Raw genomic sequence first — 54953 nt, forward strand, 5'->3', positions numbered from 1 at the left:
CTCCATCGCTCTGCGTATCAATCCGGAGGTAGATGCACATACCCATATAAAGATTACCACCGGAATGAAAGAAAATAAATTCGGTATCAATTTAAGTATGGTCGGTCAAGTCCTGGAAGAATTAAAGACATTGAAAAATGTCAGACTAATCGGTATTCACAGTCATATCGGATCACAAATTACGGATATGTCGGCCTTCCGTAATCTGGCTATTCGCTTCAATGAAATACAGGATGAGTTGGAAGAGATGGGTGTTGTAGTGGAGCACATTAATTTTGGCGGTGGACTGGGAGTCGATTATTACCACCCAAACCACATCCCTACGCCCGCTTTTGATAATTATTTTGCCGTATTCCACAAATTATTACGGATTCGCCCCGGACAACAGGTTCATTTTGAACCGGGACGATCCATCACGGCACAGTGCGGCAGTCTGATCTCTAAAGTACTTTATATCAAAGAGGGAGAAGTCAAAAAATTTGCCATTCTTGATGCCGGATTTACCGAACTGCTCCGACCTGCTATGTATGATGCGTATCATCGGATGGAGAATATCAGCAATGATGATCCGGTTGAAATCTACGATGTCGTAGGACCTATCTGTGAATCTTCTGATGTATTCGGAAAAGATGTCGAATTGAACAAAGCCCATCGGGGTGATCTGATTGCCCTTCGTTCGGCAGGTGCTTATGGTGAAGTGATGGCTTCACAATATAATTGTCGTAGTTTGCCTAAAGCCTATTTTTCTGATACCCTATAAAAGTGGAAAATCTATTTGTATTCAATCACTTCGAATTATATCTGATCGGTATAACAACTCTACTTTGCTGTATTCAATTGTTGTATCTATCGGTGACGTATGCCCGTCCGTTGCGTTTCAAACGAAAAAAGAAAAACAAACCGGTCGACGAAGTTGCGTTCCCTCCCGTATCGGTGATCGTGTACGCTAAAAATGAATCGGAAAATCTGCGGAAACATCTGCCTGTATTATTGACACAAGAGTATCCCGAATATGAAATTATCGTTGTCAACGACGGGTCTACAGATGAAAGCGACGATATCCTGAAAATGCTCGAACAGGAGCATAAAAACCTGTATCATACATTTACCCCTGAAAATGTCAAATACCTGAGCCGTAAAAAACTGGCATTAACTCTGGGTATCAAAGCAGCCAAACACGACATTTTACTCTTTACAGAAGCTGATTGTCTCCCCTTGAGCCCGAACTGGATCGCATCGATGGCGACGAATTACACCACCGAGACATCTATCATGTTAGGGTTTTGCGCTTACGGGAAATACAAAGGTTTCCTGCATAAACTGATCGCCTACGACAACCTGGTCAACGGACTACAGGCTATTTCTGCAGCGCTCTCCGGTACGCCTTATACCGGAGATGGACGTAACTTATCCTATAAAAAAGAACTCTTTTTTGCCAATAACGGATATCAGAAATCATTGAATCTACATGCCGGTGACGACGATCTATTCGTCAATCAGGTTGCCACAAAACGGAATACCCGGATCACATACAATCCGGAGAGTATCATGCAGATGTCAAAAATAGAACGTTTTAATAGATGGAAAGAGATGAAAGTGTCACGTGCCGCTACCCAACATCATTATAAAGGAGGCATGCTTTTCTTTTATCGTTTAAACGATCTGTTTTTCCTCCTTTTCGCTTTAGCTGTATTTTTTTCAATCTATGTCGGTGTCACCGGAAATTGGCTCATTGCGGTGTTTGCCGCTCTCTTATACCTGCTGCGGGGCGTTGTGAAATCAACCATCTTCCATAAATCAGCCAAGATATTGCAACAAAAAACAGTGACCAAATGGCTGTTTTTCCTTGACTACGCCCTTCCGGCATTCAATCTCTATGTCTACATCTATCGGATGTTCAGGGGAAAGAACGACTATACATTCCGATTATTGGAAGGAAAATAACCTCCCTGTCTATTTCTGTCTATGGATGAAAATGGAATAGATCAAGCCAACAACCTGCTTGATCTCTTTTTTTTATCCGGATACCCTATCTGTTTTATCCAGATACCCTAACTGTTTTTGCGAATCAATTAATCGTCTAACAGTTGGTAGACGATTAGGCAACAGTTGATAGACGAAAGTGCACCAATTGGTAGACGAAAGTGACACAGCTGTTAGACGATTAATTGACCCACACAAAAAAATCCAATGATTGGAACGGTTGGGTGAAGAGAACTGCTCCTTTTCTGAACGTAATTAACGTAAATTTGATATAAAGATTTAATCCTTCCATTTTCTTCCATTCAGAGACCCATTACTTATAACTCACATCAATAAGAGCGGAGGAGAAGAAAGGATTAAATGAGTTTTGAATAAAACAAAAAGCCACCCCCTCTCAGGGATGGCTTCTCGTATGGCAATCGAACCGGAGTAATTATACTCTTCTTTCTTTGATTCTTGCTTTCTTTCCGGTAAGTGCACGCAAATAGTACAATTTTGCACGACGTACTTTACCCAATTTGTTCACTGTGATGCTTTCAATGAATGGAGATTCTATTGGGAAAATTCTTTCCACACCTACATTCTCAGACATCTTACGAACGGTGAAACGTTTTTTATCTCCATGACCGGAAATACGTATCACCACACCTCTGTACTGCTGAATACGTTCTTTGTTACCCTCTTTAATACGGTAAGCTACTGTAATCGTATCTCCACTTTTAAATGCTGGATACTCTTTTTGGGTAGCAAACGCCTCTTCTGCAATTTTAATTAAGTCCATTGTTATAGCTTTTTAATGTATTTTTTTAACGAAACGCAATGTAACGGGTCACTCTTTCCCGACAGAGATTACGTAAAGCGGATGCAAAGTAACAAAACATTTATGAAACAACCAAAAAGACCTGCAACAAAATCGTTTACAATTGCGAATAGGGCAATGGTGAAAAGAAAATACTCTGATTATTCGTTGCCGTATGGGCATATTCTTTCAGCCCTCTGATACGTTGCCAGTCAGGATGTTTGCTGAACTCCGTCCATGCGGCACTACGCGCCTCTTCATCTTTATACCAAAGCAGATACATCAATGCCGGCATCCGGGGGCCGGCCAGAATCTCTCCGTAACAGACCGAATTGACGCCCACCTTATCGAAGATATCAATCTCATCGACATTAAACATTCTTACCTTGCGTTGATTGGCCTCTTCATTGGGGCTATGGTAGATACGTATCTCAAACAATCCGCGATTTTTATCCGGCTCGCGGTGTGTGGGTATTTTATCAAAAGCTTCACACAGATAAGTCTCTATATTGGAATAAACCGGCGCTGGCGCTGTTGCGTCATAAAACGGTTGAGCCGCCTGCATAAAAGCTTGATCTTTCCAGATATCCTTCTTAAGCTGATAATAAGTCGACATATCCGGATAGATGAATAACAACCATCGCTGTTCGACTTCTTCCTTTTTATACAAACTAAAAGCGCCTACTTTGACCTTTTTACGGTTATAAAAAGGAATCAATACATCTTTAAAAAATGGATCCAATGAAGCACCATTACCAGTTAAAGTATAAACACGCCATTCGTAAATCTCCTTTTGAGATGTCGGAATGACAGAAGTGGTTGATGCGACACAATTTACAGCAGGAATAGCAGCCAGTGTGGTGGCCACTTTCATAAAGTTTCTTCTTTTCATGAAGTAGCAGAATTAGATTTATTATGAATTATCAAAGCATCCAAAGGTAACGATATTCTGATAATTTTCTTACTTTTGATCTGAATTTACCAGGGGAATGAGAATGAGGAACGTTTTTATAATCATAATCTGTTGTGTAGCTGTATTATCCGCCAAAGGCCAAACTGTTCCCGAACTTTATCGAAAGGTTGACCAAGAGAAGATGAACCATTGGGCCGATTCGGTATTCGACACATTAAGTTTCGACGAACGAATCGGACAATTAATTATGGTTATCGCCAATCCGACGACCGACAATCGCAACATGCAACGCCTGACGCGTTATGTGAACGAGATCAAAATCGGAGGTATTCTTTTTCACAAAGGCAATCCGGTCACACAAGCCGATGTCACCAACCGGGTACAAAAAATAGCCAAACTACCCTTATTGGTCTCTTTAGATGGCGAATGGGGGCTGTCCATGCGCTTAAGTGGAACGACCCGTTTCCCTAAAAATATGATGTTAGGAGCGATTGAAGACAATAGCCTGATAGAGGCGTATGGGAAAGAGGTCGGTCGCCAATGCCGTGAAATGGGTATCCATATCAACTTTGCACCCTCCATGGATGTCAACAGTAATATGGAGAATCCGGTGATCGGATTACGTTCGTTTGGAGAAGATCCCGATGCCGTATCCGAAAAAGGAATCGCTTATGCACGCGGCATAGAGGGGATGAATGTGCTTTCTGTCGCCAAGCATTTTCCCGGACATGGAGATACCTCCGAAGATTCACACCATACCTTACCTGTAGTTCGTCACGATAAATACCGATTAGACAGCCTCGAATTATTACCGTTCAAACGTTACATCTACGAAGGGTTCGGCGGTATGATGACCGGTCATTTGCATGTCCCGGCTTTAGACAAGACACCTAATCCGGCCTCTCTCTCGCACACCATTGTTTCCGGTTTACTGAAAGAGCAGTTAGGTTTTCAGGGCTTATATTTTACAGATGCCTTAGCCATGAAAGGAGCCTCAACAAAAACAAAAGACAATATCTCGGTCAAGGCCTTATTAGCCGGAAACGATATTCTTTTAGCCTCCGCAACCCCGATCAACGATTTCGAAGCGATAAAAAATGCGATCAATGAAGGGATCTTAGATCTGCAGGAAATAGAAGCAAAATGTTTGAAAATACTACGCTATAAATACATTCTGGGGTTAAACCAGTATAAACCGGTAGCGATCAAAGGGCTATCCGACAGAATCAATTCTTCACATGCCGAATGGTTAGCCTCCCGATTAAATGCAGAAGCGATTACGCTGCTTAAAAATGATTCCGCAATCATACCTTTAAAAGAACTGAATAAAAAGAAAATAGCCGTGCTCTCTATCGGAGATGTTGTGGGCAATGAGTTCCAACAGATGTTAAACCGTTACGATTCGGTCGCCTGCTTCAGTATCGTACAGAGTTCCAATGCAACACATATTCAACGGGTATACAACCAACTCCAACAATATGATCTGATTATCTGCAGTATTCATACCGTTCGTATTCCTGAAGCACCTGCATTAAAACAATTAGCAGAAAAGAAAGAGGTCATTTTCTCCTTCTTTACCCTCCCCTACTTCTGTAAAGATTACAGCAGTACCAAAAAGGCTAAAGCCCTTATTATGGGGTATGAAGCAACTCCTTTGGCCATGAAATTCGCTGCACAATTGATTTTCGGAGGAATACCGGCCAAAGGAAAACTTCCTGTTTCTATTCCGGATCTCTATTTTGCCGGAACAGGGATATTTACAGAAAAAACACGATTGGGCTACCATGAACCCGAAGAGGTTGGTATGAACGCCGCACGTTTGGAAGTCATCGATAAAATTGTTGCCGAAGGGTTAGAAGAAAAAGCCTATCCCGGTTGTCAGGTACTGATTGCTAAAGAGGGACAGATCATCTATCATAAATCTTTCGGATATTTTGATTTCAATAAAAGCCAACGCGTCACCGAAAAATCGGTTTACGATCTCGCTTCTGCCTCTAAAGCTGCTGGCACTCTGTTAGCTGTAATAAATGCTTTTGATGAAAAGAAGTTTACCTTGGAGAGCAAGATTTCAGACTATATCCCCTCATTAAAAGGTTCCAACAAAGAAAACCTCAAAATTAAAGAGTTGCTCTATCATCAATCGGGACTCATTCCAACCATCAACTTTTATTTAAAAGCGATTGATCCCGACAGCTATCAGGGCAGTTTATACAGCAACACCAAAAGCACCTCCTTCCCCGCTCGCTTCGATGCAAAAACATATGCACGTAACGACTTTTCTTTTTTACCCAATCTGGTTTCTAAATCGCCTAAAGAAGGTTTCTCAACCAAAGTGGCCCATCATTTTTATCTGCACGACTCATTCAAAGATACTATCATACAAACCATTAAAGAGTCTAAATTAGGTACTCGCGGAAAATATGCATACAGCTGTATTAATTTTATTCTGCTTAAGATGATGGTAGAAAACCAGTTGAACCAACCGATGGATCAACTGTTAAACAATCAGTTCTATAGTCGTCTGGGCGCGTGGCGAATGACCTACAATCCGCTTCATACCATCGACTCACTACATATTGTGCCGACCGAAAACGATCAGTTCCTCCGGCGACAACTGCTTCGTGGACATGTGCACGATGAGGCGGCAGCTTTTCAGGGAGGGGTTTCCGGTAATGCCGGTTTATTCTCCAACGCCAACGATCTGGCAAAGGTCGTTGCGATCTTTTTGAATCAGGGCGTTTATGGTGATGAACGTTTTCTTTCTGCAGAGAGTTGTCTGCTTTTTACAGAGAGTAAAAGTCCGACCTGCCATCGTGGATTGGGGTTTGACAAACCCAGGCCGGATAACCCGAAAGCTTCGTCTTGTGGCGAACTTGCTCCCAAGTCGGTCTATGGACATACCGGATTTACCGGAACTTGTTTTTGGGTCGATCCCGAGAATCAACTGATCTATATTTTCCTGAGCAACCGGGTCAACCCGACACGGGCCAACAACAAACTCAGCACGTTGGATATCCGAACCAGGATACAAGATGCGATCTATAAATCTTTTTATTAATCCGATTATATACAAGCTACCAAAACATGTTATTCGGCCACGGCGACGACCACTACAACACACAACATATCATTAAAATAAATTTCAGTTCGAATGTCTGGTACGGTGCCAATCATGACCGGCTAAAAAAGCATCTGTTCGACAACTTCACCCAATTAAGACGATACCCCGAACCTGACGCTGGTTCGCTAAAAAAAATTATTGCCGACCAATCCGGCATACAAGAGAATAATGTAGTTATTACCAACGGCTCCATCACCGCTTTTTATCTATTGGCTCAGGTATGGACAGCTGCGAAATCAGCGATTGCTTATCCTTCCTTCGCCGAATATGAAGATGCGTGTAAACGTTTTGGGCATGAGATCAGTTATTTCCCCATAAAAGAGAAGTTCAACAAATTAATATGCCAAGAAAAGCAGTTGTATTGGATCTGTAATCCGAACAATCCGGACGGTACACTACACACACGGAGTGAATTATTAGAATTAATAACAACCTATCCGAAGACAATTTTTATAATCGACCAATCGTATCTCTCATTTACCACAGAAAAACTACTAAAACCAGCCGACATCCATAATCACCCGAACCTGATTCTGGTTCACTCCATCTCCAAAACTCAAAATGTCCCCGGACTAAGAATCGGATACATTATCGGCGCCTCCGAATTTATCACCCAGATAAATCAATACATTATCCCCTGGTCTCTAAACACATTTGCCATTGAAGCAGCCAGGTATATTCTGCTTAACCCGCATCAATTCATATTGCCTGTTGATCGCTGGAAAAAAGAGACCACCGAATTCCTCTCTGCATTAGCCAGCATAGATAATCTGGAGGTATTCCCTACTGCAACCACCTTTTTTCTGGTACGATTAAAAAAAGGAAATGCGCATGAATTAAAAAACTATCTATTGGCCAATCACGGTATACTAATCAGAGATGCCTCTAATTTCAGAGGGTTAGATGCCTCATATATCCGTTTATCCACACAAACCCCTAAAGAAAATAGCGAACTGGTTGATGCAATTCGTCAATGGGAGCAAACTATTGCTCAATAAAAAAGGCTATTCCTTGTCCAGAATAGCCTTTCCTTTCTCTTCAGAATATATCACTTCTTACTGAAACTTCTTATTTAAAAAGATATGACCAAGATAGCCAATTATGATAAGAGAAATCCCTGCAATAAGGATTGTGTTCGACATACCACCTGTCAGAAATGGAACAGCTAATATAACAACACCAATAAGAAGTATTAAGACTCCGAGATATTTAAGTAATGTGTTCATGGTTGATTAATATTTTATTTTATATTTTCTTTTCTAGACGCAAATAAAGCAATAATAACCCGATTCCAAAAATATTTTAGAATAAAAATATCAAAACCATTAAATTTACCCGCTATATTTGTGTAGCAATATCATCTACATATGACAAGAATCTTATACATTCTTTACCTTTGGTTGGTTGCCGTACCTGTTTTTCTCATACTAACCGTCATTACCGCATTAACAGTGATTATCGGTTGTCTGTTGGGAGGAGAGAAAATCTTTTCCTATTATCCGGGAATGATCTGGTCGCGGATAACATGTTACCTGACCCTTTGCCCGGTCGACATGCGGGGACGTGAATATATCGACCGGAAAAAGTCTTATGTATTTGTAGCAAACCATCAGGGTGCTTTTGATATCTTTCTGATATATGGATTTTTAGGCGTTCCGATCAAATGGGTGATGAAAGCGGGTATTGGCAAAATACCATTGGTGGGCACTGCTTGCCGAGCCGCCGGTTTTATTTTTGTGGATAACTCAACACCAAAAGCAGCCTTACAAAGTGTTACTGCGGCCGAACGAAGTTTAAAAAACGGCGCGTCTGTAGCTGTCTTCCCCGAAGGTTCGCGAACCTACGACGGCAAAATGATTCGTTTTAAGAAAGGAGCCTATCAAATGGCGGTAGATCAACACCTGCCTGTTGTGCCAATCACATTAAACGGTCCGTTTTATGTTTTACCGATCGGTTCATTAAACATTAAGCGCCACCGGATGGAGATGGTCATTCACCCTCCTCTTTCGACCGACCATATAGAAACGTCTAATAAAGGACTTCAAAAATTAGCTGACGAGACACAACAGATCATTGCCTCCGGATTGTGGGACGATTTTAAATGATCCGGTCATTTATTCCAGGCCTTCAATACCCCTCGTTTACGCACACTCAATCCGAACCCGACAGTTTTATCACCAACCATATCACCGGTGTCGAATCCGACAGATCCTTTAAAATCCCAACCCGAAAGACGGGGATGTTGATAAGAGAGATCCAACGCCAATGACACACCGTCACGTTTTTTCAATAAAGGCGCAAAGGGAGTACCCCACCCATTCATCACGGTACACAATAAACGATAAGACAACTGTCGGGAGAGATCACCCTCCAGACCGATATGCCAATCCTTCACCCTGTTATTCTCAAAACCGGGAAAACGATTGGAATTGTATTCCGGTGAGACAATCAACGGACTACCGATACTCCGGTTAAAATACGTATGCCCCGTCGTATACTCCTCATTATTATAATAATTATCGGCACCCCCTCCCCTTCCCGGATAACGGTCATGGTCGAAATAAAGATAGTGGAGCGGACCACTTTGATCTTTGGTCATCAAATACTCCAGAACCACCTTGCGGATCCATGAGAATTGCGGAACATCCAGTTGAACACCCCACAACCCATCCCATCCATTATACAACAACAGTCCCGATTTATCTGCCGACAGATGCTGATGATACGCATGAACAGCCCATGTTTTCTGAGTATAGCCCAACTGAAAATCATAGGAGATATGATGATTCCCCAATACATTCGTCTGCGCTGACGGACTGGCATCTCCTCCCCCGCTTTTCCCGGCAAATACACGCAGAAAATCTTTGAAAGAATGAGGCTGTTTTCCCAAATTCGGATTAGTAGAATTCCCTCCCCATTGTGCCGTATGCTGCACACCAAACGACACCGTAAACGGAAAATCCCCCCGCGTATCTTTCAGCCTTACAAAAATAGATTTATGATGCCACAATACATCTTCCACATAATACTTATCCGGAGATATAACATCCGCCAAATAGCGACTATCAAAAGAGCGGCCTATCCCCATATCGCCTTTCAATTGTAACCATCCTTTCAAGAAAGGAACAACGACAAACTCCGGCAGACTGATATTTATTTCCGGAATCGGCCGGGCATTCGGAGATTGAATCAAATCGCCCGAACTCAAAAAACGGTCCCATAAAGAAATATAACGTTCCTTACTCCCTATACTTAATACAAGTTTCTGATAAACAAGTTCGGCATATAATTGCTGCAGAAAAACATTCCGCTCTCTCGGAGCCACAAACGCCAGATCGACGCCAACACTCCAGGTAAAAGAATGCCCTAAACGGTGTTGATGAAAAACCCCTCCTCTAAAATAACCGTTACCTGCATCTAAGGGAACTACACCATACCGGTTACTCACCATCCAAAAAGGCGTATTATCACCTGTCGCTGCCGAACCAAACGTTTCAACCTGATAAGTCGTAACATCCGACACATCCTCTTGCGCATATAAAGGAACGATCACTCCTGCCCACAACATCACACCTAAAATCAACCCGACGACTTTCATATTATTCTTGTTCTTATTCTTCCAACCAGGTAAACATAGTCCGATACGCCTCATCCCGGTATGGCTTTTGTGAAAGAATCAAATCATGCATCCCGTTCGGTATTTGGCAAAAGGTGAGATCCGAACTTAACCGCAGACCGTATTTCCGGATATCCTCAACATCCAGTACCGCATCTGCCGTTTGATACTCATCCTGCCATTGATCGGTCTCTCTGATCGACTTATCAGAGGATAAAACCAATACCGGAATATGCAAAGATAATCCTTTCTGTACAATCCGATGCCCTTGATGAATAGCCTTGAGCCAACCCGCCCGTTTCGCATGACTGTTCAATTTTTTCCAAGTCGTATTAAACGCCCATTCACCTCTGTAATCTATATGAATACTTTGACCGTATAAATTGGCACTCCCTCCTTTTAAAACGGTCAACTTCGGGAAAAATTTCCCCACAAAAGCGACAACAGGCACCAATACCTTCTCCATCAACCAACTCATATGCATATCCAGAAAAGGACTATTTAGAATCATCCGACTGACAGGATGTCGATCTCCGCACTCTTTCATATATAACGGTAAAATCAGCCCCCCTGTCGAATGACCCATAAGAATAATCTCCCGGTTACCCTCCTGGCGGATAATCGTCAACGCTGTATCAATATCGGCAAAATACTCCGTCAGACTTTTACAAAAAAACGGATCTTGATGAGGCAATATGGAACGTCCGTATTTCCGCAGATCCAACGCATAAAAATGATATCCATGAGCTGTGATACTATCGCCTAACGCTTTCTGAAAAAAATAATCGTTATACCCATGCAGATACAAAACAGCCTTGTCCGATTCCGACCGAAGCGGTTTCCGGATCAATGTGCAGATCACCTCCCCGTCATAATCATCCGCCATCCGGATGGTTCTGGAGAAATACCCCTCCCCTAAAACATCTGCAACGTATTGCGCCTGGGAGAAACCAACGTTTATCCCAAACAGTGCCATCAATACCCATGTATATTTAAAAAAGGTATTCAATTTTATTTCAACATTTGATACAATTTATCCAGTTTTGGAGCCATGATAATCTCTGTACGCCGATTACGACTACGCCCTTCGGCCGTTTCGTTATTATCCACCGGCATAAATTCACCCCGTCCGCTGGGCTGTATCTGCAACGGTTTGACATGGTAATCCTGTATCAGAATACGCACCACCGACGTAGCCCGTATAACACTCAAATCCCAGTTGTCTTTAAATTGAACGGTACTGATCGGCTTATTATCCGTATGCCCCTCTATAAAAACATCAATATTCGTCTGCTTGTTTAACACCTCTGCCAATTTCGCCAAAGCCTCCTTGCCCCGTTTATCCACCCGGGCGCTGCCCGATTCAAAAAGCAGTTTGTCAGACATAGCCACATACACTTTCCCGTCTTTCTCGGTCACACTCAACTCGTCACTTCCAAAACCGAGTAAGGCATCTTTTACATTTGTCAATAACGATTGCACCTCCTGATTCAGCACATTCATCATATCCTGCAATTCATTGATTGTCCGCTCACGCTCTTCCAACTCACCCATTTTCTGCTGAAGCAGCATATTCAGTTTTTCCTGTTCCGACATATTGGTATTCAACATCGCCTGATAAGATCGTATCTGCCGTCCCAGACCGGCTGTATCCCGGATCAAAACATCCAGCCGTTCCCTCAAGCGGTCGTTCTCATCGCGGCTACCAACCAACTCCCCTTTCAATACATTTTCCCGGGCAATCGCATCCAAACGCCCATTTTCAGCCAATTCATATTTTTTTTTCGTCACACAAGACGTTGCGACAGACAATAAAATCAATCCGAAAAACAAACCCTTTTTCATCTTTTCCGTTTTTTCCCGAAAGGTAGTATTATTCATCAAAAACTCGGCCGCTCCGTTCATTTTTTTATTCAATAAAAGATACCACGCGAGGGGTAGCTATACACAAATACTCTTGACATTCAAGCATAAGACTAATTCTTTTCATCTGAATGCCTTATCCGTTTTATCGTATTTTATTAACAATTTTGCCAGACCGATTAATCGTCTACCAATTGGTAGACGATTCGGCAACAGTTGGTAGACGATAGTGACACAGTTGGTAGACGAAAGTGACCCAACTGTTAGACGATTAATGGATCTGCACAAAAACGACAGCTTATTCCTATGATCCGAAGAATAGATGCGGTTCTTTCCAGTAAGGGTATTTATTTTCTTTGCACGAACAAAAGATTAAACTAATGATAACGTTCGGAACACTAACTTTTCGATATTTTATTCCTTTCTTTATCACCATGTAAGTACAATTAAAACAAAAGTTATGAAAACAGAAGCAAAGAAAACAACAAATCTCGATGCACCCAAAAACTCCAGGCTGAGTCATCAAGAGCAGTGACATTTGTTGGAATTGAGATTATCTAAATAATACAGAGAGAAATTTTATTTGCATATTTTTATGAAATACATTATATCTATATCTATTATTCTACTTATCATTCTATTCTCCGGTTGTAATAAACAGTCCAAGTATGACTCAGAAGATAAAAACAAACTATATCTTATTGATTTTGAACAATGTATAAAAACAGAACAAGGGTTGAAAATATCAGAGATTGCAGACACAATAGAGTATCTGGAATTAAAGACACCAGATGATATTATTATCACTCATATTTCCGACATCAATCAGGTTGATGATTTCTTGATCATTGAATCAAATCACCAGGCCTACAAATTTACATGGGACGGAGAATTTGTCAAAAAAATAGGGCGTAATGGACAAGGTCCTGGTGAGTATTCCATGATTTTTAATATAAGTTCTGATCCCATAAAAAAAGAGATTATTCTCTCTGACTCTGGACAATTACTATTTTATGATTATGATGGCAATTTTCTTCGTAGAAAAAAATGGGGATCACTTTTTAATATCGCTTTTTCCAACTCTGTTTTATGGGTTAGTGAATTCGCTAATAATACGTATAAATATATTGCATTTGCTTTAAATGACATGGGAGATACTATCGTTTCTATTCCCAATCCTCTTTATGGGATAAAAAGTCGGGATGAAGGCACAGGAGGTTCCATAGCTAAAGGTCTAAAAATGTTTTATCGACATAACGGTTCACTCTATCTGAAAGGAAAAGAAGTCAATGATACCATTTATCAATTATCTGGGATAAACAAAACACCTTATGTGACTATCAATATGGGAAAATACAAATTACCTGTTGAATATGAAGCTTGGTATTCGTGGGATGACTTCAATAAACATGGGAGTCGTTATTGGGGAATACCTATTGTTGCTGAAGACAATCGCAACCTATACCTCACAGCACTCAGATACAGAGATATTGACGGAGACAATTATAGGTATAATGAAGAAAATTTCAGATATATTGTATATGACAAGGAAAAACGTAAAGGATTCGTTACCAAAAACAAAACAGATACTAAAATAACAGATGATATCTTGGGTGACCCTCCGATATGGCCTCGTTGGATTATGAACGATTATTATATGAATATAATCGAACCTTATGAATTATTAGATGAGATTAGAAATGGAGATTATACATTATCACCTGCATTCGAAAAACAATTATCAGGTTTTGAATATGGGACAAATCAGCTGATCGTGTTGTGTCGTAGAAAAAAATAAAAAAGACAGTCTAAAAACCCTTACAGGTTCTTTCAGACTGTCTTTTTCTATTCAAACAGAACGTTTTTACCACACTATTCCGTCCAGATATTGGAAATCACCTTATGTTCTGTATAAAGATTAATCTATTTTGACTCTATAAATTGATGAACGTGCCGTGATAAACAGTTCGTCTCCATGCTTTCCACCAATTGTAAGCGAAGAGGGACGTTCGGGAACAACGATTCTACGGATTTGCTTTCCTTCTTTATCGAAAACATATACATGACCGTCTGTTACATAAATATGACCGTTTTTATCCACTGTTGTACCAAATTCTCCTTGTTCTATAAAATGACGAAGATTAGAAAGCGTTCCGTTCGGAGCAACATCCAATCGAACGATTCGTCTTTCATATTCATCACTGGAGTAAAGCGGTTTACCCGGAATCGCTTCAATAACGGAAGAAGAACGTGCCAGGTCATAATGTTCAGGAATAATGGTTACCCCATCCGGTGCAACAAAACACTCTTCCGGTACATAAAGAGAGACCTCATCGAAGTCATGCATATCGCGCCAGCGATTAGAAGGGTATAAAGCCTTCGCCACGCGTTGTACAGATCCCATTTTTACCTTCGGTAATAAACGAATCGTTTCATCCGGACGATCGGGATCAACCGAATACACCCAGGTGGCAAAACCACTATTCCCCCATTTACTGAAGTTTGTTCCTTCCGCATCGGGCAAACGAGGAACCGTTTCCTGCTTACCGTCCACAAGATAGCCGGGCTGTGGATCATAACGGAAAACAACTAACAGATTATCTTGCGTATCAAATGCCAGAGAAAGCGGTTGCCAGGGATAATCAGCCAACAGAGATAATTTTTCGGTCTGCACATCCCATTTATAGATACGACGCATCCGTTGCTCACTGAAATAAACATTTCCTTTACTGTCACGGGCAGCACCTTCGGCAAATTCAAAACCGGTACCTAAGCGTTCTACCTTTCCAGATGTTGCAGCAAGTGGTGTTTTTCGGGGTTCATTACCTGTAATTTTAAGATAAGTAAACTCCCAGGGACGGACATCCTGTTCGGTATTGATATCATAAACAGTCAGATCGATCACAAACCGCATCTGACCAAAATTATGCGCATTGAAAAATTCTATATTTTTGCAATTCCAGGTACGAACGGCATAAGGGAAAGGAGTCACCAACCGGATTACCCGGAATAGGTAAAGATTGGCAAAAAGCATATTACTACATTCATCCAGTTCCAGTTCCAGACAATCCGGCCCTTCACGGGTTTCAATTTCAAATTGAAAAGCATATAACTTCCAGTTGGATACACGTTTAAAACGAGCTTCGTTCCGTACATGATGTTCTACCGACATCGCATAGATTTTCCCTTCGGTAGACGTATCACTGACGTAAATCCCGTTACTGCTGTATGAACTGGCAGTCCAGATATCCTTAAAGACACCTCCCCCGCCGTTTGTGATCCACAAACTCCAATATTGCGTATCCCATGCACGGTCTTTTCCTTGTTCGGTCACCGGATTAAAAGGACTACTAATCTGTGGAGTACGTCTGCCTCCCTGGTTTGACTGTTGCCCGGGCTGTGGACGTCTCATTGTACCATGTCCACCTACGAATTTAACGTCATTCATATAAGAAGATGCACCCGCCATCCATTTACATCCGACCGCCCGGTAATTATAGGCGCCGGTATTTAATCCGACACCGTTAACGATATTGGTTCCACCTTTCGGTGTTTCCAACAAAGGCTTGGGAGCACCAAAACCGCTGAAAGCCGGAGTACTCTCTTTCAATATAAGTTGGGTCGCTATCGGATTCAATCCGATCAGATTCGTGTTGGGTTTTAAGACAAGAGATTCGGAAATCACATACCATCCCTGCGGCAGATAAATATGTTCATATTCAGCTATTGCCCGAAGGAAGACCTCGGTATCATCTGTCTCGCCGTCACCCTTAGCTCCAAGATCGCGAATATTTACCCATGTTTCTACAGGAGGGAGTGGCCGAATATCATTTACTGGCAATGCAGGCATCGTTTTTAATATTTCCATATCGGCAACAGTTCTCATCTCCGGTTCCGCAGCCATATCTTCCATATGCAGACCATGTGTATACCGTTTTACCCGGTAAATAGGCGCTTCACCACGTGTTTCTTTCCCGCTTTTACGGTAATGAGCCAGAACAGGCACATTGCGGCAACTGATATTCAGTAAACTCAACTGATTAGCCTGATTATTCTCATTACTAACAATAACAGCCGCCTGTTTAATATTCTCAAACACACAATCCTCCATATAGATCTTATCTCCATAATTCGGATCGATATCAATCACCACCGGCACATTATTGGCATATAAACGAACGATTGTCAACCCTCCTTCCTGAGTACGAACAGCCGCTTTACGCTGTCCTTCGAAGTAGGTATTCACCATCATCATCTCCCAGGCGGGTGACGTTTTTGTCGTATAGATACCGTAATCTCCGCCAAAGAAACGAACATTCTCCATTTCATTACCGACATCAAATAATCCGGCTTTCCCTTTTCCGATATGAATATCGACATTGGAGACAAAGCTATGCTGGGCAAAATGCGTGCGAAGCGCGACAGCATACGGATTCCCGTCTTCAATCTTCAAATCGACGTTTGAAATGGCACTATAAAATGTTCCGGCACCCGCATCCCGAATCGGTTGACCTGGCTCGACAATACTTCCGGTAAACCAGAACATATAATTAGCCTTCCCTTTATCATCGGCTACTTCCTGTTGATAGCCCGGTGTATTCTTACCCAATACGATAACCGGTCGGTTCCGTCCATATCCGATCAAACGTACAGCCTGAGGAATATAAATCGTTTTACTGATCTTATAGGTACCTTCAGGTAGAAAGACGATGCCAAAATTAGCTTCTCTTTTCACCTGATTCAATGCTTGCTGTAAAGCATCACTCACATCTGTTTTTCCATCAGCCTTAATCCCGAAATTTTCAGGTGTAAAATAGATGGCTTCCGAATCGTTCGGTTTTTGTTTATAGACCGATTCTCCTTTAGAAATGGCTGCATTAACATAAGTCAGGCAACCTAACAGAAAAAACAGGACAACTATTATTTGTTGATTATATCTATTACGCATCTCTATTCCGTTTATTCGTTCCACTTATTCGGGATAAGTCCGTATCCCCTCGGTCGTTTGGGCAGGTCTGTCACAGGTTGAATCTCTCCCATATGAATACCATACAATCGTTTCGCTGATTCGATCATCGCTTCTACCTGATCGACATAAGGCAGATCCACGACATCCACAATACCGCAATTATAATTTTCACCATCCAATGTACGGCCTGTGGTCGACTGATCACACCATTGGAAATAAGCAGCACCAATTAAGGCCGGATGCGCATACCCATTTTCGACATAATACCGGTAAGCCACTCCCCTCTCCTTCTGATTATCCACTTGCCATAATGATTGCGCCATACCGCGGTCTGTTGTTCCGAAATGGAACTCACCGATGATCATTGGCAGGTCTGTCCGATTAGAGATATAGTCCATATACTCTTTACTTGGAGTAAGCGAATAACTATTAAAACTATATACATCATATACATCCTTACAGATATCCAGAATCTGATCAGCCGGAATAGTGGAATTACCCAATCGCAATCCAATATGCAAATGGTGCGGGTCATATTTTTCCAACGCTTTATCTACCGTCTCCAGATAGATACGAAGCGTATTATAGGCAAATTCTTTCCGTTTTTCCGGCGTATCGCCTGTTGCCAGGTGTTTATTTATTGCTCCTTTAAAATAGTCATCACCATGCTCCATAATCAGGTCGGCCAATCTAACCTCCTCGCCGAGCCATGCCGGCTCGTTCCCTGTAAACCAACCGATCAACCAAGGATTCTCTTTGTACGGAGTAACCTGTTTTTGAATTACTTCATCTATTTTCTGCGCAAAATCCGGTGCATAGACATTCGGCAGACCAAGGATACCTCCACCCGGATTGATTCCTCCTAACTGAAGCATAAATGGTTTTTCATTCTTATTGATAATATACCGATCCGACCAGTTCGCTATCGTATTAATCCCCCAAGCTTCCATACGCTTAATAGCCATATTGGCCCAACCCTCGATCCAGTTCTCCTGACCGTATCTTCTGGCCAGGTTCCAGTTGCCAAAAGAGGTATTATTCGATAAATGCCCCAACACTTTCGGAGGAATCTCTTTATAAACACCAGACCGTTGATCCAGCATTTTCACATCGGTACCACCTCCGGGACGAATACAGTCTACCGCAACGGATAAAAACAGATACCCTTCCGGATCGACAAACCACCAACGGCCGTCGATTTTCTTTACCCTGAAATAGCCCGTTCCGTTATCAATTCGCGCCTGTTTGTAACCGCCGAATCTGGAATAATTGAAATCACCGGGTTGGATTGTTTCCGCCTCTTTTTTCCAGGCTTGTTGCAATTCTTCCAAAGAAGAGACTTTACCGTCATAATTCCCAAGGTTCCATTGACCAAACTCATCAATCAGAGGTTCGGTTCCCAAATAGGCATCATTCGGTCCCGTTTCACTGAAACGAATCGAACGTATTTCAAGTGTTGGATCACCGATCGGAGCATGCATACGGATACCCACCCAGTCTACACCGGTTAATGGACCTCGTGCCGCATCCCCCAGATTATACCATCCCATATTAAACGGAATATTATTATACGAGGCAAGATCGTGTGATGGCCGGGGTTTTTCCCGATACAACCGCAAAGGAATACAAAGACGCGACCATGTACCGACCGCATAAGGCATTACCCGAAGTTCGTTATACCCCCAATCGGTATTGAAACCGATCTGGAACCGTTGTGGTGACGATGCACGCATTTCCAGCTCAAGATACTGGTACTTATCCCACGAATCGGAAGATTCCAATCCAAGGTCTTTCAAACTAAACTTTTGCCCTGCCACCTCATATTGGCTCTCAAAAGTAATTTTTAAAGGATTTTGTGGCGTCGGAGGCGCTGTTTGCTTTTTGCAACCGACAACACTACATAATAGCAGAAGGGCTATTAACAGAGTCTTAGTCATACGCATTTGTTTTTATCAAGTTAGTATCAATAAACATCAAGTCGTTTATTATCAGTAGAGTTTTCCGAACATTCGGGTTAGCGATAATCATCGGTTTACCTATTTACCGTCGGCAATTTAGTAAATAATTATCAATAAATACATCGATGTGCATATGACAAATACAAAGTTAATCCGGATCTCTTGTCCGAACATAAGAATAGAAAACAAAAACCACAACGTCCCTGTCGGTTTATTTAAAATATTTTGAACACTTTTCTGTTAGAGGTACCTCTAAATTGTTTTACACCTACCTCTAAACGGATTTAGAGGTACCTCTAAATTGTTTTAGACGTACCTCTAACAGAAAACAGAGGTAGGTATAACAAATAAAGGGACAGAATCTTACAGAAAAACAGTCTGAATCATGTTTTATCTCTATAGGATAGCGTAGAAAAAGTTCGCCGATTCTTCGAAAACCAAACGATGGAACAGGGCTACTGGATGACTATCAACACACATACCCCGGATAAGCAATTTTTACATGACTTACCCGGGGTAATTATTTTCCTTCTATGTACCTCACAAACCGAATCCGGCTTGGAGCAGGAATAGTATCTTTATAATGTTAATCTACCGGAGAGAAATCTTCTTTACCTACTCCGCAAAGCGGACAAACCCAATCGTCCGGAATATCTTCAAATGCTGTCCCTGGCATTATACCACTGTCCGGATCTCCTTCTGCCGGATTGTAGATGTATCCACATACATCGCATACATACTGTTTCATTTGTTCGAAAATTTAATGGTTCATACTTATTTATAAAACAATCGTTTCTTTGTTTTTGTTTCAGACGTTTAAAGAATACTTTGCATACCGATAAATTCATAATCCAAAATTGTTGAATCGGATTCAACACGGATGGGAACTGATTGAATGTCTTGCAGTCCTTTACCGTAATAGGATGAGTATAATATCGCTCTTAATTCGTTGATCGATTCGAGATCACCGGAGGCACACATCGCTCTTAGATAGAGTACATTCTCATCGTCGCCCGTCAGTAAGAAAAACTCTGTCAACGATTCATCAAAGACAAAAGGAACTTCTAAATAATAGGCTTCATTGCCGTTAAGATGAAATGGATGGAATTTATCAAAAGGTCTTCCCTCTTCGGTAAGCGTGTCGAACAGTGATTCTTTCTGATCCTTAAACGCATACCCGTTCAACTCGGAGACGTCCAGGTAGGTTGAATCATTCTTCCAAAGTCCGATCCAGTTATCTTCGTCATTGCTGGTGGCCACATGATAAATCGGTTGATAACTGTCAGGATAGATCAGAAATAATTGTGAACCTTTTAACAGTCTGTGATTTTCGGTTATTTCTGTTTGAACATTTTCCGGCAAATTCGTCTGCGGTGTATATTTGCAGGAGGAGCAGAAAAGAACAAAACAAATAATCGACAGAATAGGGATACTGTTTTTTAAGTTCATTTTTTAATGTTTTTCTCAGTATGAAATTTTGCTGCAATATACATACAAAAGCGAAAACATACGGTCATCACGTTCTGAAAAAAATCAGGAAAAGTACGGAATAAGCTTCGGTATAAAAATAATGAGTCCGACAACTGCAGCTATTATAGCTGTGAATAAGACTGCTGCTGCTGCTAAGTCTTTGATCTGTTTCATTTGATGGTGGTATTCGGGACAGATATAATCGCAAATAAGTTCTATGGCTGAGTTCATGGCCTCAGCGCTCAATACCATACCTATCACAACAGCAACAGCCACCCATTCGATGTTCGAGATATCGAGTAATAGGCCGGCAATAATGGCACAGATAGCCGCAAAACAATGAATCCAACTATTATGCTCCTGCTTGAATAGTAAACCGATACCATTGAAGGCATAACGAAAACTTTTTAATCGCTTGCGAAAAGAGAAGCTGTTGTTTTTCATATATTATTTATTCGCTGAACTGTAACAAAGATACAACTATATTCAACATAGAAATTGTTTCATTACGAAGAAAACAGATCAACAAAATCTTATTTTTTGAGTACGATCCTGCTATCTAACGGATAACGAAGTCCTGAAGAGGTGTTATAATAAGCTTCCATTGCTCCTATGCGGAGTTTGGCTCTGATCTTAACCGGGATCTGATTGTCATCATTACCCAACCAGATTTCAGCTGATTCTTTACTGGTCGTGAATGCTTCATCATAGATATCCACATAAAACAGACGGGTACTGTATTTGACATTTCCACGTTCCACAATTTGCTGGCCTTCGTAGCGATAACTTACATTAATCAAACTGCGCCCCATAGCCACCTGGAGTGGGAATTCTTGCCCTTGTTGCAGGTTCTCGACATCGAGGCCGCGTAAATGCACGGTAGTACCCAAAATATCATACAGACACTCCTGGGCATACATCATGGTATCGATTTTCACGGATGAAGCTGAACGGCGAAAAACGTGTGCCGAAGCATTTTTTTCTTTATAGGAAAAAGTAATATTCTCAATTTGATAATAGCCCCCTTCATTTGTTCGTTTCGAACTATAAAGCAGAAGCGGTTTCCCTAACGAGTAATAGTTGTCGATTGTATCACGCACTTTATAAAATGTTTCAGCAATTCCGGCAGTATTTATCCGGATACGATAATGCCATGCCGGTGAATTTTCATAAGTTGCCTGATTGATATTCAACTCTGCTTCACCAGCTTTAGGGGTTAACAACCCCCATTTATAATAGATATCATATTTGATGTATTCACCACTTTTAAACAAAGTAGTATGGGGGAGACATTGTGCATTTAGGCTTTGTATAAGTCCAGAAAAAACAAAGACAACTATGCATATCAATTGATTAAAACGGTAATCCCATCGCGCTGCCTGAGCTTCTTGATGATTGTTGTGATCTTCCTTCATCCCGATAATCTCTTTTCGGTTTTGTTGCTTCTTTTGGTTTATTTTTAGTGATATCAAGAGGTTTTTGTCTCTCGATAGGGGTGTCCAATACATTCCATGTCTCTTCCACCTGCCAGTTAAGAGGTATTTCAAAGAATTTAGGGTAATAATAAACCGTTTCCGGTTGTAATTTTTCCGCATAATTCCCAGTATCCCATTTCCCGTTCTTATTCGTATCCAGAATGATACGGGCATAATATTTATTCGGCTTCAGATCCAAAAAGAGGACTCCTCCGTCTTTTATCGGAGCTTTTCTGACTACGACATCATTGTTATCCAACAATTCAACCAAAGCGGTACTGTCTACTCCTATAATGTTGATATATAAATGTCCATACTCTTCCTCACTCTTTATTTTAAATGAACCGGAATATTTATTATTCCATTTTCCATACACACTGAAAATCGTTGCCGAATCGATCTCCAATTTGTATTCTTCATCATATTTCCAAGGGCGTAAGATGTAATATCTGAGCGCGTTAACCGAATCGTGATGTAACTCGAAATCAACTGTGTTCCATAACGTATCGACTTTCTGCTCCAGAAAGAGTTGTGTTTTCTCCAGTTCGAGTACCGGTTCATCGAAAGCGATAAATACCGTATCGTAGTTATTAACAGATCCGGAGGGTCTAATGTTCATACCCAATAAGCTGATTTCTTCGGGTTCATCTTTTTTTCCTCTTCTGCGTTCTGCATTACTGCGACGCATGACAAGCTGTAAAGTATCGGTTTGTGGTTGAAGAATATTTAAAGAATCACTTCGGGGATATGTTAATTCAACCTGTAGCGTATCCTGCGTCCAGACAGTTGAATCGGTGATCCAGAAATTGAGTGTAGCCATCTCATCTGCTGTCTGTACATAAAACCAACTACTGTCTGCCGGTTCGAAATTGAGAGGAACTGGAGTCGGTATTGTATCAAGTGGTGCATTAAAACGCAATATAAACATATTCTCCTGACTACGTTCCGGACGTAAGATATATTGCCGTGCAAACTTCTCTTTAAACAGGAAGAGCCGGATATCATCCGGCATAAAGCGTGTATACGCAACTGTTTGGATGGTATCTATCGTTAATGTATCCACCCAAGTCGTATCCTGACGTGTGGTAAACTCAAAAGTCGGCACAATCAGCGAATCACAGAAAGCAATATCTTCACCGGGTTGATCGAACAGATAATCGCGGTTTACATCATTAAGACCATAGATGCGGTATGTGCCGGGAGCAATATTCCGGATAGTGAATTGTCCACGGTCATTGGTGCGCGAAGTCCGGAGAAATGGTTCATTCGTAAATGCCGAATCTTCCAGATTTCGATGTAAACCGATTGTTATCCCCGGCATCGGTTCCAGGTTTTCCGCATTCAACAAAATACCCGAAACCTCCAAGGAGTCGATTACTTCTCCGGTAGAAAAAGCGAAAGTAAAATTCTCCAGGATGTTCTTTTCATTATTATCGGCAATAGAGTTCGTAAAATCCAAGGTATAGGTAGTCTTCTCCTGTAAGGTGTCTTTTAATTCAACAAGTATCTTTCGCCCGGAGGCACGAATAATCGGTAAACTTTTCTGAGGAGGGGTGACAATCACATTCTCGGAAGGTCTATCGAGTTGAATCAACTCGTCAAACATTATTTCAATCCGCGAATGAGTATAATTTGTCTGGTTAGGAGCCGGGGTACTGGACACAAATTTAGGAGGGGTCTCATCGTATGGTCCACCGTTGGGAGTACCTACGCTGGCACAGGAATATACGGCTAAAATCAACACGCCCATCAAACCTAATACACTATATCTGACCTTTTTATTTACCATTTAATTGTCTATTACTAAACGAATGGACAAAAATAGGGAAAAATCCTGTGATTCATCGTGAGATAAGCCTATTAATCGATCTTCGCATCCTAATTGTTCAGGAAGAAACGGGTATACACCGTTTTAAAAATCTGAAACCGATACGGCAATAGAGACATTTCTTTTTCTCACAATATTCGCGTTTCAATTGAATAAGCGCCTGCGTATCTCCTGCATTATGCACAGAAATACCGGCCTGTGTAAAGGTGGTTATAATACTGTTTCTCTCGGGCGGAATACTCTCCAACAGGCGGATAGCCCGGTCGCAGTACTCCGGACGGTTTTTCTTTCTTCCCCAACTGAAAAACATTGGGATAACGGTATTTATCAATAAAATATTCAGCATATTTTCACTGATCTTCTTTTCATTTTCCGGCGAGAAGTTTTTGAAATGATAATGTCTTTTCCAATAATCCGACGGATGTACACGAAAATAATCTTTGATCTCCCGGGGAGTAGAGGCTTCAAGAAGAGCTGAGAACAGGGTGTCGTGCTGCATCAGAATGGTTGCTAATTGTGCGATTTTGACGTGTGGGAAGTTGCCGGGACGAATCCGTAAGTTTTTGAATAGCGACTGTTCCAAAGGAGTTAAATTGAATTTTTTCCGAAGAAAACGATATTCACGTTGAAGCAAACGGTAATAATAACAATTTTCTTCATCCTCCAACAATCCGGCCTGACCGAACAATAAGGCTTCCACTTGCGAATGACTGTTTCGCTGCTTTAAAATACATCGTAAAGGTAAACTTCTGGCCAGCCATTCGAACGCATCACTATTTACTCCAAACCCGAAGTTTCGGGTTAATATGATGTAAAAGACTTCATTCCAATCATCACTATACTGCTCCAACAAATGAAAGATATCCTGCATTTTCCGTTCCAGACGTTCACTACGGAGTGCATCCAGCCAGCCAGATAAATAAAAAGAATCAATCTCTTTTATGACACTTAGACAAGGGATAGGTTTGTCTTGATGTAAAAGCCATTCGATATTGCGCCGGATAGTTTCGGAAACCGGTAATACGGCCTGTGGGATTTGTTCTCCGTTTGTGCGATACACCTCTGAATCGTCGTGTCCGGTTACATGAAGTATCACCGAATCATATGCTTTATTGATATCATGGTGGTGACGGTACCAATCCGATGCATTTTCATGTATTTCAATACATCCTGCCCAGATGGTATCGTTTATCTTGATCTTTGCATTAAAGAAATCGGGGCCGGCGTCTGTGTTGGGTAAACCTGGGTCGATCACTGTGAAAGGAATACCGAGCGTGGTCGTTAATTCCTGGGAAGGATAAAGTTTGTATTTCCAAACATAATGTAATAAACGTTCCATAATTCTTTCAGAGTTAAGATTCTTATACACAAATCTAATTCATTTTCTGTATATTTGCGGCATTCTTAGTTGATTATCTGGGATAAAACGATTCGAAATCAATAATTATATATGAAGATTGCATTAATAGGTTATGGTAAGATGGGCAAAACAATTGAACAGATTGCCGTGGATAGAGGACATGAAATAGTCTCAATCATAGATATTAATAATACAGACGACTTTCGTTCGGAAGCGTTTAAAAGTGCGGATGTAGCCATTGAATTCACTGTTCCTTCCACCGCTTTTGGGAACTATATGAGTTGTTTTGAGGCTGGTATTCCGGTTGTTTCGGGAACCACCGGATGGCTTGAACATCTGGAGGAAGTGAAACATATGTGTCGGCATGAGGGAAAAACATTCTTTTATGCTTCCAATTTTAGTATTGGCGCCAATATATTTTTTACTTTAAATAAGATGCTGGCTAAAATCATGAATAAATTCCCTTCTTATGATGTCAGTATAACCGAGACACATCATATACATAAGCTGGATGCCCCAAGTGGAACTGCAATCACTTTGGCAGAAGGTGTTATAGAAGAATTAGATCGGAAAAAGAACTGGGCGTTGGAGCATGCCGAAAGTAAAGACGATTTGCTGATCCATGCTGTTCGTGAAGGAGAAATTCCGGGCATTCATGAAGTCGTATATGAATCGACTGTTGATGAAATCAGCATCAAACATAACGCAAAAAGTCGTACCGGCCTTGCATTAGGAGCGATTGTTGCTGCCGAATTCACAGCTGGAAAAAAGGGCTTTCTAACTATGGAAGATCTGTTTAAGTTTTAATACAACGTAATTTATGAAGAAGATAGAGAAAAAACAGTGGATTAAATTCAGTATTGCCGCCATCCTTTATATCCTTTTTTCCATATGGATGCAAAATCTGTGGCTGTTACTGGGAGTCATTGTCTTGGTAGATATATTCCTGACTAAATATATCCCTTGGGGAGCTTGGAAACGTTCAAAGAACCCACAGGTAAAACATGTATTGGAATGGGTTGATGATATTCTTTTTGCATTAATTGCAGTCTATCTGATCAACATTTTTGTTTTTCAGAATTATCAGATACCTAGTTCCTCTTTAGAGAAAACGTTATTGGTGGGCGACTATCTTTTTGTAAGTAAATTGAGTTATGGTCCGCGTGTACCGAATACCCCTCTATCTTTTCCACTGGTACAAAACACATTGCCCCTACTGAATACCAAATCCTATTTGGAATGGCCTCTATGGGACTATAAACGGGTAAAAGGAACCGGACAAATCAAACGGAATGATATCGTCGTGTTTAATTTTCCTGCCGGAGATACGATCGCCTTATATCAGCAGAATCCCGACTATTATACATGGTGTTATATGTACGGACGTGAACGGATTCATTTGGACAAGGCCACTTTTGGCGAAGTGATGTATCGACCGGTAGATAAGCGGGAGAATTATGTCAAACGTTGTATCGGAATGCCTGGGGATACTCTACAGATTATCGAGAATCAGGTATATATCGATGGACAACCAGCCATAAATCCTGAAACAATGCAGTTGAATTATTATGTAGAGACAGATGGTTCGCCATTGACGGAAGAGCAGTTCCGTTTATTAAATATCAGTAAAGAAGACCGTCTTATTGAATCAGACCCTGACGTACTTGCCTATTTTGGTTTCGAACAAAATGTACATCGACAATACAATCCGGTATACCACATTCCTTTAACCCAGGAGGCTTTGGCTATTGTTCAGAAACTACCTATTGTTCGTAAAGTCGTGATATCGTCGGATGCCATTTATCGAAGTTTCTATTATCCGATAGGTTATAAAACCGGATGGGATCGTGATAATTACGGACCGATATGGATTCCAAAGAAAGGGGCTACGATTGAACTGAATGAATTTAATTTGGCTGTCTATGCGCGTTGTATCAAAAATTATGAGAACAATGCCTTGGAGATAAAGAATGGAACCGTATATATTAACGGGCAAGCGGAAACAACTTATACCTTTAAATACGATTATTATTTTATGATGGGTGATAACCGTCATAAAAGTGCGGATAGCCGTTCCTGGGGATTTGTGCCGGAAGACCATGTCGTCGGGAAACCGATTCTAATCTGGCTCTCTTTAGACAAAGACCGTGGTCTGTTTGACGGAAAGATCCGCTGGAACCGTATGTTTCGTATGGTACATACTGATTAATGAATGATAAACAAAAGATATTACACCTGTGGAAATGGCCGGCAATAATACTGCTGGTAATCGGCTGTGTTATGCTTATTCGTCATTGCTGCATCGGCTCTTACCGGATATCCACCGAATCGATGGAAGAGGCATTACACAAAGGTGATTATGTGTTGGTCAATAAACTTTCCTTGCCGGATAACCCGGGTCGGAACAGAGTGGTGCTTTTCCGGAGTCCGTTGAGTCAGGATGCCGTTAAAAGACCGTTGTTTGTCAGCCGATGTATCGGTTTGCCCGGTGATACAATCCGGATTAGTCCGAGAGGGTATCAGGTCAACGGCAAACCGATCCCCCGTTCCCCTTTATCACTGAATACATTTTACATTAAACGATCCGACAGAGAGCAACTGGAGAAAATAATGAGCCAGTTGGAAATCACTCAAAAGAAAATGAATCAGATACCTTATGGGTATACGTTTACCTTAACAACTTTTGAGGAGTATCTGATTCGCGAAGAGTTACCCGAAGGTCTGGATATGGAATTGGTGGAAGATCAGTCGGAGGCTTATTCGTTGGTTGTTCCTCAAAAAGGTAAACCTTATCGATTAAATGAAGCTGCACTTATCGCTTGTCGTGAGATCATTCTGGCAGAAACAAACGGCAAAGCTGTTTTCAAAGACGGCCTACTGTATATAAACAACAAAGAAATGCCTTATTTCCTGTTTGAACAGGACTATTATTGGTTGTTGTCGGATAATCCGAATGAAGCGATAGACTCCAGGCAATTGGGGTTTGTTCCTGAAGATTTAATTGTAGGGAACGTCTGGTTTTGCTGGTACAGTAAAGATAAGAAAAATCAGTTTAAATTTGTTTATTAAATGGCTGATCCGGTCTATCTTTCTACGGCTTACCTGGCGCCTATACAGTATTATTCCAAACTGTTTCATTTTACGGAGATCCGGATAGAAACGGCTGAAAATTATCTGAAACAGACCTATCGCAACCGGTGTACAATCGCAGCGGCAAACGGATCATTATCTTTGTCTATACCTATTGTCAAACCAGATACACCCAAATGCCTCACCAAAGACATCCGTATTTCGGAGCATGGCAATTGGAGGCATCTTCATTGGAATGCATTGGTATCGGCCTACCAGACGACTCCTTTTTTTGAATATTACGAAGAAGAGTTCGCCCCTTTCTACGAAAAAAAACAGGATTTCCTTTTTGATTTTAATGAGGAGTTACGGATCGTTATTTGTCGTTTACTGGATATTCAGCCGGATGTAGTTTACACCAAAGAGTACCAGCCGGATGTCCCGAATGATTACCGCGAAGGAATCCGTCCGAAACATCCGATTGAAGACAGTACGTTTGTTTTAAAACCCTACTATCAGGTGTTTGCCGGCAAACATGGTTTTATACCCCATTTGAGTATAGTCGATCTGCTTTTTAATATGGGACCCGAAAGCCTACTTGTTCTTCGGGATTCCATCAAAAAGGAGGTTTAATGTTCTCCGTAAACTCGTCCTACGATCCATGCCCAGAGATTAGCAACTAATTTAGCCGCGTCGTTGTTAATACTGCCGTTTGTGCTGGTTAAATATTCTCCATTGGTACTTCCATTACTTCCTAAAGCAAATATTCCGATATCTCCGCAATAAACAACATTCCGGTTGAAGTCTATCCCTAATAAAATATCAGTCGATGCATTTTTTTTCTCCCGTAACAATAGCGGTGTAATAGGGTTAGAGGTGATCGTACTGTATGAGAGTTTTATCCCTGCACTGTTGTCATACCGTCTAAATTTGAAACTGGCACCTATTGGAGACCCGGAGGAAAAAGGGCCGTCGTTTGTAAAATAACTCAAATCAGCATTACTGTTTAAATAATAATAGAGAATATTCGGAAGAGCATAATTCCAATCAATATTAACTCCATTCACTATACCCAGTTTTCCTAACATCTCATTCTGATTTATACTACCATAATATCCGACAAAAAGAACTTTGTTCGGATACAGGGTTAACCAGTCATAAATCATAGTCGAATATTTATCGTCAAGCTGTGTCCCTGCAGGATTTAGAAAAATAACATCATAAGGTTCCAAATCCTCTTTTTTTTGAAGATGCGATTGTGAATTTGAACCATAGAAGAGAAACCCTTTTGTTTTTACTGTACCGTTCGGGCCAAAATTACTCGTATTTTTAAGGATATGGGATAATCCTTGTGATAACACATCTACATTTCCACTATTGTTCCCTAAACTGCCCTCGCTTAAATTCCAGGATAAAACACGAATATACCCTTTTTCCGTGTTTCCTCCCCCACTCTCTTCCGGCAGTTGTTCCAATAAAACATCCACCGTAATCCGGCTTGTTTTTATCCGTATTTTACTTTCCGGATTAGGGCCTCCTGATGGGTAATTATTGCGTGTTTCTATATGTATCTGATTTGCGTGACGATCGAATGTTACACTAAAATGGGCATCATTGGAGATGGTTGTAATTTCACCGGCTTCTTCTCCCTGGCTATTCACCCAATACAACGAATAGTCGTCGATGTTTGTGGTGAGTTGAATATTATCCGATGTACCGCTGTTCCCTTTTAGCTGCAAATGGCGGGTGGAGACCCCTAAAAAGAAACGGCCACTCCATTCCACATAGGTTTCATACTCTTCCCATTCGATCAACTCAACTTCCATAAAAGCGTCAGCAGATAAGGAGGCAGCTTCAGGTGTCGGATAACCCGGTCCGTAAATTTTTTTCACCCTGATCTGGTAATGGTAGTTACGCAGGATTTGTCCGATCTGTTCTTTACCGAGATTCAGGCGGTAATAGCGGGTGTTGTTGTTGTATTCTCCTCCGATAACGATGCAGCTGGCCTCTGTGACATACGCCTCCTGAGTTACAGGGAATCCGATTGATTCGGGCAAATACAGTGTCGCTGTATGAGCTTGATTGACTGTCTTCGCATTTGTATTTGTCAAACTATTTGATGGGACGCTGGGAGCAGTCACTTTTCCTTGCGTAACATTTGCAGGAGTCGGTATCATTTGTATCGTCTGAGAGACCCGAAACGCCTGAACCGTTTGTAACGTAAATGTCTGGGCAACATCTGTTGTATGTATATCAACCCGGGCGATAGCACGCAACACCTCTATACTCTGTTGCGATTCAATGGCTGATTGCGTAATACCGTCAGGAAGGCTCATTTCTCCCCACATCGGGAAATGGGTATATATACCCGCAGCAGGATAGGTTTTAGTTAATAATGCGACAAGTTCATTTTTAGATATATTCAGATTGAAGTTCAACTGTTCGATCTCTTCTTCAGCATTGGCTATGAGTACAATTTCTGACGGCGTTGTTGTTTCGTAGAGAATAGCCTGAAAACTCGTTTTATTATTTTGCGTGGAGAGTTTTTTTCCGGAAGTGATGTATTTGTACTGATTATTCTCAAAAACAAACAAAACGACATCTTGAATACTTGTTTCATCGCTTTTTGTCTGCAGGTCTGAGACCGAAGAGAATAGACTCATTTCAGCAATAAATTTTTCACGATTATTTCCGTTGGGAATAATCTCGTTTTCCTCAAAAGAACAGCTACAAAACAGTAAAAAAATAGCAGTTATGTATATTATACGTTTCATTCGACGTAATCAATGTGTCCATACATTATCCAATGGAACTCTATTCCACAGATCGGTTTTATTGTTCAACCTCCTCGGTGATTTCCCAACCATTGACTTTAATACTTACAGGCGTGTTTGTTTCGTTAAAGATGAATTCAATCGTAAACGTATGATTCGTATTGAAATCAAGCGCTTTAAATCGGTTGATTAACTCTTCGATTAAATCAGCCTGGTAGATTGCCGTTCTGTTGTTGTCAGTATAGATTGTAAAATCAGCATTTGAAGTATTTCTGAGTTTGACTAATGTGAAGCTTCCTGTTATGATATGATCAGGGGCTGAGCTATCGGTATTCTCCGGGAAATAACTTAATAATCGGTCATGCACATATGTATTATTGAAGTAATAGATATTACTCAATCGACGGATCAAAAAAGAAGGTTGCTTTTCTTTTTCTATGCCATTGAGAATAATGTGGATGTCGGTTGAAAATTTCTCTAAAGTCATCTCAAGAACCTGTTGATGGTCTAATCCTATTTGTGTTAGAGGAGTCGCACCGTAAAACAGTTTACTTAACCGATTTGGAACGAGATCATTTTCATTGGCTTTGACCTGCATTGTCGTATTGTATATCCGGCTTTTTTGTTTTTCGCAAGCCGAAATATGATACTGATCTTCATCTAAATTGCCCCATACCACAAATTGATAGACTCCGGGATCTTCCAGTAGAATATCCATCACTAATTCATTGGATTCAATAGAAAGATTCTTATCGATTCGGTTCATCAGAAGACCTTCCTGGTCAAAAATGAAAACAGACAACGAATTGACCCTTTCTGTTTGAGCGGCCTGAGTAATCGGATCGATATAATGATATGGGTCGTAATGAATCTTCAATTGTACATTGAAATCGCATGGAGACAGATCGTCATTTATACAACTTTGCACAAAAAAAGTGATCACACCTAAAAGGAATATGTGGATACTATCCAATAACTTTTTCATTCTGTCAAAAGGGGTTAAATCAAAGTCTTATATGAGCAGACTTTCCTTGCTCATATAAGACTTTAATCGTTGAAGCACTATGCTTCTGTATTCTCTTCCGCTGTTTCTTCCCAATCCGACACGGTAATTTCCGCACCTACGTAACCATCCGTAGCGACTGCGTTCCCACTATCCCAATCGTCTGTTGGAAATCCCGGCATCATAAGCGATTTAAGCGATATTTTATAATATTTATTCCGATAAACATTATAAGGGGCATAAGGAGCCGTCTCATTCCGTCCGACAAAGACGTGGAAATAACATTTCCCATTATCATATGTACGCACTTCGCTTTCCTTTAATACCGGAAAATCAGGTGCACCTGCCTCTGCAAGATCAAAGAATTTTTCGGCCACATCTTCATCTTTAAAATAGAAGAACTTATCCGCTTGCGTTTGTATGGCATAAAACGTCGTCCCGGAAGGATCTGAAAAGCTCGCTTCCGTAAAATCTGTTCTTTGTGTAGCAGTTGACGGATCAGCGCATGTCAAAACTTTGGTCGGGGTGAAAACACCCTGAATACTAACAAAGGTGGTATTCTTTACGAGATTATGATTCACCACATCAAAGCAGTTTTCCGTTGCATACGCATGGTTGAGCGGAGTAGAGCCATATTCATTCACATTGACATCAGTCGGCGGTGCAAAATAATTAGTTGCTGCATACGTATCCCAATTCGGATCTTTATACACACCTGCATTTTCATACGGCAACAGATAAATGGATTTATTAATATTTCTCCAGCCCCATGTCAGTGCATCCGATAAAGTACCCCCTCCTCCATAAGTGGTATAGGTCTGCATTTTCTGAATAGACGCTTTAGCGACCACACGGTCGACCGTAATTTGAACATAGTCGTTTATCGCTGCCAATGCATTCGCTTCCGTATCATGGAATTTATCACTTGTAGTCACAGCCGGAGGTTCGTTGTTAAACATCATAAAATCGTCTCCGGCAAAATCAGCAAAAGCCAAAACGGCTAAATCCTGACCAGTTCCTCCACCAAAAGCCGCTATGCCATTCGTTGATATAAGCGTTTTGGCCTCAGCTGTCAGATTAACACCTACATATATATATTTATCCGTTTGTTTACTGACTTTGATCGCTTTAGTTGTTTTGTATAGTTTATCATCTTCATCATATACCAGATCTGTTCCTGTTGAAAATGATTGGCTAACGGATTTGCTCGGGTCAGCAGCGTCATATACATATACATCCAGGGTGTTTATTACAAATTCATTATCAGGAGTTGCCCGTGTTGTTTTTGAAGACATCGACGGTAATTTAATTGCCAGAGAAGTAAATACATCTTCATTGGTTTGCAAATTGTTGTCTTTTTTAAATGGGGCCTCTTCAGACTGACAACTAAACATTAAAACAGTTGCAAAAACGGTTAGTTTTACACTAAATTTTTTCTTCATAATCGTGATGTTTTATTGATTAAATTCAAAAAGTAAAAACAGATCTCACGCTTGAGACTTGCGCAGTTTGTCCTTTATATCAGGAACAAAAGTAAATGTTAGTTTCTTTTATCACTTCTTTTTTGAGGGTGAAATGAGGTTGAAGAACAGTCACAAAACCGCTATTTTCAAAAGTGAATAACGCAAAGGTTTTAAATATCGAATTTCTCTGTTTTGTCAATAGTTCGATTGACATTTTAAGGTTGCCGGGGATATTTTTTTTATATTTTCAGTAAAAAACGAATTGAAAAACAGGGCTTGTTGTTTTAGGACCTTTACATGAATAAAATGTGAACGCGATATAACGATTTATCTTCAGATATTGTAAGAATTGAAGGTTTTCCGAAGACCAAATCCCACAGGGATTTAATATGCATAACCCCGGGTGAAGAGGAGCGTAGCAGATCGACCCGGGGTATATAATGAGTGTAACAAACGAACGCCGAAGGTGTTCAATCATCTGCGGTTCAACACCTATCGGCGTTGATTGGAGAGTAGTATATATTCACCCCGGGTCGATCCGCTACGCTCCTCTTCACCCGGGGTTATGCACATTTAACGCCTGTGGCGTTCGCCTTCACTATCTTCACATATTCTTCCATTCGAAACCCATTACTTATAACTCTCTTTAATAAAAAGAAAAACAAATATACTTTTCGGGAAAAACAATTCAATAAAAATGTCTAAATTCGCAAGAGATCAAAATATCATTTTGACACCAAACAGAAATTACATTTAACACAAATCACAAAAAACACCCTTTCCACTAACTCACAGTTTGTCTATTTTCGGGAAAATAGAAGATAGTTTTAAACCTTTCAAGCAAAAAACGGGCTGTTTTGGGGATACGAATGTCGCCTTTTCAAAAAATGATCTGAATGATAACAACAAATCATGCAGATGACTTTAGCGAACTGTCTGCATAATTTAAAAAATCATTACGATAACTCGTCCAAGTGATCGTAATCATTTGAAAACAGGGCATAAAAACAGGTTGTTTTTTTTCCAGAATCACTCTTTTTACAGATCAACAAAAACAGATCTTAGAAGATGAAAATCAAAACATCACCTTAAAATAAACCCTCAAATCCAGACGTTATTTCTGAACAGAACTGTAGTTAGTCCCAAATAGGCGACTGTCAAAGGGGATAAATTGACAGATTGTTAAAACTGACAAATTGTAACTTAGCAAGAGTGAATACGACTCAATGAGAGTCATTTGTAAAAAATCGGCAGAATATCCCTTTCCGATTATGAAGTAGAAGAATCTGGCGTTTTTTTGATCTGAAGAAGTAAAAAGAGTAAACCCGGCAAAAGGAATATCCCGGCAGCTATCAATAAGGCTGTCTGTAGCGAGTAGGCATCATTCAACCAACCGATAAACGGAGCGATAGCTGCAAAAATCAATCGGATGATGAAGTTGCGTATGGAGAGTACTGTCGCCCGCATTTCAGAAAAAGTAATCTGATTGATATACCCTTTTAAAATAGGCGTAGCAAATCCCCGGCAGATATAAAAGAGAAACAGAATAAAGAGGCCGGTATACGACAGGTTGAATGCTAATGCGACGTATCCACTGACAATGACCAGTAAAATGAATGTATACATCTTATTGATCCCCCAATAACGTTCGATGCGATCTGAATAAAGCGCAGCTATGCCTACGGTCAGGTTCAAGACAGTCCATATAATCCCGTAATACGAGATGGGCGTCTCTAAATAGATCAAAACAGGCTGTACGAACCAGGCCATCGTCAACGTAGCTGCACCAATGACCCCGGAAAACAGAATATTGTAACACAACTGTTTATTGGTAATCAATGCATATTTGATAATTTTCAGTATTTCCGAAACCGGACTCTGGGATTCTACTTTGCAATTGAACTCTTTCAGGATAAGAGCCGCCGGAATTCCGGTAAATGCCACTAACGCCTGTGCATAAAACGGGAATCGCAGCGAATAGACCGCTAAAAATCCGCCGAATATGCCGGCAAAAGCCTCCGCAAAATTACCAATCATCGTGATTCTTCCTTCATAACGGAGGTACAAATGCTCTTTCTTGTAATGCGCTGTTGTATCGTAAAGAAGGGCAGAGTCGGCCCCATTCACCAATGTCTGTCCGATCCCCAGTAGAATTTCGGCCACCAGAAACGCTTCAAAAACAGAAGTAAAAGAGTAACAGAGATATCCTGTAAAAAACAACAGACAGCCCGACACCAGACATCTCTTCCGCCCCCATACATCGGCCAGATAACCGGAAGGAATCTCCAAAACAACAGCAGTCACAGAATAGACGCTTTTAAGAATAAAAATATCCTGCAACCCCAAGCCATACTCGCCGTAAAAGAGTACAATCACCGGCATAACCAGGCTGAACCATTTCGATAATTTGATGATATAAAGCGCCAGAATATTTCGTTGCATAGCAAATGGCTGATATTAGAATCAGCTGGAAATAATTCGGTAAAGATAATCAAAAAAGAGCGTCGAGTGCATTTACGACTTGCCCCCGAACCGGTTAAATGAAGTTTCACACTCTACGAAAAACAAGATTTCCCGTAACTCCAAAGAGAGAGAGAAAGTAAAGAGTTATTAAAAAAAAGTCGTTACTTTGCGACAGATTTAAACAAGTTGCTTCAAATAAAAACGAATTATTAACTAAAAGAATTTGCCTACAGCCATGATGTGGAATGATACGATTGAGAGTATGAACCGTGAGGATATGCGGAAGTTGCAAACCTACAGATTGAAAAATATCGTAGAACATGCGTATCACAACTCTCCTTTTTATCGAAAAAAGATGCAGGAAATGGATTTAACTCCCGCTGATATTCAATCAATTGACGACATTATAAAACTACCTTTTACCGTCAAGCAAGATTTGCGGGATAATTATCCTTTTGGGTTAATGGCTGTGCCGATGTCGGAGATTGTCCGCTTACACGCCTCTTCAGGTACAACGGGGAAACCGATTGTTGTGGGTTATACGCGTAAAGATTTGTCAACATGGTCTGAAGTCGTTGCCCGCTGCTTGATGGCTTATGGAGTGACAAAAAATGATATTACACAAGTGTCATACGGATATGGACTGTTTACCGGCGGCTTGGGTGCACATGCCGGGACTGAAACTCTTGGCGGAACAGTTATACCGATGAGTAGCGGGAATACCGAAAAGCAGATCCAGCTGATGCACGACTTTGGCGCTACGATACTTTGCTGTACGCCTTCTTATGCTCTGTTTTTGGCTGAAACGATCCATGCGTCAAATATCCCGCTGGAAGAGTTCAAATTGCGCATAGGGGTGTTCGGAGCTGAACCCTGGACAGAGAATATGCGAAAGGAACTTGAAGAGAAATTGCATATTAAAGCATTTGACATCTATGGTTTGACAGAGATCTGCGGACCGGGAGTCGGCGGAGAGTGTGAATGTCAAAACGGAACACATCTTTGGGAAGATCACTTCTTCCCGGAGATTGTCGATCCGGTCACCTTAAAACCGGTATCCCCGGGAGAGCCCGGAGAGTTGGTCTTTACGACACTGACCAAAGAGGGAATGCCGATGCTCAGGTATCGCACACGGGATTTGACAACACTGCATTATGAAAAATGTGACTGTGGGCGTACTGCCGTGCGTATGAGCCGTATCCTGGGACGTAGTGATGATATGTTGATTATTCGTGGGGTTAATGTATTCCCGTCACAGGTCGAATCGGTCATTTTGGAACTGCCGGAATTCGAACCTCACTATTTTATAACAGTCGACCGGGTGAATAATACCGATACGTTCCAGATACAGGTCGAACTTCGTCCGGAATATTATTCGGATGAGATGAATAAAATGTTAACTTTACGCAAAAAAATAGCTGCACGTATGCAGAGCGTGATCGGTATTCAACCGGATATTAAAATTGTTGAACCGCGTAGCATTGAGCGTAGCCAAGGCAAAGCGAAACATGTGCAGGATAATCGTAAACTTGTCTGAAAAGACAGATAGAAGTTAGAAGCTGGAAGATAGAAGTTGGAAAAATTTCACCTGTCAGTGATGGCAAGTTGTCTTCTGTATTCATAATTCATAATTAATCATTCATCATTAATAAACCCATGTTAGTAAAACAGTTATCTATTTTTCTGGAAAATAAAAAAGGGCGCTTCACGGAAGTGGCCAAAATATTAGGAGAGGCAGGAGTGAATATGACCGCATTTACCGTTTCGGAAAATTCGGATTTCGGGATACTTCGCCTGATTGTTTCGGATACGGATAAGGCGATAGCCGAACTTCGTGATAAATTGTATGGCGTAAGTGTAACGGACGTGGTCTGTCTTCGCTGTCCCAATCAGCCGGGAGCATTGGCCAAGGCGATGGAGATTATTACAAACGCCGGTATATTCGTGGAGTATATGTATGCTTTTTCGGAAGGAGAAACAGCAAATATTATCATTCGTCCGGACAATATCGAGAAGTGTGTAGACGTTTTAAAAGCAAATAAGCTGGAATTATTAGCCGCCAGCGATTTGTATAAGTTGTAAATATTAACGTTTTGTGTTTCGTTTATTTGCAGAGATACATTAACTTTGCACGCTAAAAGTATTCCAAAATGAAGAAGGTTGTATTTTTGATGATGATGACGGTTTTATTTTCTTCTTGCGGGGAGTTTAATAAACTATTGAAGAGTACTGATTATGAGTTGAAATATTCGTATGCCAAGAAATATTTCAATGAAAAGAAATATACAAAATCGGCCACTATCTTAGAAGAGTTGGTACCGATATTCAGAGGGTCTTCTTTTGCAGAAGAGTCCCTTTATCTATTGGCACAAAGTTATTACGGACAACGGGATTATCAGACGGCTTCACAATATTTTGAAACCTATTATACGACTTATCCCCGTGGCGAGTATACCGAATTGGCTCGTTTCTATTCCGGATACGGGCTGTTTCTGGATTCTCCTGATCCGCGTTTAGATCAGGCGTTGACTCTTCGGGCAATAACTCAGCTGCAGCTTTATCTGGAATATTATCCGCAAAGCGAGCGGGCTCCGGAAGCACAGAATATCATGTTTGAACTGCAGGAGAAACTGGCTTACAAAGAATATCTGGCGGCTCGGTTGTATTTTAACTTAGGGACTTATCTGGGAAACAACTATCAGGCTTCTGTCATTACGGCTCAGAATGCGTTAAGGGATTACCCCTATTCCCGGTATCGGGAAGACCTGATGTTTCTGGTGATGCGATCTAAATATGAAATGTCTCTGGCCAGTATCGAAGAACGATTGCAAGGACGTTATCGGGATGTGGTCGATGAGTATTATAATTACATGAATGAATATCCTGAGGGGAAATACACCCGGCAGGTAAAAAGATATTTTGATTACGTGAATCAGCGAATTAATGATGGGTATTAATGCATTTAAATCAATAAACGGAATATATGGATTATAGAAAAACGAACGCTCCGGCGAATACGGTGACGCGCGACATGATGAAAATGTCGGAAGATACAGGGAATATCTACGAAACCGTAATGATCGTTGGCAAACGTGCGAATCAGATCAGCGTGGAAATGAAACAGGATCTGGAAAAGAAATTACAGGAATTTGCTTCATACAATGATAATCTGGAAGAGGTGTTCGAAAACAGAGAACAGATAGAGATCTCCCGTTATTACGAAAAGCTTCCAAAATCGACATTGATTGCCACACAGGAATACCTGGAAGGTAAAGTGTATCATAAAAATCCGGTGAAGGATAAAAACAACTTCTAAATTCGATTAACAACAGTGGCAATACGCGAAAAGATGTATTGCCACTACTGTTAATTGTTAACTTGATCATATCATGTTACAACGTATTCAGACAATTTATTTACTTATTATAGTAGCATTAACCACGATTACTCTTTTTTTACCTTTAGCGGTCATTAGCGAAGGAGATCAGTTTTATACATTTGACGCTACCGGATTGAGCACTTCTGTAGGAGAAAAAGAGTTACTGTTCCCAACATGGGGACTTTTCGGCCTGACAGCCATTATTGCGCTAATTGCTTTAGCGACTATCTTTTTATATAAAAAACGGGTACTTCAAATCCGGCTGTGTGTGTTCAACGCCATATTAATGCTTGGTTATTATGGACTGTTCGCCTTTTTTGCCTGGAGAATAACCGGACAAATGGAAGAACCATCGTTCATGGTACGCATAACACTTTCATTCCCGCTGATCAGTTTGATCCTGAATTACCTGGCGATCCGCAACATTGGTGCTGATGAGACATTGGTGCGCTCGCTCGACCGTTTAAGATAACAGACGGATTCACCTATTGGCCATATCCGGATCAGGAATATGCAGCTTTTTCTCTCTCTTTTACATCTTATATAATAATTACTATCTGAGCAGCAACGTTAAAGTATATGTAAATATTGCGAAATATGATAGTAAATAGTTATATTTGTATACGAACAACAAAATGTGTGAGTTGTTTTATGCTTCAAGGGTTAAACCCTAATATAAAAGAATAGTCTAAGTAAGCGAAGAACTAATTTAAAGTAGAGGAGAAACGAAAATGAAACCCATGAAATTAACATCCTTGTTATTAATGATGCTTCTGGTTGCTTTTAACGCAGCAGCTCAGGGGGAATTCTTTGATGATGTGTATTTCTCTTCAAGTAAAAAGAATCAAAAAGAAAAAGTTGAAGAGAAAAAGGTGATACAACCCACAACGCAAACGACTGTTATTGCCAAAGCAACCTCGTCTTCAGATGGAGTAAGGGATGTGGATGAATACAATCGTCGGTATACGGGAGTAGAAGTTGAAGAGCCTTATTATTATGAGGAAGACGAATCTGTACTCGTACAGAGTGAAAGACGTTCAGACAATGAATATACCGAACGTATTATCCGATATCATTCACCCAGTAAAATATCGATCGTAGGCGCTGATCAGGTGGATCTGTATATGAGTAACGGTTATTATGGATATGGATATGATACCGATTATTCAAACGGCAATGCTAATGTAAGTTTTAATATCAATATAGGTAATGGATGGGGAGGATACCATGGATGGTACGATCCTTGGTTCTATGGATATAATCCTTGGTGGACTTACTCTTCCTGGTCCTGGAGTCCTTATTGGAGTTATGGTTTTGGCTGGGGCGGTTTTTATACCGGCTGGCATAGCCCTTATTACTCTTCCTGGTATGGCCCGTCATGGGGTTGGGGAGGTAGCTACTGGGGTGGAGGCTACTGGGGTCACCATCACCACAATTACTATTCTTCCGGTTATTACCGGAATCCGGGAAACCATTATGTCAATGGACGTGCATCGGCATCACGTAGTTATGCCAATGGTAGCAGAGTCGGTACAAGTACCGGCAGTAGTGGTGGACGTGCTACGGTAGGCAGAGGAACCAGTTCTTCTTCACTTCGAGGCGATAATGCATCAACAACGGGAAGAGGACAATCTACAACCGGAACAGCTGGAGGTAGAAGATCTACAGATAGTGCAGTCACTACAGGAAGTCGTAGCAACAGATCTTCCAGCGAAGCGACAACCAGTCGTTCGACAACGACATCCGGCAGCAGAAACAATAGTTCGGGAACAAGTGTTAATTCTTCGTCTTCCCGTACACGAGTTTCGACCAGCAGATCGTCGGCTACAGGTTCCTCTTCACGTCAATCTGTATCAACCCCACGTTCATCCAACAACTCTTCATCTTCATCAAGAAGTTACTCTACCCCTACTCCGAGAACAAATAACAACAGTTCTTTCTCTACCGGCAGCAGTAGCCGCTCAAGTAGCAGTGGAAGTTTCAGTTCAGGAGGCAGTAGCAGCAGCCGTTCAAGCGGCAGCAGCAGTGGAGGCGGAAGCCGCTCAAGCGGTGGTCGTCGGTAACAACAATTGAGAGAATGAATTTGTTAGGTTGAATAAAATACAGCAAGATGAGAAAAACATGTATAGCAATAGCAGCGCTGGCACTATGTGGCGGCGTTGCTTTTTCACAAGGCCCAATGGATGCTTTCAAATACTCACAGAATGATCTGATTGGAACAGCCCGTTACCTGGGTATGGGAGGAGCATTTGGTGCTTTAGGCGGTGATATCTCTGCGATGAAGACAAATCCGGCAGGGTTAGCTGTTTATCGTAGTTCGGAGGTCGTAACCACTTTAAGCTTATCCACTATTTCAACAGAGACAAATTGGTTTAGCAATAAAGAAAGTAATAATCGGACACGGGTGAATTTCGACAATATCGCCTATGTCGGTTATTTCCCTACATCGAATGATGCCGGAATTGTAGGATGGAACGTTGGATTTGCTTATAATCGTTTGAAAAACTTCCGACGGAATTATTCGATGTCGGCAGGAGCAGCAATGAGTTCTTCTTTGGGCGATTATATAGCCTCCCGTGCGACAAGAGTGGGTAAACCCTACTATGATATGGATGGATCCGGTAGTTATGATCCCTATGGAAACGGCACAGACAATGATTGGCTTTCTGTTTTAGGATTTAACGGAGGACTGATTGAACCAACGGAAGATAAAGACAATGCCTATTATAGAGCATTCGGAGATACCGATAATGCCGGCTGGTTTAATTACGCCATCGACGACGCTCGTTTAGAAGTGTCGGAGAGTGGTGCGATCGATCAGTATGATATCTCTTTTGGTATGAATATCTCAGATGTTTTACTTTTAGGAGCAACGCTTGCAATTACGGATTTAACATATGATTTCAATTCCAGATATGATGAATTCTTTGAATTTAATGACAATGATTTCTATCTGGACAATGCCTTAAGTACGGATGGAACAGGCTATGCATTTAACATAGGGGCGATTGTGCGTCCGGTTGATTATTTACGGCTTGGTGTTGCTTACAATTCGCCAACCTGGTATAAGATGACCGATTATTTTTATGGCGAATCAGCATCTTCATTAACTTACCTGAATAATAATGGACAAGAAGTTCATCAAACGAAAAAAGACAATACCCCCAATGGTGGTTATTACGAATATGAATATCGCTCTCCGGATAAATGGTTATTCAGTGCAGCTGCAATTATTGGGCAGTCGGCTTTAGTCAGTGTAGACTATGAATTGGTCAATTATAAAAATATGCGTATGTATGATGGAGCAGGATACGCGAATATTGATACGAACAACGATATAAAAACTACTTTCGGAATGGGTAACACCTTACGGGTTGGAGCTGAAGTCAAAGTAACCCCTCAATTTGCCGTGAGAGCCGGAGCAGCATGGGCTAGCAGTTCGGTAAAAAGCGATCTGAAAGATGGAGTGAGAAATGGATATGACAAGAATAAAAATCTGGTTGAAGTAGTGACGGTTGGTACAATCCCTCATTTTACACTGGATAAAGGAACCTCAAATTATACCATCGGTTTAGGGTATCGGTTTACGCCTAACTTCTATTCAGATTTGGCCTGTGTATTGACCACCTATAAAGAAGACGCCTATGCTTTTTCTAATATCGCCGGAGGAATAGATGGTGATGTACTTTCTCAAGCAGCCTCTTTAAAAACAAAAAATACACGTGTCGCATTGACATTGGGTTATAAATTCTAAAAAAGGACTTGTTCAGAAAAGCCCCCTGTTTGTACGTTAAAAGCATAGGCAGGGGACATTTTATATACCAAAAAAGGACAAATATTTGCCAGATTGAAATACTTTTTGTTTTTTTGTTTTCGAAAATAGAATTGTTTAACATTTAATCCCTACAGCCTATAGCATAACATTACTCGATAAACCCAAATTTAAAAAGTAATGAATACATTAAAAAAGATGACCGATGAACAATTGGTTGTCCTGTATGCGAAAGGTAAAAACGAAGCTTTCGACGTATTATTGAACAGGTATAAGAGTACTATCCATTCTTATATATACTATATTGTCCGTAATAGAGATCTGACAGAAGATATTTTCCAGGAAACTTTTGTCAAAGTTATTATGACGATCAAACAAGGCCGTTATACAGAAAACGGAAAATTTAAAGCTTGGATCACCCGTATTGCACACAATCTGATCATTGATAATTTCCGTCAGGAACGTAGTGAAAATACAGTTTCCAATGATGAAGTGGAAGTCGATCTATTTAATAATATGAAATTGTGTGACGGTACGATTGAAGATAATCTGGTGCGTCATCAAGTTTTGTCGGACGTAAAGAAACTAATCAAACATCTACCCGACAGCCAACGCGAAGTATTGGAGATGCGCTATTATCAGGACTTGAGTTTCAAAGAAATCGCAGAAATTACAGGTGTCAGTATCAACACAGCTCTTGGACGTATGCGTTATGCCATCCTGAATATGCGTCGAATGGCGGAAGAGAACAATATCGAATTGTCGTTAGCATAAAAAATATATTCTTTCATGCAATAAAGTAAAAGGTATTGACGTTTTATGTACAAACAATAAAACGAAAAAAGCCTATGAAGAAACTTTCTACGCATTGCATGAATGATTTTAACAGTAAGACAGAACCAAATCCCAAAGAAAAAGAGTGTCATCCACAAAAGCAGACACTGGATTTTTTAACTCAACTGGCCAGAGTTTATCATGTTGAGCCAGCTTTGGAGGGGAAATATAATGGATATGTCATGAACTGAAGTCATAGAAGAAAGAGAAATACAAAAGTGTTTCTCTTTCTTTTTTATTATATACCTTTGCAAAAAAAACGACTATGAAACATCTGGTTGCACCCTCTTTATTAGCTGCCGATTTTTTGCATTTGCAGGAAGAAGTGGAAATGATAAACCGTAGTGAAGCCGACTGGCTGCATATGGATATTATGGACGGAGTGTTTGTACCGAATATCTCTTTTGGTTTTCCTATTTTAAATCAGTTAAAGGCGATTTGCCAAAAACCGATGGATGTACATCTGATGATTGTCGAACCTCATAAATTTATTAAAGAGGTTGCTGCTACCGGAGCTTATATGATGAATGTGCATTATGAAACATCACCCCACTTACATCGTACAGTGACAGGAATTAAAGAAGCCGGGATGAAAGCGGCCGTAACACTCAATCCGCATACACCGGTATCTTTATTAGAAGATATTCTACCGGATTTGGATATGGTCTTATTGATGTCTGTTAATCCGGGCTTTGGAGGACAAAAATTTATTGAACAGGCTGTGACAAAGACCTCTCAATTGAAAGAGATGATTATCCGCAAAGGGTTGGATACGCTGATTGAAGTAGATGGTGGTATTAATGAAGAGACGGGAAAACGGCTGGTTCGTGCCGGAGCAGATGTATTGGTAGCCGGCAGTTCTGTTTTTGAAGCAAATGACCCGTTGCTGGCCATTAAAAAATTGAAAGAACTATGAGTTAATCTATAAGACAAAACCTTTACCTTAACCGATCAATGATAAAATCCATACAGGCACGCCCGTTTGTGCGGCCTTTATTTTTCTGGATATCCGGAATTGTATTTGCCTTATATTTTAATCCCTCTTTTCTATTAGGGGGATGTTTATCGATTGTTGGTTTAATCTTATTAATCGCTTTTGCACTTCCGCAACAACAGCGATTTATTTTTCAATATGAAAAGAGATGGATTTGGGGATTCGTTTTTGCAATTCTACTTTTATCTGTATCAGTTGTAGTGACCCATTTTTCGGAAAGACGATTCGCTCAGCCTAAAACAACAGTGCCCCAAGAAGTCGCGTCTCATATACAACTCCACTTTGTTGAATCTTATGACAAACTGCAACTGACTGAAGAGGAAAAAGCTGTCTTAGCCACATTGACATTAGGCTATCGGAAAACCATGCGTAAAGAAGTCCGCACACTCTTCTCTGCTGCAGGAGTTTCTCATCTCTTAGCCGTAAGTGGTTTTCATGTAGCCATAGTCTGTGGATTTATCTCCTTTTTACTGGGATTTCTACCGCATTACGGACCGGGGCATTGGCTCAGATATTTACTGATGATGATATTACTTTGGAGTTATGTATTGATTACCGGACTGGCGCCTTCCGCTACCCGTGCCGGACTGATGTTCTCTTTTTACCTGACGGGGCGAATGCTTTCGCGAAACTCCGACAGTTACAATACATTGGCCGCTGCCGCATTTTGTATGTTGGTTTATAACCCCTATTATTTATTTGACATCGGTTTTCAGTTGAGTTATACGGCTGTTTTCTTTATTCTGTTTTTGTATCCCCGGTTGAAAGGGTGTATGGAGGTGAGAAATCCGATCATTGCCACCCCTTGGAACTGGGTTTTAGTGACAGTCTCGGCACAAATAGGTACGACTTTTCTCTGTTTATACTATTTCGGTTATTTCTCTTCTGTATTTATTTTCACCAATCTGGCTTTGACATTGATTGCAACAATTCTGATACCTACGGCTTTAATCTGGCTTTTAGTTCCGACATGGATACCCGGGTATTCTGTTCTACAGCACATTGTTGAGTTTCTAACACATACGGTATTTTCTGTTGCCGATTTATTTGGTTCTTTACCGAGGGCTACCTGGCATTTTCGTTTTGATCTTTCCATGTTACTGGTTGGATACGGGATCCTTTTCCTCTTTTTTGCGTATCTGATCAAAAGACGTTCCGGATATATTCTTTCTGCATTGATTATTCTACTAACTGTTTTACTTATAAATCTAATTCAACGGTTTATGTTTTGAAAATTCAAAAATGTCGTACCTTTGAGGCCTAAAGAACACAATATATGTTATCAAAAATTATTCTGGAAGAACAAATTCAGAAAGCACAAAAATACGTTGAAAAAGGTCGGAGTTTTGTCATTGTCACCCATCTGACCCCCGATGGTGATGCTCTGGGCGCCTCTTTGGGATTATATCATTTCCTGAATGCCTACGATAAAGATAATGTGACAGTGATTGTACCCAATGATTATCCCTCATTTTATAAATGGATGCCGGGTACAAAAGATGTGCTTATCTATGAAAAATATCCGGAATTTGCCGAACAGTTAATCACTGAGGCCGATGTGATATTCTGTCTCGATTTTAATGAACCGAAACGAATCGGTCGATTGGCTCCGGCTGTATTGGCTTCAAAAGGACGAAAGGTGATGATCGATCATCATCTGAATCCAGCTGATTTCTGTCGGGTAACGATCTCCTACCCACAGATATCGTCAACCAGTGAATTAGTCTTCCGCTTCATCTGCAGGATGGGATTGTTTGAATCGATCGATAAAAAAGCGGCAGAGTGTATTTATACCGGAATGATGACAGACACCGGTTCATTTACATACAACTCTAATCAGCCTGAAATATATGTGATCATCGGCGAATTAATCAAAAAAGGCATTGATAAAGACTTGATATACCGTCAGGTAAACCATGTCTATACCGAAAATCGTTTACGGTTGATGGGATATGTGTTATACAATAAAATGAAACTCTATCCCGAACAAAACGCAGCTTTAATCACACTCTCAAAAGAAGAACTGAAACAATTCAAATACGAAGTCGGCGATAGCGAAGGTTTTGTCAATCTCCCTCTAAGCATTAAAGGCGTATCGTTTGCTGTCTTTCTTCGGGAAGATAGCGACTATATCAAGGTATCTCTTCGTTCGGTTGGAGCATTTCCTACAAACCGGTTCTCTGCCACCTACTTCAATGGAGGAGGACATCTGAATGCCTCCGGAGGCGAGTTTTATGGTTCATTGACAGACGCTGTAGCACTTTTTGAGAAAGGATTAAACGAATTTAATCCTAATAATTCAGAAGAAATGATTAATCATGAATAAAAATCAGAAAGAATATATACTTTTGTCATTCAAAATATAAGATTATCAGATGAAAAGAGCTTTTAATGTATTGTTGATCGTATGTGTGACTCTTGTGGCAATTGCGTGTGGTAGTAAAACAAGAACATATACGGATATGAAAAAAGACCAGCGAAAAGCGATCAGCCGGTTGATGGATGAGAAAGGCTATGAGGTAATTAAAGATTATCCTGAAAACGGAGTCTTTGGAAAGAATGAATTTGTACAGTTATCCAATGGCGTCTATTTAAATGTGATCGATTCGGGCAACGGCACCCGTGCGGAATTAGGTAAAACGGTGGTGTACTGCCGGTTTACAGCGTATAGGCCAAGTTTAGATTCCACTTCGATGTATTACACCTATACGAATTATGGTCCGACAAGTGGAGGAACTATTCCGTTGGAAATAAAATACGGATATACCTCTTCTCCGGAGAATGTATCATCGACTTCTATTCTGGCCTCTTATGCCAGTGAAGGATTACACAGTATACTGCAATATGTCGGTGATAAATCAACGGTAAGAGCGATTGTTCCGTTTGAAATCGGATCGCAAAATGTGGATATGAAATACGGTTATCCGTTATACTACGAAATCCTCAAGTTCACTTTCGAATAAAAAATCTATGACACTTATTAAATCCATTTCCGGTATTCGCGGTACAATCGGCGGATCTCCAGAAGAGGGACTTAATCCCTTAGCTATCGTTAAGTTTGTAGCGGCCTACGCTACGTTAATCAAAAAGATCACAACAGTTACCAGCAATAGAATTGTTGTCGGAAGAGACGCACGTATTTCCGGACCAATGGTGAAACAGATTGTTATCGGTACATTGACCGGAATGGGATTTGATGTTGTCGATATTGATCTGGCCACTACGCCGACCACCGAATTGGCTGTTGTCTGGGAAAAGGCGTGTGGAGGAATTATTCTTACAGCCAGTCACAACCCCAAACAATGGAATGCACTGAAACTCTTGAACGAAAAAGGTGAATTCCTGAATGCGGAGGAAGGTGCAGAGGTGTTAGCGTTGGCAGAATCTGAAGATTTTATATTTGCTGATGTCGATCATTTAGGGCAGGTAACTATTGATACCTCTTATAAAGACAAACATATTCAAAGTGTATTGGCTCTGGATTTAGTGGATGTTGAAGCGATTAAAGCCGCCAATTTCCGAATAGCCATCGACGCGGTAAATTCAGTCGGAGGAGTCGTCCTCCCCGATCTGTTATACGCCTTAGGTGTCAAAGAAATATTTAAGTTACACTGTGCCCCTCACGGCAATTTTTCCCATAATCCCGAACCTCTTCCGGAAAACCTGACGGAGATCTCCCGGTTAATGACGGAAGCCAAGGCGGATGTCGGCTTTGTGGTCGATCCGGATGTCGACCGCCTGGCGATCGTGTGCGAGAATGGCGAAATGTTCGGAGAGGAATATACCTTGGTGGCCGTCAGCGATTATGTATTAAGTCATACCCCCGGTAATACGGTCAGTAATCTAAGTTCGAGTCGCGCTTTACGGGATGTCACCCAACGTTATGGCGGCACATACAGTGCAGCAGCAGTGGGCGAAGTCAACGTTGTGGCCAAAATGAAAGAGACGAAAGCCATTATAGGTGGCGAAGGCAATGGTGGAGTGATTTATCCTGCCAGTCATTACGGACGTGATGCGTTGGTCGGTATCGCTTTATTTCTTACACACCTGGCCAAAAAGAAAATGAAGGCTAGTGAACTACGTGCCGGTTATCCCCCCTATTTTATCTCCAAACAAAAGATCGAACTGACACCCGATATCGATGTCGATCTTATTCTGGAAAAAGTAAAGTCAGCTTTTGCCGGACATGAAATAACAGATATTGACGGAGTAAAAATCGACTTCCCCGATCAATGGATCCATTTACGCAAAAGCAATACCGAACCGATTATCCGCATCTATTCGGAAGCAAAAACAGTCGAAGATGCCGATACGTTAGGTCGTCAATTGATCGATATGATCCGCGAAATGTGCTGATACAAATTCAAATTCCTGCTCAAAATTAGGGGTAAATACATTCTTCCCTTTATTGGCTGTTATTTCATCGAACGTCCAAAACCGTCCTCCCTCCAATTCTTCCGGATCGGGATTAATTACATCATTGTATATCGCATAGAAAGTGTGTACCAACTCCTTTTCGATCTCCGATTCAAAAACATATTTCGTAATGAGATGCGGAATAAACGTTATCAGACCAAGTTCCTCACGCGCTTCCCGGTATAAAGCCTCCTCTATTGTCTCTCCATAATCGACATGTCCGCCAACTGCTGTATCCCATTTCCCAGGCTGGATATCTTTAGTCATTGCACGTTTTTGTAAATACAATTCTCCTTTTTCATTGAATAGATGCAAATGAACAACAGGATGTAATAATTTACTCCCATTATGACATTCTTGTCGGCTTGACTTTCCTATTGTGTCGCCTTTTGCATCAACAAGTGGAAACCATTCTGTATTTTGCATAATTTATTTGTTGCTTTAGATTATAAAGGTACAGTATTCATCAAATAAAACGATACATTTGCCATCATAAAACTTTAACGCAAAAAATGATAAACAACAAACAAAACCAACTAAACGCACAACTACCTGCGTTCGATTATGTATTACGAAAAGTCAATGAAACGGTATCGACAACTTCTCCCCAACATCCAACCGGCTATAAACCCAAAAAACAGAAAGAGTTTATCCCTTATGCCGAGATTTTAGAAAGGTTAGGATAAAAAGGGGATGATTATTCTTTTCCGGATATTTTTCGGATAATTTCGATTAATTCCTTATCAGAAAGTGTTTGTTTATAGGTTGCATAATCCAAGCGGAACGTGCAACCATTTTTATATTCCGAACATCCAAAAGCTGTTTTGCCTCGTAATATATCCCCTTTACCGCATAAGGGGCAAACTGGTTTTTCAACATTTGTAGCAGGAGTTTCTTCAACAGTTTCTTTTTGCTCTTTTTTTGTCTGCCGCGGTTTTCTTTTTTTATTCTCTTTTTGCACCTCTTCCTGAGGTTCGATAATCGTAATCTTTCGGTTACTCTGATCGGAAAAAACATTGAAAACAATCTGTCGGACCAACGCTTTTAACTCATCCAGAAACGTTTTTGCATCATAAGCCCCCCGTTCGATCTGTCGCAATTTTTTCTCCCACAAACCGGTCAGTTCAGCGCTTTTAAGCAACTCCTCCTGAATGGTTCCGATCAACTCTTTTCCCGTTGCTGTGGGCAACAGATTTTTTCGCTCTTTTCGTATATAATTGCGCTTAAAAAGAGTTTCAATAATCGCAGCACGCGTAGAAGGGCGTCCAATCCCGTTTTCTTTCAACGCATCCCGCAATTCATCATTGTCAACCAATTTACCGGCAGTCTCCATTGCACGCAACAGGGTTGCCTCAGTATAAGGTTTAGGAGGCTGTGTCCAGGTCTCTTTCAGAATCGGCTGATGCGATCCATGTTCTCCTTTGATGAATTCCGGCAAAACGCCTTCTTCCTCTGCCGGTTCTGTTTCCGGATCTTTTTGTTCGGTATTAAAAACAACTCTCCATCCGGGTTTTAGGATCTGCTTACCGGTTACTTTGAAGTCCACTTTTTCAACCTTGCCTAACACCGTTGTGGTAGATATTTCACAATCCGGATAGAATACAGCAATAAAGCGGCGGGTAACCAGATCGTATACTTTCCGCTCGTTCTCATTCAGGTTCCGAGCCGGAACACCTGTCGGGATAATGGCATGGTGATCGGTCACTTTCGCATTATCAAAAACACGTTTACTTTTCGGCAATTTACCTTGGAGCAAAGGAGCGATCAGTCCCGCATAATCCACAAGTCCTTTCAAGGTATTGGGTACTTTGGGATAAATATCTTCACTTAGGAATGTGGTGTCTACACGCGGATAGGTGGTCACCTTTTTTTCGTATAACGACTGGATGAGTTTAAGTGTATCGTCGGCTGTAAACGAGAACTTTTTGTTACATTCCACCTGCAAGGAGGTTAAGTCGAATAAACGCGGAGCGTATTCTTTCCCTTTCTTTTCAGAGGTATCCGTGATGGTGAACTCCGATTGTTGAACCGTTTTCAGGAACTCCTCCCCTTCTTCTTTTTGAAGAAACTTCCCTTTTGTTGCAGAAAAGGTGGTATTGCGATAGATCGTTTTTAACTCCCAATACGGCTCGGGGGTGAAATGATCAATCTCATTTTGCCGGTTGACAATCAAAGCTAAAGTTGGGGTTTGCACACGGCCGATCGAAAGCACCTGTTTGTTTTGCCCGTAACGAAGTGTATACAAACGGGTTGCATTCATCCCCAATAACCAATCGCCAATCGCACGGGATAATCCAGCCTCATAGAGCGGATTAAATTCGGCCTGATCTTTCAGTTTTTGAAAGCCTTCACGAATCGCCTCTTCCGTCAATGATGAAATCCATAAACGATAAACAGGGCACTTACATCCGGCTTTCTGCATCACCCAGCGCTGAATCAATTCACCCTCTTGCCCGGCATCCCCACAATTAATCACCATTTCGGCCTTTTGCATCAGACTTTCAATGACTTTAAACTGCTGTTCGTAGGTCGGGTTACTGATCAGTTTGATCCCAAAACGGGGAGGTATCATCGGCAATGATCCTAAACTCCATCGTTTCCAATCTCCCGTATATTCATGAGGTTCTTTTAGTGTACAGAGATGACCGAATGTCCAGGTAACCTGATATCCGTTCCCTTCTATATATCCGTTCATTCTGTTTTTTGCCCCTAATATCTCGGCTATTTCACGAGCAACACTCGGCTTTTCAGCTATACAAACCTTCATTCACACCTGGTTTATTCTGTAATAAAGTACAAAAGTACGAGTTTATTACCACTATTCAGGTCTACGCTCTCGAATTTAACCGTTATTTTTCTGCGCTATGCCCAACGTTTTACAAAACCTACCGAACTGTTTTTTTGTTACACCTACGTCTGTTTTCTGTTACACCTACCTCTAACAGAAATAACTACCTTTATGCCCTGAAATAAGAGTCGAATGATAAAAAAAATGTCCAGCATCTTGCTGTTTTTATACGCATGTATCGCGTTATATGCCAGTGATTCCATTCCTGCTGGATATTCCAGATTCATTACAGCGACAACAGCCGGTGGGTTTGTTTTACCCACGAAAAACATTACGCTCGGAAACAAACAGATAACACCTCTTTATTCGGCCTTTACCCTTAAATATGGCTGGGCTACTCCTCTTTATGAACGGGAAGGTTATCTGTTTAGAGAATCTTACAGAGGTATTGGTATTTATCTTCCTCGGTTTTCTTACCAGAAAGAACTGGGTAACCCTTTTTCTATTTTTCTTTTTCAGGGCGGACTATTAAAGGATTTCAATCCGAAACTATATCTTCATTACGAAATAAATCTGGGTGCTTCATTCAACTGGAATCATTATGATATACAGAATGCGCCTGGTTTAAAAGCGATAGGAGCTTCTACAAATGTTCACTTAGCCGGGAACTGGTATTTTAAATGGAATATCTCCCCCAAATGGGATGTGCATACGGGAATTAGTTTTACCCATTTTTCCAATGGTGCATTGCGAACGCCCAACAACGGACTAAATACATTCGCTCCTTTTGTTGAATTGGTCTATAATCTCGACAAGATAGAAAAAAGGATACCCAAAGATAGGAGTTATAACGCATCTTCAGACTTTGAAAAAGGGCAGGTACATGACTTTAGTGTAATGTTCACCACCCATACTTTAAAAGTAGACACCGCAGGGACAGGCCTGAGAAGCAGATATCCGCATAAACGATATAATGTGGTGGGGATGACCTATAGCTATATGCTGCGTCAGACGCGTCGATTCATGTGGGGGCCAAGCGTTGAAATGGTATACGATGAAAGCATTAACGCCTCGTTCATAGGAGAAAAAAATCCGCAGACAGGAGCATATATCGAATACGAGAAACTGGCCAGACCGATCGATCGCTTTTCTTTCGGCGTATCGCTCAAAGGAGAAATAACCATGCCCGGCTATGCGATCTTCGCCAACCTGGGTTACGATCTATACCACAAAGACAAGAGAGAAAAACGTTTGTATCAGATATACGGAGTCAAAGTGAATCTTATAGAAAATGTATTCGCCTCGTTTGCTGTTCGGTCGACCAACCTGACACGTTCACAATATTTATATCTAAGTATAGGTTATCGATTTCAATAACGTTTCACGCAATACGTACCCGTCATTTTAAATATCCGACAGCTCTTTCGTATCTTTGTCCGAAAAGCAGTAAAAATGGAATCTTCTATCAACGAAAAATTATATGCGTTAGCTGAAAGCGATTATAAAGCTTTTAACGAAAGACTCATTCCTACAAAGTATGAAATACTTGGTATCCGTATGCCTGCTTTGAAAAAACTGGCAAAGGAAATAGCGACAAGTTCGGAACTGGAAAACTATCTTCAACAGACAGAATATCCTACATACGAACATGTTTTACTCTACGGATTAGTATTGGGATACCTTAAAAACCGGTCATTAGAAACGATCTTTCACTATTTAGACCCATTGATTTTAAAATTTGATAATTGGGCACATGTGGATACGATTGTTTGCAACCCTAAAATATTCAAGAAATATCCGGATGAAGTATTGGCTCACTTCCTATCACTTAAAACAGATGAAGGTGAGTTTACGAAACGGACTTTCGTTATTCTTCTGATGGATTATTTCTTCAACGAAACGTATATTGACATTGCACTAAAACACCTGTCGGAAGTTCCACAAGGACAGTATTATGTAGATATGGCTATTGCCTGGGCAATCAGCGTGGGACTGATCAAATTTTATGATCAAACAGTTCTTTTACTGGAGCAACAAACTTTCTCTAAGTTCGTACATAATAAAGCCATCCAAAAAGCCCGTGAAAGCTATCGGATAACACCTGAACTAAAAGAACATCTAAATAAAATGAAGGTGAAATAAAAAGAAGAACTGTTGATATCCACTAATATCCATTTTTTATGTATGTTTGTTTTTCACTAAATAAAGACAAACATGTTACTGACAACAACAAACACCCTTCAGGGAAAAGAGATTATTCAATATTTCGGTATTGTTTCGGGCGAAACAATCATAGGAGCAAATATCGTAAAAGATTTTTTTGCAGGAATTACAGACATCGTCGGTGGTCGCGCCAGCTCATATGAAAATGTACTTAGAGAAGCTAAAGAGAGAGCATTACAAGAAATGAGTGAACAAGCGAAACGACTGGGAGCTAATGCTGTTATTGGTGTCGATTTGGATTACGAAACTGTAGGCGGCGGAAATACTATGCTAATGGTTACTGCTGCTGGAACAGCTATCCGTTATAAATAAAAGAAATCAATAAAAAAAAGAGGTACATTCCTCCATTCGGATCGAATATACCTCTTAATCAAAAACTGGCAGCTACCTACTCTCCCACATTGTGTGCAGTACCATCGG

At 40.9% G+C, this 54953-nt stretch carries 47 protein-coding genes (1 of these 47 only partly in view); 28 read left to right on the forward strand and 19 right to left on the reverse strand.

Annotated features, from left to right (window positions below):
- A protein-coding gene (gene lysA / locus M2135_RS07500; protein WP_280747909.1) for a diaminopimelate decarboxylase crosses the window boundary here: on the forward strand, positions 1-760 show its 3' portion. The gene continues 398 nt to the left of window position 1, outside the view; 760 of the gene's 1158 nt are visible here — the last part of the coding sequence; its start codon lies off the left edge, out of view; its stop codon occupies positions 758-760.
- A gap of 2 nt (positions 761-762) precedes the next feature.
- Positions 763-1944, forward strand: coding sequence for a glycosyltransferase (locus M2135_RS07505; RefSeq protein WP_280747910.1), 1182 nt, complete (start codon positions 763-765; stop codon positions 1942-1944).
- Positions 1945-2416: 472 nt separating this feature from the next.
- Here the strand turns inward: M2135_RS07505 and rplS are convergent, their stop codons facing one another.
- Positions 2417-2764, reverse strand: coding sequence for a 50S ribosomal protein L19 (gene rplS / locus M2135_RS07510; RefSeq protein ID WP_280747911.1), 348 nt, complete (start codon positions 2762-2764; stop codon positions 2417-2419).
- A 136-nt stretch (positions 2765-2900) separates the two neighbouring features.
- On the reverse strand, positions 2901-3674 hold the full coding sequence (locus M2135_RS07515) for an NIPSNAP family protein (RefSeq protein ID WP_280747912.1): 774 nt from the start codon (positions 3672-3674) through the stop codon (positions 2901-2903).
- Positions 3675-3777: 103 nt separating this feature from the next.
- Between M2135_RS07515 and M2135_RS07520 the strand changes: the two genes are divergently transcribed.
- From M2135_RS07520 to M2135_RS07530, 3 genes are all read left to right on the forward strand, one after another.
- Complete coding sequence (locus tag M2135_RS07520; protein ID WP_280747957.1) at positions 3778-6753, forward strand: glycoside hydrolase family 3 N-terminal domain-containing protein; 2976 nt, start codon at positions 3778-3780, stop codon at positions 6751-6753.
- 26 nt (positions 6754-6779) lie between these two features.
- Positions 6780-7814: an aminotransferase class I/II-fold pyridoxal phosphate-dependent enzyme gene (locus M2135_RS07525; protein WP_280747913.1), complete on the forward strand. Its 1035-nt coding sequence runs from the start codon at positions 6780-6782 to the stop codon at positions 7812-7814.
- 369 nt (positions 7815-8183) lie between these two features.
- Positions 8184-8921, forward strand: coding sequence for a lysophospholipid acyltransferase family protein (locus M2135_RS07530; protein ID WP_280747914.1), 738 nt, complete (start codon positions 8184-8186; stop codon positions 8919-8921).
- Between the two features lie 5 nt (positions 8922-8926).
- Here M2135_RS07530 and M2135_RS07535 read toward each other — a convergent pair whose 3' ends face one another.
- From M2135_RS07535 to M2135_RS07545, 3 genes are read right to left on the reverse strand one after another with little or no spacing between them, the layout of a single operon-like run.
- Complete coding sequence (locus M2135_RS07535; RefSeq protein WP_280747915.1) at positions 8927-10468, reverse strand: capsule assembly Wzi family protein; 1542 nt, start codon at positions 10466-10468, stop codon at positions 8927-8929.
- Positions 10428-11408: an alpha/beta hydrolase gene (locus M2135_RS07540; protein WP_280747916.1), complete on the reverse strand. Its 981-nt coding sequence runs from the start codon at positions 11406-11408 to the stop codon at positions 10428-10430. Before M2135_RS07540 ends, M2135_RS07535 begins: the two co-directional genes overlap by 41 nt.
- A 35-nt stretch (positions 11409-11443) precedes the next feature.
- Positions 11444-12277 (reverse strand): OmpA family protein, encoded by an 834-nt coding sequence (locus M2135_RS07545; protein WP_280747917.1) that lies wholly within the window; start codon positions 12275-12277, stop codon positions 11444-11446.
- 613 nt (positions 12278-12890) lie between these two features.
- On the opposite strand from M2135_RS07545, the gene M2135_RS07550 reads away from it, so the two are divergent.
- The gene (locus M2135_RS07550) at positions 12891-14093 is read left to right on the forward strand and encodes a 6-bladed beta-propeller (RefSeq protein ID WP_280747918.1); all 1203 of its coding nucleotides are present in this window, start codon (positions 12891-12893) and stop codon (positions 14091-14093) included.
- Between the two features lie 120 nt (positions 14094-14213).
- Here the strand turns inward: M2135_RS07550 and M2135_RS07555 are convergent, their stop codons facing one another.
- The 8 genes from M2135_RS07555 to M2135_RS07590 all read right to left on the reverse strand — a co-directional run bounded on the left by M2135_RS07555 (position 14214) and on the right by M2135_RS07590 (position 25334).
- Positions 14214-17243, reverse strand: coding sequence for a glycosyl hydrolase family 28-related protein (locus M2135_RS07555; protein ID WP_280747919.1), 3030 nt, complete (start codon positions 17241-17243; stop codon positions 14214-14216).
- A gap of 11 nt (positions 17244-17254) precedes the next feature.
- Positions 17255-19201, reverse strand: a complete 1947-nt coding sequence (locus M2135_RS07560; protein ID WP_280747920.1) for a hypothetical protein — start codon at positions 19199-19201, stop codon at positions 17255-17257.
- Between the two features lie 607 nt (positions 19202-19808).
- A complete protein-coding gene (gene rd, locus M2135_RS07565; protein ID WP_280747921.1) occupies positions 19809-19970 on the reverse strand; it encodes a rubredoxin in 162 nt (53 codons plus the stop codon).
- 68 nt (positions 19971-20038) lie between these two features.
- Positions 20039-20671: a hypothetical protein gene (locus M2135_RS07570; protein WP_280747922.1), complete on the reverse strand. Its 633-nt coding sequence runs from the start codon at positions 20669-20671 to the stop codon at positions 20039-20041.
- A gap of 84 nt (positions 20672-20755) precedes the next feature.
- Positions 20756-21136 carry a diacylglycerol kinase family protein gene (locus M2135_RS07575; RefSeq protein WP_280747923.1) on the reverse strand — a complete coding sequence of 127 codons (381 nt, stop codon included), beginning with the start codon at positions 21134-21136 and terminating at the stop codon, positions 20756-20758.
- An 89-nt stretch (positions 21137-21225) separates the two neighbouring features.
- On the reverse strand, positions 21226-22107 hold the full coding sequence (locus M2135_RS07580) for a DUF3108 domain-containing protein (protein WP_280747924.1): 882 nt from the start codon (positions 22105-22107) through the stop codon (positions 21226-21228).
- Entirely contained in the window at positions 22046-23956 is a 1911-nt protein-coding gene (locus tag M2135_RS07585) for an Ig-like domain-containing protein (protein ID WP_280747925.1), read from the reverse strand. The genes M2135_RS07580 and M2135_RS07585 overlap by 62 nt, the downstream gene beginning before the upstream one ends.
- Positions 23957-24053: 97 nt before the next feature.
- The gene (locus tag M2135_RS07590) at positions 24054-25334 is read right to left on the reverse strand and encodes a DUF2851 family protein (RefSeq protein WP_280747926.1); all 1281 of its coding nucleotides are present in this window, start codon (positions 25332-25334) and stop codon (positions 24054-24056) included.
- Between the two features lie 111 nt (positions 25335-25445).
- Here M2135_RS07590 and dapB point away from each other — a divergent pair, with 111 nt between their 5' ends.
- Genes dapB through M2135_RS07610 form a run of 4 tightly spaced genes read left to right on the forward strand, consistent with a single transcriptional unit; the run spans position 25446 to position 29057 of the window.
- Entirely contained in the window at positions 25446-26162 is a 717-nt protein-coding gene (dapB, locus tag M2135_RS07595) for a 4-hydroxy-tetrahydrodipicolinate reductase (RefSeq protein ID WP_280747927.1), read from the forward strand.
- Positions 26163-26175: 13 nt separating this feature from the next.
- Positions 26176-27564 carry a S26 family signal peptidase gene (locus M2135_RS07600; RefSeq protein ID WP_280747928.1) on the forward strand — a complete coding sequence of 463 codons (1389 nt, stop codon included), beginning with the start codon at positions 26176-26178 and terminating at the stop codon, positions 27562-27564.
- Positions 27564-28424 carry a signal peptidase I gene (gene lepB / locus M2135_RS07605; protein ID WP_280747929.1) on the forward strand — a complete coding sequence of 287 codons (861 nt, stop codon included), beginning with the start codon at positions 27564-27566 and terminating at the stop codon, positions 28422-28424. Before M2135_RS07600 ends, lepB begins: the two co-directional genes overlap by 1 nt.
- A complete protein-coding gene (locus M2135_RS07610; RefSeq protein ID WP_280747930.1) occupies positions 28425-29057 on the forward strand; it encodes a WbqC family protein in 633 nt (210 codons plus the stop codon).
- On the opposite strand, the gene M2135_RS07615 is transcribed toward M2135_RS07610, so the two are convergent.
- The 4 genes from M2135_RS07615 to M2135_RS07630 all read right to left on the reverse strand — a co-directional run bounded on the left by M2135_RS07615 (position 29054) and on the right by M2135_RS07630 (position 36106).
- Positions 29054-31198, reverse strand: a complete 2145-nt coding sequence (locus tag M2135_RS07615; RefSeq protein WP_280747931.1) for a hypothetical protein — start codon at positions 31196-31198, stop codon at positions 29054-29056. The genes M2135_RS07610 and M2135_RS07615 overlap by 4 nt on opposite strands.
- Positions 31199-31256: 58 nt before the next feature.
- Positions 31257-32183 carry a FimB/Mfa2 family fimbrial subunit gene (locus M2135_RS07620; RefSeq protein ID WP_280747932.1) on the reverse strand — a complete coding sequence of 309 codons (927 nt, stop codon included), beginning with the start codon at positions 32181-32183 and terminating at the stop codon, positions 31257-31259.
- A 77-nt stretch (positions 32184-32260) separates the two neighbouring features.
- Positions 32261-33643: an Mfa1 family fimbria major subunit gene (locus M2135_RS07625; protein WP_280747933.1), complete on the reverse strand. Its 1383-nt coding sequence runs from the start codon at positions 33641-33643 to the stop codon at positions 32261-32263.
- 1290 nt (positions 33644-34933) lie between these two features.
- Positions 34934-36106, reverse strand: a complete 1173-nt coding sequence (locus M2135_RS07630) for an MFS transporter (protein ID WP_280747934.1) — start codon at positions 36104-36106, stop codon at positions 34934-34936.
- A gap of 256 nt (positions 36107-36362) precedes the next feature.
- On the opposite strand from M2135_RS07630, the gene M2135_RS07635 reads away from it, so the two are divergent.
- The 14 genes from M2135_RS07635 (at position 36363) to glmM (ending at position 49462) form a co-directional block, all read left to right on the forward strand.
- A complete protein-coding gene (locus tag M2135_RS07635) occupies positions 36363-37664 on the forward strand; it encodes a phenylacetate--CoA ligase (RefSeq protein ID WP_280747935.1) in 1302 nt (433 codons plus the stop codon).
- 119 nt (positions 37665-37783) lie between these two features.
- Complete coding sequence (locus M2135_RS07640; protein WP_280747936.1) at positions 37784-38209, forward strand: amino acid-binding protein; 426 nt, start codon at positions 37784-37786, stop codon at positions 38207-38209.
- Between the two features lie 68 nt (positions 38210-38277).
- Positions 38278-39084, forward strand: a complete 807-nt coding sequence (gene bamD / locus M2135_RS07645; RefSeq protein ID WP_280747937.1) for an outer membrane protein assembly factor BamD — start codon at positions 38278-38280, stop codon at positions 39082-39084.
- 26 nt (positions 39085-39110) lie between these two features.
- Entirely contained in the window at positions 39111-39443 is a 333-nt protein-coding gene (locus M2135_RS07650; protein ID WP_280747938.1) for a DNA-directed RNA polymerase subunit omega, read from the forward strand.
- Between the two features lie 73 nt (positions 39444-39516).
- On the forward strand, positions 39517-39978 hold the full coding sequence (locus M2135_RS07655; RefSeq protein ID WP_280747939.1) for a DUF4293 domain-containing protein: 462 nt from the start codon (positions 39517-39519) through the stop codon (positions 39976-39978).
- A gap of 259 nt (positions 39979-40237) precedes the next feature.
- Positions 40238-41569, forward strand: a complete 1332-nt coding sequence (locus M2135_RS07660) for a hypothetical protein (protein WP_280747940.1) — start codon at positions 40238-40240, stop codon at positions 41567-41569.
- A gap of 47 nt (positions 41570-41616) precedes the next feature.
- Positions 41617-43260: a hypothetical protein gene (locus M2135_RS07665; RefSeq protein ID WP_280747941.1), complete on the forward strand. Its 1644-nt coding sequence runs from the start codon at positions 41617-41619 to the stop codon at positions 43258-43260.
- 198 nt (positions 43261-43458) lie between these two features.
- A complete protein-coding gene (locus M2135_RS07670; RefSeq protein WP_280747942.1) occupies positions 43459-44052 on the forward strand; it encodes a sigma-70 family RNA polymerase sigma factor in 594 nt (197 codons plus the stop codon).
- A 74-nt stretch (positions 44053-44126) separates the two neighbouring features.
- Entirely contained in the window at positions 44127-44303 is a 177-nt protein-coding gene (locus M2135_RS07675; RefSeq protein ID WP_280747943.1) for a hypothetical protein, read from the forward strand.
- A 74-nt stretch (positions 44304-44377) separates the two neighbouring features.
- Entirely contained in the window at positions 44378-45028 is a 651-nt protein-coding gene (gene rpe, locus M2135_RS07680) for a ribulose-phosphate 3-epimerase (RefSeq protein ID WP_280747944.1), read from the forward strand.
- 38 nt (positions 45029-45066) lie between these two features.
- Positions 45067-46338, forward strand: coding sequence for a ComEC/Rec2 family competence protein (locus M2135_RS07685; protein WP_280747945.1), 1272 nt, complete (start codon positions 45067-45069; stop codon positions 46336-46338).
- A gap of 44 nt (positions 46339-46382) precedes the next feature.
- Complete coding sequence (locus M2135_RS07690; RefSeq protein ID WP_280747946.1) at positions 46383-47432, forward strand: bifunctional oligoribonuclease/PAP phosphatase NrnA; 1050 nt, start codon at positions 46383-46385, stop codon at positions 47430-47432.
- A gap of 49 nt (positions 47433-47481) precedes the next feature.
- Positions 47482-48069, forward strand: coding sequence for a DUF4827 family protein (locus tag M2135_RS07695; RefSeq protein WP_280747947.1), 588 nt, complete (start codon positions 47482-47484; stop codon positions 48067-48069).
- Between the two features lie 7 nt (positions 48070-48076).
- The gene (gene glmM, locus M2135_RS07700; RefSeq protein ID WP_280747948.1) at positions 48077-49462 is read left to right on the forward strand and encodes a phosphoglucosamine mutase; all 1386 of its coding nucleotides are present in this window, start codon (positions 48077-48079) and stop codon (positions 49460-49462) included.
- Here the strand turns inward: glmM and M2135_RS07705 are convergent.
- On the reverse strand, positions 49421-49948 hold the full coding sequence (locus tag M2135_RS07705; RefSeq protein WP_280747949.1) for an NUDIX domain-containing protein: 528 nt from the start codon (positions 49946-49948) through the stop codon (positions 49421-49423). The genes glmM and M2135_RS07705 overlap by 42 nt on opposite strands.
- An 86-nt stretch (positions 49949-50034) precedes the next feature.
- Between M2135_RS07705 and M2135_RS07710 the strand changes: the two genes are divergently transcribed.
- Positions 50035-50208: a hypothetical protein gene (locus tag M2135_RS07710; RefSeq protein ID WP_280747950.1), complete on the forward strand. Its 174-nt coding sequence runs from the start codon at positions 50035-50037 to the stop codon at positions 50206-50208.
- Positions 50209-50219: 11 nt separating this feature from the next.
- Here M2135_RS07710 and M2135_RS07715 read toward each other — a convergent pair whose 3' ends face one another.
- Positions 50220-52289 (reverse strand): DNA topoisomerase 3, encoded by a 2070-nt coding sequence (locus tag M2135_RS07715; protein WP_280747951.1) that lies wholly within the window; start codon positions 52287-52289, stop codon positions 50220-50222.
- A gap of 213 nt (positions 52290-52502) precedes the next feature.
- Between M2135_RS07715 and M2135_RS07720 the strand changes: the two genes are divergently transcribed.
- The 3 genes from M2135_RS07720 (at position 52503) to M2135_RS07730 (ending at position 54845) form a co-directional block, all read left to right on the forward strand.
- The gene (locus tag M2135_RS07720; RefSeq protein WP_280747952.1) at positions 52503-53687 is read left to right on the forward strand and encodes an acyloxyacyl hydrolase; all 1185 of its coding nucleotides are present in this window, start codon (positions 52503-52505) and stop codon (positions 53685-53687) included.
- A gap of 75 nt (positions 53688-53762) precedes the next feature.
- A complete protein-coding gene (locus tag M2135_RS07725) occupies positions 53763-54452 on the forward strand; it encodes a DNA alkylation repair protein (protein WP_280747953.1) in 690 nt (229 codons plus the stop codon).
- Positions 54453-54524: 72 nt separating this feature from the next.
- Positions 54525-54845 (forward strand): YbjQ family protein, encoded by a 321-nt coding sequence (locus M2135_RS07730; protein WP_280747954.1) that lies wholly within the window; start codon positions 54525-54527, stop codon positions 54843-54845.
- Positions 54846-54953 lie beyond the last annotated feature (108 nt).

Origin of the sequence: Parabacteroides sp. PF5-9 (assembly GCF_029893105.1) — a bacterium.
Classification (GTDB): domain Bacteria; phylum Bacteroidota; class Bacteroidia; order Bacteroidales; family Tannerellaceae; genus JARXWG01.

Bases quoted from the DNA above. Each gene is read 5' to 3' on its own strand.
- M2135_RS07580 (WP_280747924.1), bottom strand. From the start codon at position 22,107: ATGAAGGAAGATCACAACAATCATCAAGAAGCTCAGGCAGCGCGATGG.
- M2135_RS07635 (WP_280747935.1), top strand. From the start codon at position 36,363: ATGATGTGGAATGATACGATTGAGAGTATGAACCGTGAGGATATGCGG.
- M2135_RS07585 (WP_280747925.1), bottom strand. From the start codon at position 23,956: ATGGTAAATAAAAAGGTCAGATATAGTGTATTAGGTTTGATGGGCGTG.
- lepB (WP_280747929.1), top strand. From the start codon at position 27,564: ATGAATGATAAACAAAAGATATTACACCTGTGGAAATGGCCGGCAATA.
- M2135_RS07720 (WP_280747952.1), top strand. From the start codon at position 52,503: ATGATAAAAAAAATGTCCAGCATCTTGCTGTTTTTATACGCATGTATC.
- M2135_RS07590 (WP_280747926.1), bottom strand. From the start codon at position 25,334: ATGGAACGTTTATTACATTATGTTTGGAAATACAAACTTTATCCTTCC.
- M2135_RS07555 (WP_280747919.1), bottom strand. From the start codon at position 17,243: ATGCGTAATAGATATAATCAACAAATAATAGTTGTCCTGTTTTTTCTG.
- M2135_RS07560 (WP_280747920.1), bottom strand. From the start codon at position 19,201: ATGACTAAGACTCTGTTAATAGCCCTTCTGCTATTATGTAGTGTTGTC.
- glmM (WP_280747948.1), top strand. From the start codon at position 48,077: ATGACACTTATTAAATCCATTTCCGGTATTCGCGGTACAATCGGCGGA.
- M2135_RS07520 (WP_280747957.1), top strand. From the start codon at position 3,778: ATGAGGAACGTTTTTATAATCATAATCTGTTGTGTAGCTGTATTATCC.
- M2135_RS07665 (WP_280747941.1), top strand. From the start codon at position 41,617: ATGAGAAAAACATGTATAGCAATAGCAGCGCTGGCACTATGTGGCGGC.
- M2135_RS07690 (WP_280747946.1), top strand. From the start codon at position 46,383: ATGTTATCAAAAATTATTCTGGAAGAACAAATTCAGAAAGCACAAAAA.
- M2135_RS07670 (WP_280747942.1), top strand. From the start codon at position 43,459: ATGAATACATTAAAAAAGATGACCGATGAACAATTGGTTGTCCTGTAT.
- M2135_RS07695 (WP_280747947.1), top strand. From the start codon at position 47,482: ATGAAAAGAGCTTTTAATGTATTGTTGATCGTATGTGTGACTCTTGTG.
- M2135_RS07710 (WP_280747950.1), top strand. From the start codon at position 50,035: ATGATAAACAACAAACAAAACCAACTAAACGCACAACTACCTGCGTTC.
- M2135_RS07725 (WP_280747953.1), top strand. From the start codon at position 53,763: ATGGAATCTTCTATCAACGAAAAATTATATGCGTTAGCTGAAAGCGAT.
- M2135_RS07620 (WP_280747932.1), bottom strand. From the start codon at position 32,183: ATGAAAAAGTTATTGGATAGTATCCACATATTCCTTTTAGGTGTGATC.
- M2135_RS07625 (WP_280747933.1), bottom strand. From the start codon at position 33,643: ATGAAGAAAAAATTTAGTGTAAAACTAACCGTTTTTGCAACTGTTTTA.
- M2135_RS07540 (WP_280747916.1), bottom strand. From the start codon at position 11,408: ATGGCACTGTTTGGGATAAACGTTGGTTTCTCCCAGGCGCAATACGTT.
- M2135_RS07530 (WP_280747914.1), top strand. From the start codon at position 8,184: ATGACAAGAATCTTATACATTCTTTACCTTTGGTTGGTTGCCGTACCT.
- M2135_RS07535 (WP_280747915.1), bottom strand. From the start codon at position 10,468: ATGAGGCGTATCGGACTATGTTTACCTGGTTGGAAGAATAAGAACAAG.
- M2135_RS07660 (WP_280747940.1), top strand. From the start codon at position 40,238: ATGAAACCCATGAAATTAACATCCTTGTTATTAATGATGCTTCTGGTT.
- M2135_RS07570 (WP_280747922.1), bottom strand. From the start codon at position 20,671: ATGAACTTAAAAAACAGTATCCCTATTCTGTCGATTATTTGTTTTGTT.
- M2135_RS07705 (WP_280747949.1), bottom strand. From the start codon at position 49,948: ATGCAAAATACAGAATGGTTTCCACTTGTTGATGCAAAAGGCGACACA.
- M2135_RS07715 (WP_280747951.1), bottom strand. From the start codon at position 52,289: ATGAAGGTTTGTATAGCTGAAAAGCCGAGTGTTGCTCGTGAAATAGCC.
- M2135_RS07550 (WP_280747918.1), top strand. From the start codon at position 12,891: ATGAAATACATTATATCTATATCTATTATTCTACTTATCATTCTATTC.
- dapB (WP_280747927.1), top strand. From the start codon at position 25,446: ATGAAGATTGCATTAATAGGTTATGGTAAGATGGGCAAAACAATTGAA.
- M2135_RS07655 (WP_280747939.1), top strand. From the start codon at position 39,517: ATGTTACAACGTATTCAGACAATTTATTTACTTATTATAGTAGCATTA.
- M2135_RS07675 (WP_280747943.1), top strand. From the start codon at position 44,127: ATGAAGAAACTTTCTACGCATTGCATGAATGATTTTAACAGTAAGACA.
- M2135_RS07630 (WP_280747934.1), bottom strand. From the start codon at position 36,106: ATGCAACGAAATATTCTGGCGCTTTATATCATCAAATTATCGAAATGG.
- rd (WP_280747921.1), bottom strand. From the start codon at position 19,970: ATGAAACAGTATGTATGCGATGTATGTGGATACATCTACAATCCGGCA.
- M2135_RS07545 (WP_280747917.1), bottom strand. From the start codon at position 12,277: ATGAAAAAGGGTTTGTTTTTCGGATTGATTTTATTGTCTGTCGCAACG.
- M2135_RS07615 (WP_280747931.1), bottom strand. From the start codon at position 31,198: ATGAAACGTATAATATACATAACTGCTATTTTTTTACTGTTTTGTAGC.
- M2135_RS07650 (WP_280747938.1), top strand. From the start codon at position 39,111: ATGGATTATAGAAAAACGAACGCTCCGGCGAATACGGTGACGCGCGAC.
- M2135_RS07610 (WP_280747930.1), top strand. From the start codon at position 28,425: ATGGCTGATCCGGTCTATCTTTCTACGGCTTACCTGGCGCCTATACAG.
- M2135_RS07575 (WP_280747923.1), bottom strand. From the start codon at position 21,136: ATGAAAAACAACAGCTTCTCTTTTCGCAAGCGATTAAAAAGTTTTCGT.
- M2135_RS07600 (WP_280747928.1), top strand. From the start codon at position 26,176: ATGAAGAAGATAGAGAAAAAACAGTGGATTAAATTCAGTATTGCCGCC.
- M2135_RS07730 (WP_280747954.1), top strand. From the start codon at position 54,525: ATGTTACTGACAACAACAAACACCCTTCAGGGAAAAGAGATTATTCAA.
- M2135_RS07685 (WP_280747945.1), top strand. From the start codon at position 45,067: ATGATAAAATCCATACAGGCACGCCCGTTTGTGCGGCCTTTATTTTTC.
- M2135_RS07640 (WP_280747936.1), top strand. From the start codon at position 37,784: ATGTTAGTAAAACAGTTATCTATTTTTCTGGAAAATAAAAAAGGGCGC.
- bamD (WP_280747937.1), top strand. From the start codon at position 38,278: ATGAAGAAGGTTGTATTTTTGATGATGATGACGGTTTTATTTTCTTCT.
- M2135_RS07525 (WP_280747913.1), top strand. From the start codon at position 6,780: ATGTTATTCGGCCACGGCGACGACCACTACAACACACAACATATCATT.
- M2135_RS07515 (WP_280747912.1), bottom strand. From the start codon at position 3,674: ATGAAAAGAAGAAACTTTATGAAAGTGGCCACCACACTGGCTGCTATT.
- rplS (WP_280747911.1), bottom strand. From the start codon at position 2,764: ATGGACTTAATTAAAATTGCAGAAGAGGCGTTTGCTACCCAAAAAGAG.
- rpe (WP_280747944.1), top strand. From the start codon at position 44,378: ATGAAACATCTGGTTGCACCCTCTTTATTAGCTGCCGATTTTTTGCAT.